Here is a 57232-nt window from a genome sequence, read left to right as displayed (position 1 = left end):
CCCGCCGCTGTGGCGCCCCTGGTTCTTCTTCCCGGACTGCGAGTACTGGTCCTTGGAGCTGCTGGGGTCGGACTGCCCGGAGGAGGCGTTTCCGCTCGCCGGTGCCTCTCCGTGCCTGATCTGGTCGCGCTCCTCCTCCGACAGTGACTCCCACTGGCCGCGCAGCGACGCCAGGCCTCCGCCCAGTGCACGGGCGACCGCGGGGTCGTCCAGGGCGTCGCGCAGGGCGAGGCGGCCGGAGAGCATCCTCTTGGCCGCCTCCTGCAGGTCCTTGCTGACGCCGTCGGTCTGGGACAGCTGGCGCAGGGCGGAGTTCAGGGAACGAATCTGCTCCGGTTCCAGTGCCTCGTCCAGCACGCCGCGTTCCGGCGAAGAATCCTGCGGGTTCGGTGAGTTCTCCGGTCGCCTGGTCATGTCGCTTCTCCTCGCTGCTCCTTGCCCTTCGTCACCCGCAGTATCCCCCGTCGCGCGCGGATGCCATGCTGGCCCCCGCCCGCGGAAGAGGAGAAAGACCCAAGGGGAGAAAGACCTCAGAGGAGAAGGACTGCATCGTCATGGCTCAGACGCAAGGCACCGGAAGCGGCACAGCAGTCGACCGTTCTCTCACCGGCCTCGTCGGCAGAGCGTTCGGCCGCCTCGGGCGCGCGGGCGGCCTGGTCTTCCTGCTCGCGGGGCTCGTGTTGAGCGGATGGGGTGCGTACGAGGGGGCGTACGCGGCAGGTTGGGCGGGCACGAACGGCACCCTGACGGTGAAGCAGTGCGAGGTGAGCTACCCGAGCAACGCCTCGCGCAGCAGCCGTAAGAACCGTCGGCCCGTGCGCTGCGAGGGCACCTTCGTCTCCGAGGACGGCAAGAGTACGGACGCCCATGCCGCCGTACAGGTCCGGAAACGGTATGCGCCAGGCACCGAGTTGGCGGTGCAGCAGACGGAGCCGTTGACGGCGGCCGACGCGGCGGATGCCGAGTACCTGCAGGCCGGCATGGACCGGGCCTGGCGCTGGTTCGGGGCGTTCTTCGGGGGCTGGGTCCTCACGGGCCTCGGCGTCTTCTGCCTTGCCGCCGGGTTCGCTCCGTTCGGACAGAGCCGTATCTCGTTCGATACGGCGTGGGAGGCGGCGGGGCGGGGAGCGACACGGTCGGTCGTGATCGGGATGATCGGGGTGGGGCTCGTCGGGGCCGGGATGTCGTTCCTGGTCAGCTACTTCTTCTGACAGGGCGCCCCCGATGGCAGTCCTGCCGGGTGTCGGAGGGTCGCCTGCGCCGGTCAACTTCGCGTTGATCTTTGTTCGTCCACTCAACTACGGGGTCTTCCAGGCATGTCGACGCCTCCACCGCAGTACCAGAACCAGCCGCCGTACGGACAGCAGCCGCCTCCCTATGGGCAGCAGCCATCTCCCTACGGGCAGCAGCAGCCGTACGGGTACCCGCAGCAACCACAGCCGCAGGCTCCGCGCGGACCTCAACGGCCGCAGCCGGGCGGTGCGTTGCGGGCTGTGAAGTCCGCCGTCATCGTCCTGGCGGTGTTCGGCGCCGTGGGCTACTGGGTCTGGGACTACAACACCAGCCCCACCGGGGGAAAGGCGAAGGCGGAGGCGTCGGCGTCGGCGGCTGCCGAGGAGGCCAAGACACACGAACCCCAGGTCGGCGACTGCGTCAAGGTCGCGGACCCGCAGGGCAACCCGGTGCCCACCATCGTCGCCTGTGACTCGTCCGAGGCCGAGTACAAGATGGGTGCCCTGCTGCCCGGCCAGGGCCAGGAATGCAGTGCGGAGTACGACTACGGCATCCAGCACTACGACCGCCGGGGCTTCGACTACACGATGTGCTTCACCAAGGTCTGAGCCGGTCTTCGGCTCGCTGACCGAGAACAGGCCGCCGCCCACAGCAGCAGGCGGCCTGTTCGGGCCGATTATGCGGGTGGGAGTGGGTCAGGGCAGCGCATCCGCCAGCGAGGCACCCGCCGCCCCGAGAATGATCGCCATCATGGCCCAGCGGGTGCGAGCGCGCCGGGCCAACTCCACGCTGAGACCGGCGGAAGCGAGGGACAGGCCGTACACCACGGTCCCGATCCCCGTCGGCGTACCGCTGTTGAGACGTCCCACGATCACGAAGAGGCAGACCAGCGCCACCAGCGCCCCGGCAGCCATGAGACCGCCGCGAGCGCTCCGCGCCTGCTGCGACCGCTGTCTCGCGAATCCCGGATCCGATGGTCCAGGGAAACTCGCCCTGACTTCGTCCACGCCGGACAATGCCGACTCGCCCTCGCCGCCTCGCACCTGCATCTGCACCCTTATCTGTACCTGTTCCCCGCCGCGTTCCCGGCCGTCCGTGGTCATGACGAGGCAGCGTAGGTGAATTCGCTAGGCTCACGCACCATGTTGCCTTCGCACATGCCCTCCCCCGCGCCGGATGCCACGGTCATACGGACCGGCCGCCGCGGCGCCATGGTCGGACTTCCCTGTTCCGTGCTGCTCATCGCGATGGGCGCCGTCGGCGTCTTCGGTGCTGTCGTGATTGCCACCGGGAACCAGAAGGGCGAGTCCAGTCCAGCGGGGTTCGCCGGTCTTGTGTTCATGGTGGTGCTGGGCGTGGTCGGCGTGGGCGGCCGCCGGGTGCCCTGAACGCCGCGTATGTTCGGCCCGGCCCCCTGGGCGACCCGGTCATCGCCCCTGAGGACTATCTCCCTGGCCGGCACGCTGTTTCCGCTCGGGGGGAATGGGACGAGCGATACCGAGTCTGGGACGCCGAAACCGGCGAGGAGCTGGCCGGCCCCTGGCCGGAGGCGATGCCGGCACCGGGGCACCGCGAGCCGCTCTGGCTCACCGACATGGCACGCAACGTCACACCCGACTGGGACGATCTGACCGTGTTCGACAGCTTGGAACTCCCCTTCGTGTCGGGTCAGGTGAGGGTGGGCGACCTCCTGGTCGTGACGGGGCTCGGCGGCATTTTCGCGGTCGAGCCCCACGACCCCGCCATAAGTCCGCGCATCAGCAAGGTCCACGGGGAGCCGCTCTTCGACGACTCCGGTTTCCTCCCCGCACTCCACCGCGGGACAGCACGACGCCGAGGCTCGTACGACCCCGACCTCTTCGAACCGGGCGTCGTACGTCGCCTGCCCACCGGCCTGCTGCCCGAGGGGTTGACGGACGCCGAGGCGCGCCGCGTTCTCACGGACGTCGGACTGCCCGCCTTCGAAGGCGCCGCAATCCGGCTCGATGCTCTGGACTAAGTGGGTCTGCCCCGGCTCGCCCCTGGCGACCTGCCGGCAGACGCCGTCCCAGGTGCGTACTACAAGATCGGTACGTGGGGTGCCGGCAACCTGGCCCTACACGGTGGAACGGGGCAGGTCGTCCTGTTCGGTGCGGCCGACTGGAGCAGCGCGGAAGACGACTTCGATGCCTACTTCGACGACGAGCCCGACGACGACGGAGAGCAGGAAAGCAGCGCCGTGTTGATCGCCGACAGCCTGGCCGCGTTCATCGACCTGCTCCAGCACTACCTGGTGGCCCGGTGCATGCTGGCCGCGGCGGGGAGCCGTATCGAGCGCGTCGCGATCAGAGACGATCTGGAGGACACACTGGCCGACCTCGACGACGCAGACATTGACGCCAATTTCTGGACTGCTGCACGCGAACCACCGACTGACCGATCCCCCCTGGCGGACCCGCATGAGTACCACCCCGAACCCGGATGAAGTCACGGCAGAACTCGCGCTGAACCGTGCGCTGCGGTGGATCGACCGGCCTCGCGACACCAGCGCCTGGCTGTGGATCGGCGGGCGCGCAGGCAGCGGCAGAACGGCGCTGCTGCGCGAGGTCGTTGCCCGTCATCCGGCCGCGGCCCACGTCGACTGCGCCGGCAGATCCGCGGAGGAGGTGGCCCGAGACGTGGCGACGGCCCTTGGCATCGCCGCCACTGACTCATTCAAGGGCAACTTCGCCGCCGTGGCCGGCCGGATCAGCGACGACCCCGTGGTCGTACTCGCGAACACGCAGTGGGCGGGCCGGTTGCGCACCTCGCGCGAGCCGGAGCGTGTGCTCGATCAGGTGGCACGGGCGCTGATCGAGCACCATCGGCGTGGGCTGCGGATGCGCTTGCTGGTGGAAGTCGACGATGCTCCGGGCAGGGCCGTCGAGTTGGGCGGACGGCATCTGACGCTGCAGGGGGGTTTCGAGGGCATGCCCGCCTTGGCGGAGTCGGACGAGGATGCGGCCCTGTCGTCCGCCCTCCGTGCGCTGGCGTTGGCCGAGCACCGCTTCGTTCCTCTCCCCGTGTGGTCCCTGCTCTGCTCCGCCCTCGGCCAAGAGGTCCCCGAGTCCCGGCTGGAGTCGCTGCTCGGCGACCCCGCGGCTCGGGACTGGATCCACCGGACGGACGACGGGACAGGCACTCCCCTCATCTCCTTCAAGCAGGAGGCAGCGGCCCGGCAACTGCGTGCGCAGATGCCCGCCGAGGAGGCCAGGTCCTGGCACGCGCGCGCAGTCACCGCACTGTCGGCCGCAGACGCCCCCGAGGCGACACGCTGGTACGCCGAGCGGGCCCTGGCCGGTCATGCTGCGGCAGCCGACCAGTTCGAGGCATTCCTCAAAGACACCACGGCAGTCGCCGGGGTCGGCCACGAGTCGCTCTTCGAGGCGTTCGAGGCCGCGTTCCATGCACGGCCCATCCCGCAGGGAAGTGCCGCGGCCCGACTCCACTACATGGCGCGCCGTGGCGTTCAGCCTTCGTCCCAGGGTGAGTGGCTGGCGCTGTTGCACCTGACCCTGATGCAGGCCGGACCGACGCAGGAAGCAGCCGCCGACCGGCTCCTGTCGGCGGCCGGCCCCGTGGCCCTGCCCTGGCGGACGCTCTGGGCCGAAGGCGTCGGTGCCGGCGTGTTCAGCACGGACGCAGTGGTCAGGCGCCCCATCGTCCAGACGCTTCAGATCGTGCACACCCCGACCGGCGATGTGGTCACAGCCCGCACACGCCGCGACCACATCGGCACCTGGGACCTGACCACGGGCACGCCCCGCCCCGAGCCCGATGAGGCCGCGGACACCTCCGACACCACGCAGGCGGATCAGGGGCCCCGAGGGTGGCGCCCCGCCGGAGCCGCCAGCGGGGAAGTGGATCTGCCCCGCATGCCCCAGTACATCCGTGAAGGCGTGCGCTCGGGCCATCGCGTCGCCCTGGCCACCATGGACGGGGTTTGTGTGGTCGAGATCAACCAGAACGCCGGACACGAAAACGCACCAGGCCTCCTCAAGCGTCTGGTGGCCACCGGCACGACGCGTGCTCGGGCCGACCTGCCCGCCCAGGCCCTGGCCCCCACGACCGATTGGCTGACGGACGTCTTCGGATCCGCGGCGGTCAAACTGTTCCCGCAGGAGAGCCTGCCGGCCGCCCTCTCCGACAGCGCCGCACGCGCCTTCCTCTCCGAAGTCGGCTTCCCCTGTGTCACCGGCTTCCTCGAACTCGAGACCACCGACCTTGAGGACACCGGCCTGCACCAGGTTGCCGAACCCTTCGGCAAGCCGGACGAGGCGGAGTCCACGTACTTCTTCCTCGGCAGCTGGCAAGGTGCGCGACTCCTCCTCGACGGCCGCGACGGGCGCGTGCTGCAGGACGGTTCGTCGGGGATCGACGACGCCCTGGCCGGAAGCAGTCTCGGCCAGTTCGTCGCAATGGTCCGCCTCTACTACTGGTGGCGCGCCTCCTGGTGGTCGATCGAGGACACGGAGACGGATCTACGCCACTGGCTGCACCGCATCGACCCTCAGGCTTTCCGAACACAGGGCTGGCAAAGAGTCTTCGAGGACTACAACTTCGACGATCTGGTCTGATGGAGCGGGCGGAATTCGAGCCTCGCGGAGAAGCGACGAGGATATGTACCGCTTCCGTGGTGAGCTCGTAAGGGTCCGGGATACAGCGCAGGCCGACGACGATCGCTGGGTGCTGGGCGGCAGCAGGGGGGCTCTTCGCCGTGGACATGCTGCAGACAAGGAGCCGGGAGGAGGGCGGCCGCGCCGGCCCAGCCCGCATGTCCGTCCCTGTCCGTCGTGCGGCCATCTGGCCCATGCCCGCCGCGCTTCTCGCGGCCGGAGGGCACGATCGGTCCTGGTTCGCGAGCAGCTGCGGCGAGCAGGCACCCCGCCGGCTTGAGTCAACCGCCATCCGTGCCGGGCTCGTCCACCCGCAATCGCCCGCCACCCTGACTTACCACGCCTTCCACGCTCTTGACAGCGGCGAGCCGAGAATCCTGACCACCGTGGCCCTTGACCGGGCCGGCCTGGAAACCACCCAGGCATTGGGCACCTCGAGCCCAGCTACCACTTGGGGAGCTGGCTCGGCGAGGAAGTGGTCATGGACGGTGATTCCGGCCGGGTGCTGATGGCCTCTGTCGCCGGAACGCACCTACTCGGCAGCAGCCTGCGGCAGTTCATGACCTTGGTGGGTCCTCCAGCGCCGCGATCAGTTCGTCGAGTACGGACGTGTTCCGTACGAAGTCCGAGACGGCGTACCAGGTGACCGCCATGACAACCAACAGGCGGCCGGGACGGTCCGCCGCTTTGGCGGACCGCAGCTCCCCCGCCTGAAGGGAGATCTCCTCGTCGATGTCGGCCCCCGGCTCCGGGTGGCCGTGCAGCATGGCGGACAGAGTGTCGATGGTGTCCTGTGCCCCCACCGGCAGACGGGGCGGGACATCCGCGGCCGAGCCGGGTTCGATGATGTCCAGGGCGATCCGCGCGAGTCCGGCGATATTGCGCGGGCAGAGCCACGGCTCACGGGGATGGTTCTCATCCCATGCGGCGTTCGGGTCGGAGAGGCTGCACAACTGCCTGGCGAGGGCCTCGTCGAACTCCGCTTCTTGCTCCCGGTAGGGATGCGTCTCGTGCTCGCAGGGCCGGTCGCGCAGGGCGCCGTCGGCCGCCTCCAGTGCTGCTCTGGCCTCCGGCGCGACTCCGGCACCCGGTGCCCAGGCGAGATAGGGGGCCGTCATCAGGAGACCGGTCGTCCACACGTACGCCGACGCCCCGCCGGGGTCTGCCGCGACCCGCGCGGCGCAGTCGAGGATCCTCCTGTCGTACGCGTCGTTGAGCGTGTCGTCGTAATCCTCCCGGATTTCCTCCCAGGAGCGGGCGAGTTCATCGATCGGCACGTCGTCGGTGATCACCGAGTGAGCTTAGGCCGTGTCTTCCTGGCAGATCCGAGACCTCGCACCTGAAAGACCAGAGACGCTAGAACCCGTCGACACCCAACTCGGTGATGCCTGCATAGAGCCAGCTCCATACCCGCCCACTGGGAGTCTCCCGATCGAACAGCCCTGGGGCCAGCTCGTCCATCTCTTCCAGGAATACCTGCGCCACCGCCTCCTGGTCCCCCTCCACCGGATAGGGATGCCAACAGGCGTTGCTGTAGCGGTAGACGGCCTCAAGGATGCGCGTGAAGACGTCCAGGTCCGGCGCCAGCGGCACCAGCGTCCGCTTCGTCGGCCCGTCCAGTCGGCTCCAGATGTACACGGTCCCGTCGTGGCGGTGCAGATACAGCTCGCCGTACTCGAACGCGCCGAAGGCGATCAGATCCCCGGCGGCCACACCGCTCGGCAGGCCGTCCTCGGACAGGACGCCGTCGGCCGGGGGGCGAATGGCGTCCGCCGAGTGGGCCTCGTACTCGACACCATGGCACACCCACCAACGGGGCATGCCGATGTCCCGCAAGTGCCGCCTGCTTCCCGGGTGTTCGAGCCCCTCGGGCAGGGCGCTCTCAGGTATCCGGAGCACGTGCCGTTCCCCGAAGGAGTCGTCGGCCCGGGCTGCGCTGAGTGGACCCGCAGGCCGCCGCTCCACCGGTTCGGGGCCGGGCGGCGGTTCCTCGGACGACGTGGGGTCGATCCCGCCGTCACGCGGCCAGTCCTGCAGCACCTCGGCGTCCGTCTCAAGCACCGCTATGCCGTGCGTGTTCTCGATGAGATAGCGAGTCCTACTGCCCTCTGCGGCGAACGCGACTGCGCTTTCCCAGCTCTCCGGAGCGGTCAGTGCCCATTCGTGCAGCTCGGGCGAATCGAGCACCTCCGGGGGAAAGGGCGCTTCTGCCAGCGCTGCTTCGTCCTGGACCTTCACTCTCTGCCCCGTCTCCGCATCGAGCCAGACCGGGCCACGGTCGTCGACCACCTCGACGAGCTCCCGCCCCTCGTACAGGCGACGGTGGACCTGGTAGTAGTCGCCGTTCAGGCTCGGATGGGCCATGAACCAGTTGGCCGGCCGCCACCACGCCCATACCGTTCGCCAGGGCATCGCAGGCTCGGCCTTCGCGATCTGCTCGGCGTACTCCTCATGGCCGGTCGCCTTCGCCGCGAAGTGCAGCCAGGAGGCGAACTCGGCGGGCGTCACGTCCGCGCCGCCGAATATCGCTTCGGCCTGCAGGAAGACCTCATGTCCCACGCCGTCGGCGTCCTTCACGGCGGCGATGTGGTCGCGCACCGCCGCGCGGTCAGCGGTCAACAGCCGTGTGGGGTCTGCCAGTACGGCGTCCAGCTTGTCGATCATGCGGTCATCCTGTCACCCGCCACTGACAACCAACCCTGGGGCCGGGGCGCCTTGAGGCCGCTAAATGAGCACGGAGTTCACCAGGACGCACAAGCCGCATCCCAGCAGCCCCCCAAAGAGCAGGCTCAGGCCAGTGATGTGCGCCCAGCGCCGCCTGGGACGACCGCCGGAGCGGAAAGCGGAGCTCAGCAAGAGCACCGCAATGCCGAACATCGCCGCGGCAATGCACCAGAACCGCACACCCTCGACGTAGAGCGTCGTGAAAGTGCCGCGGTCGTACCACCCGGGGCCGTCAGCCACCGCCTGAACCTTCTCACCCTTGTCGTAGTGCCCGTCGAGTTCGAAGTCCTCCGTGCCGTAGCGGACCCGGCCGTCGTCGGAACGGAAGGTGCCGGAACATTCCACGTCCTCATCGCCGACGTCCTTACGGCACTGCTCGATGGTGATCGTCCCGGCCGTGCCACGGGCCACCTTTCTGGGGCCCTCCTCATAGCCTGAGCCGACGAGGACCAGGCTGAAGAGCACGAAGAGGATGCCCAGCAATCCGACCCCAATACGGCCGCCGACACTCCGTTTCGCAGCAGCGGGTCCGACGCCGAGCCCTCCCGCTCCGGCCTTCCGCAGGTTCTGCCGACCGCTCGCATCCGTCTTCAATGCTGTTCCGTCCCCTCTGCTCCGTGCTCGTGCCCCGGCTGGCTCCGAAGATCTTGGCGAGGCCAGTTCACACAGGTCAAACCACCGCCCACGCGCCTCCATGCGGCCCGCTTCCGTCCGACCTGACCGACCTCTCCGATCTATCCGATCTGTCCGAGCCTCGCGGGACAAGCGCTCCCAGCAACCGCCGTAGCCGATAACTCGTCGTCAGGAAAGATGATCCACATACCTGAGAACCCCGACGCCTCCCCCACCCCAGCCGACCTGCGTGAGACCTGGAGCCGGGTCGGAGGGGACACCGCCCCCGCCGAGGCCGACCCCCTCGTACTCGACTGCGCACGCCGCCTCATCGCCGACCCCGACGGCGACACGGCACACGTGTGGGTCGCCGGACTGGCGGAGATGGTGCCGTACCTCGCCGGGCAGCCCACTCCCGGCGCCGAGCGAGCAGCCGTAGAGGCTCTGCTGGCCGCCGCAGCGGCCCTCGGCAAGCACAGCTGCGCGCACGAAACCCACCCGTACGAGGAGGAGTTCGGCGAGCTTGCCGAGGACGACCCGGCCTGGTTCGGGCTGCCCACCGGATATCTGTTCGCCGATGGGCCGGAACGCCCGCGCCAAGAGGCTGATCTGTGCCCGGCCAACATCGCCGGCATCGCTCGTGTCACCGCTGACATCGTCAGGCCCTTCTCGGCCGACGGCATACCCGCGGTCGTACCCGAGGACCACACCTCATCGGTGGAGAGCCTGTCCTCGGTCCTCTCGGACTATCCCAACTGGGATCCCGTCGCCGTCCTCGAGTGCAACGCGGGGGGCGACAACTGGCTTGCCACCAAAGGCGCTCGAGCGGGCTACGTCATCACCCAGCACGCCAGCTGCTGGTACGCCGTCTACCGGATCACGGAACGCTCGGTCTTCGACGCGATGATCGACGGCCTGGAGTCGGTGCTGCCGAAGCTCGGGGACCCTACGGCCTGCACCCACAGCGACGACGAGCATCCGGACCCCGAGTTCGAGTCGGCCGACACCGCCGAGATCGGCTTCCACTTGCGCAGCCCCGGAGGCCGGGCGGAGCTCCGGGACATGCTCGACGAGTATCCGCCCGATGCATGGCTGTGCCCGCGCTATCTGCGCGGTCTCGCCGACGAGGCGCTGACTGAGCTGCGCACCGCGCACGCGTCGAAGTTCGGGGTACGCGACACCAGCGCTCTGGATGAGACGTACGTACGGCCCGACAGGACCCTCGATGTCGACAAGTTGACCCAGTGCGTCATCGACGGCGACGACTTCGACGAGGGACCGGAGAACATCGCGGTGTGGGCCGCCCGCCGACACCCAACAGCAGATGACCCGCACGAGCGACTGGTGCTGCTGCTCCTCGCCCTCTGGATCGCCCAAGTCCGCGATCTGCCGTACGGCGTCGGACGTGAAGTCCGCACCCTGCTCCGCGCTGTCGACCCCGGGACGCTCGCAGCCAACTGCGCGCACGGCGGCGACGACCACCCCGACGAGCGCCTCAGGCGCTGGGACCAGCGCGGGTTCGCGACCCACCTCCGGCACCTGTACGCATCCGACTCGTTCCCGGCACCCGAGGCCGCCCGGTCCGCCGACGTATGGGGCTGCCCGCGCTTTCTCGCCGAATGGGCCCGCGAGCTCATCCTGAGGCTGGACCAGGAGTACCAGTGGATGGACCAGGAGGACGGTTACGAGGGGAGCGCATACGACCGGGAGGGGTGACGAGCCGAGCGGTGACGATCCGAGCAGTGACGAGCGCCCTTCACGCGGCCCGCTCCAGCTCCGACGGCCCCCTGCTGATCTCACTGATAACTTGCTGTTCCTATCAATTCACTCCGTGGGAAATCGATGAGCCAGCCGCCGCCCTTCCAACCACCCCCGCAGCCTCCTCAACCACCGCAGCAACCGCCACAATCGCAGCAAGCGCCGAACGCCTACAACCCGTACGCCCAGCCCGCGCCACCGCAGCAGCAGCCACCGGGGTTCGGAGCGCCTCCCGCCCCCGGGCAGCCGCCGATGCAGGCAGGCCCGCCCCCCATGCAGCCCGGGCAGCCGCCCATGCCCGGCCAGCCCTCGATGTACCCCGCGCCGCCGTACCAGGCGCCCCCCTTCGGGCAACGGCCGAACGCCGGTGGTCATCCGGTCGGTGCGGTCTTCCTCGGGTTCTTCGTCTCGGTCGTCGTCTCGCTGCTCTACAGCGGCCTGATCCTGGCCACGTACAAGGACCAGACGGTCACTGTGGCCAACACCCTCTACCTGGCTCACGCCTTGATCAACGGAGCGATCGTCGGCGCCTTGGTCGGATCGGTTGGTCGCCGCAACACCGGCGCCTGGATCTGGGGAGCCGTCATCGCCGCGCTCGGCGCCTTCTTCGGCTACACCAACGCCTGGCCGCTCATCGTCGCCGAAAGCCAGTCGCTCGGTACCCTTTGGGACCTGCTGAGGTACGACGCCCTCCTCCCGGCCAAGGCCTGGTGGAACGACGAATCCTCCGGCGGAGTCGACTGGTTCTCCCCGCTCGGCCTCCTGGTCGCCGCAGGCGCCGCCTGGGGCCTCGCCTACCTCCTCGGCAACAAGCGCCGTCAGGCCTGACTTCCCAGCAGTGCGCCTCAGTGGAAGGCGGGGCTGTCGCCGAGCCCCGCCAAAGCTGCCCCGATACAGGACACCGCCATCGCCCAACGCGTACGTCCGATGCGCGCGAGCACAAAACCCCACCCGCTGAGGGCCGCACCCACGGCATACAGCGCGACCCAGGCACCCACCGCGTCACCCCTGACAAGGCGTACGACGATGAGGGCAAGGCAGACGAAAGCGATCAGCCCGGCAAACGCCGCGTAGGTCCAACGAGCCTGCGCCACATCGCGCCGCCGGCTCTCCACGAGCCCCGGTCGCCCCTGAGCCTGGAACTGCGCCCGCAGTTCGTCCGCGCTCACCCCGGAACCGGAGGACACCGGCTGCCCGCCCGCTCCGTCCGGACTGTTCGCCGCCTCACCGCCGTGTGTGGTCATGGCAGCGGAGCTTAGCCCTCAGCCAGGACCAGCCTGCTGGCAGGCGCCGATGCAGCGGCAAGCCGATCGCGTCACATGCTCTCGAGATACCCCAGTGCAACCATCAGCGGCAGCGAGACGAAAGCGAGCCCGAACGCCGTAGCCGACATCCCCGTACGTATTTCCCGTTTGCCACGGATCCCCAGGTAGGCGGCGATCGGCGGGAGGACTGCGCCCAGCAGATAGCTGAAATGCCAGCCGGAATCCGCTACGAGGAAGACCATGAGGGCCCAGCAGACCGGGACGGACCCGATGCTCAAATAGCACGAGCGCGTGAGGAAACGCTCCAGGTCGTCGACTCCGCCCAGGAAACTCACGAATTCCGTCCGCCTTCTCCGCTACACCGCGGCGTGATCATAAGCACCGGTCCCCACCTGGGGAAACCCGTCCGCCGCCGAGAACCCGTTCACGGCCGTGGACATCACCACACCGAGCGCGCTCAGCGCCGCCGCGAACGTGTCGAACGCCTTGGCCGCCTCGGCCCACAGCTGCATGAGCCGGATGGCTTCGGCCGCCGCAAGCGCGAACATGGCTGCCGAGGCGACCTGCCCGCCGACGGGGATCGCGTTGACGGCCTGCGCCGCGAGCAGGTTGACCAGCCAGATGACGAGCAGGTCGCAGAACATCACCAGGAACGACTTGAGGAATTCCGCAAACTGGAACGCCATCTGCGCCGCCTGCGAGTAACAGCTCTGCAGGGACTTGAAGGTCTCCTTGATCTCGTCCAGCTTCTTGGTGAACTCGTCGAAGTACACGGTGGCGGCGTTCGCGGCGTTGCCGTCCCAGCTGAGACCGACGTTCTGGTTTCCCTTGCGCACATTGGCGGCCACCGCATCGCAGAACGACGCGAGGTTGCCCCATACGTCGGCGCAGTCGTTGTACTTGTTCCAGTCCCCGAACACCCAGTTCGTGCATTCGGCGAAGGGGTCGAAGTCGAAGAGCAACTTGGACGCCTCCACGGCCATCGCCGAGGGGCTGCCCAGGTCAAGGGCGCTGCCGAGCGTCTTCTGCACCGGGCTCATCTGGTACTCGTCGGCATGACCCGACGCGTACTTGGCGAGGGGGTTGGTGGGGTCGCTCGGCGGCTTCAGCGTGTCCACGGCGTCACTGGCGTCGGAGAAGTCCTGCGGATCGCCGCCGGAACCGCCGCCCGACACCTTGGAGCCCGGGTACGTGGCGTCGAGTTTGGCCGCCTCGTCGGTGTCCGTCTCCCGGTAGTACTTGGCCGTACCCGTCAGTTCCTTCTGGGACGCCTCCAGAACGCTCTTGACCTTTTCCAGAGCCTTCTTGGCCTCGCTCACATAGCTGTCGTGGTCACCCGCGACGAGGTCCCAGGCCGCTCCGCCGACGGAATTGTCGATCTGGGCGTGGGTGCCGACGTACGTAGCGGCCTGCGCACCGCCGTCCGCGGCACGCCCCACCAGCTTCGCGAAGCCGTCGATCGCACCGGGCTCTACATGAAAGTTCAAAGCTCCCCCATCGCCTGCATCACCGGATACGACCGCTCAGTACAAGGACCAGCCGCGCCCGTCGTGACGCGACTTCGTACCCGACCGGTTCTCGGACTCCGTACGCCGCTCCTCGTCGAGCTGCCGCCGCTCCTCCGCAAGCCGGCGCTCCCCCTCCGCGGCGAGCTCGTCCCGCTCACGCTCGGACATGGAGGCCCACTTCTCGGCGAGCGGCGCCGCCTGTTCCACGGCCTGCTCGGCGTACGCCGACACATTGGCTGCCTCGCGCAGCCCCATACGTCCGGAGAGGACCTCTTGCGCCATCTCCTTGAGCGCATCGCCACCGAGCCCCGAGGCGAGATGCTCCAGGGACTGTCGCAGGATCTTGGCCTGCGCGGGGTCCTGCTGGGTCATCTCCAGGAATTCGGAGTCGTCTACGCGCTTGTCGGAACTGTCGCGGGCGCTGTCCAAGGAGTACCTCATAGGGAGGGTCGGCGGTCTCGACCGGCGTGAACCTACCAACGCGCCTGCGCATGCATCAACACACCGCCGACACAGGAACCCGCCGGGTGGTGTCAACTCGACGTCAGCTACAACCCATTGGCCTTTACGACCTGTTGGCATGGAGATTCCGAGGAGAACCGTGAAATGTATGGCCACCGCCACCTGACGCCGCTGGGCACTGCTGGTGCCGGCCCTGGTGGCCACCTCCGCCGTACTGCCGGCTGGCACACGTCTCCTTCGCCGCCGACGCCTTTCAGGACTGCCGGTACCTGGGCCCGTCCACCCGTGCAGGGCGGGGCTGCCGCGCCTCGCTGAACCAGCCCGGCCGGCGCAGGCCGCCTCAGCGCTTAGTCCGCCGCCCTTCCCGGCCGGAGTCGTACACCGGCGCCTCCCGTTCGGCACGCTCGCGATCCAGCTCGGCCCGCTGCCGTACGTCCCATTCCGCGAACTGCGCCTTCGACTGCTGGCGTTCCGCGTACGTCTGGCCATCGGCCGCCCGGCGGATCTCGTGCATCCGCTGGTATACGGCCTCGGTGTAACGCGGGTCCTGGAACGCGTCCTTGACGTCGACGTGCCCGCTCAGCACCTCACGCGCCATCTCGCGCAGGGCCGGGTCGAGCGACATCGCGCCGGCAATGGTGCGCAGGGAGCGGCGCAGCCGCAGGGCCTGCTCGGGGTCCTGAGCGACCCCCATGAGTTCCTCGTCCTGGATCTCCCGGTCCGCGGTCACGGGTGCGGCACGTCCTTCCTGTCGCATGCTGTCGGAGGTGAGGGCGGTGAAGCCGGTGAAGGCGGTGGGGTGAGGGCGGTGAAGCACAGCGGCGGCGTCATCCGAACTCGCTGCGAGCCCACTCCCGCGCGCCCTCCGTGGTGTGCGAGGAGCGGGAGCCCGCCGTGGAGGTCGTGGCTGCCGGCCTGTTGGACGCCTGCGCGGTGCCCGAAGAGCCGGAGGAGCCGGAACCCGCCGCCGAGGCGGTGTTGGCAGCCGCGTCGGAACCCTGCATGGTGTCGGCGCCGTGTCCGGACAGCGCGTCGACGCCCTGCTGTACGCGGTCCCCGGCCGTCCCGGTGACACGCTCCGTCGCGGCGTCCACGGTGTTGTTCACATGCGTGGCGGGGTCCACATAGTCGGCGAAGGTCGATCCCTCACCTCCGGGGACCTCGTTCTTGAGGCCGTCCACGTAGTCCCCGGCCGCCGTTTTGGCGACGTCGGCCGTCTCGCCGAGGTCGATGCCGGACCGTGCGTCGAAGTAGGTCTCGACGCTCTGCTGGCCGATGTTCTGCGCCATTCCGATGGCCGCTTCCCTGGCCTTGTCCTTGGCGGCGTCGACGACCTTCTCCTGGACGAACTGCTTGGCCTGCTGCTGGAGCTGGTCCTTGGCGAACTGCTTGACCTTCTCCTTGGTGATCCTCTCGAGCTGCTCCTTGGCGATCTTCTTGAGGGCGTCCATGGTGGCGTGCTCCATGGCCTTGGTGATCGCCTCCATGACCTCCTTCTTCAGCCGGTCCAGCAGCTCGCGGACGATCAACCGCGTGGCCTGTGTCGCCCCGAGCGCACCGATCTCGGAGAGCCCGAACGTGAAGGGAGCCGCCGCCTGCGCCGCGATGATCTCGATGGCCAGGGCGACGAGTTGGGCGATCACTGACAGCTTCGCCGTGAGCACCGCCACCGCGGCCGCGTCGAACGCGAAGGCGATGACTTGGCACGCGGTCTTCGCATCCGGCAGGTAACTGTCCTCACCGTTCGCGCCGGTGTAGGCACCCCAGTCCTTGCTGAATCCGTCGACGGCCGTACCGAAGTTGTGGGCGACGACGGTACGGGCCAGGCCCTCGCCCTCCCGCTGGATCTCCTCGAGTTGCTCGCCGAAAGCCCGCCAGGTCTCGGCCACCTGATGCAGTGCTTCTTCGTCGGCCTCGGGCCAGCTGTAACCGAGGAGGTCGAGCACCCAGACAAGCTCACCGGGCAGCGTGAGCGACATGCCAATTTCCCCCGAAATTAATTAGAGTTGACCCGTGAGACCGTTCATCAGGCCGTTGTTCGACGTTTCCGACGCATCGTAGTTGCGCGCCATGTCCTGCAGGTTGTGCCCGATCTTCTGAAGCCGTTCGGCGAGACTGTCCATCGATGTGAAGATTCCGTCGCGAATCGGCGCGTACACCTCACCGAAGATTTCTCCGAAGTCGGCGTCCGCCCAGGGTTCTCCGATGCCTTCGAGGCTGCCCTGAAACCGCTTGGAAGCACTCGCGAAATCGGTCCCGAGGTCGATGAACTTCCCTCCCTGCCGCCGCAGCACATCCGTGTCCACATCGAAGGTACTGAACTCCATGGCACTCCCCCGAACTCCCGTTTGCCATAGCCCATATTGGATGACAGACCGATACCTTAGACTCCTCGCGCACCGCCCTGCCAAACCCGCCAGTCAAGAGATCGTCAAGTCGTTCAAGGAGACACCAAAAGTGGTCACAACACAGCAGCATTACGGCAGTACGGGGAGCCTCTGGAAAGGAAGACTCCTCGGACTCGGGCTGCTTCTCGTGGCGGTGGTCGTCGCCGCGGTGACCATTCCCGAACTACGCAGTGAACTCTCCGGGGAGGGCACCGAAGGAACTCTCACGGTTTCTTCATGTGAAACACACACGAAGACCCACTACGGCACGCACAGGCGTTCCAAGGAACTCAAGTTCAGCTGCACGGGAACCTGGAACGCACAGGACGGTAAGACCACTTACCAAGACGTAGCGGTGGAGACATCATCACGTTTCGAAACGGGGGCGAAAATCCCTGTGGTCCAGGTGAACGACACCTTCGAGCGACCGCAGGACCGGGACCCCGGAGACGACGCCGCGATCCTCGCGTTCTGCCTCTCCTTGCTGGCCTTCGGCACCTACTGCCTCCTCACCGGCTTCGGCACCCGCAACGGCCCCGGCTTCACGGCCTCTTGGCAGCGCCTGCCGACCCAGACCGTCACCGGCCCCGCCCTGGGCGGCCTCTTCACCCTGGGCATCCTGGCAGCACTCGTCTGCGCCCTGGTGCTGTGAACCCCATATCCCCCTCCTGAGGAACCCTCAATGACCCAAGTACACGGGAACGCCGCGCCGAACGCCGCCGAGCAGGGAGGCGGGGCGCCCCTCGGCCGCCTCATCGGCGCCGGCCTGATCCTCGTAGGCGTCGTCCTCGTGGCCCTCGGCGCCTACCTCGGCCCGTACACCTACGCCACGTCCACCCCGGGCAAGCTGACCGTCGAGACCTGCACCGTCGACTACAAGTACCGCTCGAGCACGTCGAGCAGCTCCCGGAAGAAGACGAAGACCAGGTGGTGCTACGGCACCTTCACGTCCGACGACGGCACCGTGAAGGACCTCAACGCCGAGCTCAAGAGCGACGCCCTGCATCAGCGCGGGTACGTCATGGAGGCCCTCAAGGCCGGCGACACGTCCTACAAGCTGGACCGTGGGTGGGTCTACGCCATCGCGGTGGGCTGCGCGTGGTTCTTCGGCTCCGTGATCGCCCTCACCGCCGGCTTCTTCGGCACCGTCACCGGCTTCCCCTTCGGGCGGACGCCGGGTCAGGGCATGTTCCGCACGTGCTTGGCACTGGCCGGGGTGGGCGTGGTCGGCCTCGTCCTCAGCTTGCTGATGGCGTTCTTCGCGTGACGAAAGCCCCGGCGCGTCCCCTGGAACGGGGGGCCGGGGCTTTCCCGAGTGCCGAGAGGCTCGTCGGCTCTTGCCTGGCCTTCATTTGGCAGCCGCCGAAGCCGTTTCGTCAGCCCGGATATCGAACTCGATCTCGTCACCGTCAACAGAGGAGACGGTGACTGTCACACCCAAGGTGCTGCCGTCGCCCGCCGTGAGCGTGCAGCGGGTCGTGGTGCCCACCTTTGCCGACGAGGTCCTCGGGACAGGCTCCAAGTTACGGCCGACAAGCGGGCCGGGGCCATGATGGGTCCCATCTCGCGAGTGAGTGCAATCAGCTCGAGTCGCTACGGCGGCGAGGCAGACAATCGCGGCTGCCTCGCCGCCAATCCGGTGCCTAGGAATCCGTCGTGGGCAATGCCACGAGGGCGTAGGAATCGCCGCTGACACTGGCGCCGACTGAGGTGACGTAGAGCACGCCATCGTGCCAGAAGGGCCACTCACCGCCACCCATATTCGTGTTCACCTCTTCCGGATATTCAGCGACTGTCGTCATCGCGCCGTCCTTGGGGTTGAACTCGACCAGCTTCGGCTTCTTCGCGCCCTCGTTGACGTACGCCAAGAGACGCTCGCTTCCCGTACCCCTGAGCGGAATGTAATGAATGGTGTTTCCCGCTGGCGCTTTCCACAGTTCCTTGCCGGTGTCCAGGTCGTAAGCAACGAGGGTATTCGACGTCCCCTCGGCACTGTCCTGCTCGCCCACCCCCATGAGGAGGATGTCCCCAAAACCAGCGACCTGCCGCATGGGGCTTCCGTCTTTCTCCGGGAAGACGTAGTACTGCTCCGTCATCCCCGGGAATTTGCCGCGCCGCTCACCGGACTTCTCATCGAGCGCGAACGCTCCCTTTTCTCCGCTGAGAACGAGCGGAGAAGTGGACAGAGCGATCTCCGCTTCATTCTCACCGAATCGCTTCGTCCACTCCGCCTTGCCGGTGGCCGGGTCGACGAGCGATGCCTCGGTCCACGATTTGCCGGTGAAGGCGTCGCCCTTGAGGCAGGTTGTCGTGCGGATCAGATTCTTCCCACCGGTGTAGGTGCCGCTCTCGCACCCACTCGGTACGACCTTCTTCACGTCCCAGGCCGTGCTGCCGTCGGCCGCCTTGAGGGCCATCTGCTCCCTGTCGGTGGTGATCACGACTGTCTCGCCGGCACGAGCCACCGCCAGTTCCGTACCGGTCTTGAACTCGTCCTTCACCTTGACGGCTCGGTGCCACAACTCCTTGCCGGAATTGAGGTCGTACGCAGCCACGTGGTCGCATTGGCCATGGGCTCCCCCCATGCCCGAGGCGCCGTAAGCGACGATGCCGACCCCGCCATCGGAGACGGAGGGCGCGACGCAGGCTTGGTTACCCGCGCCGGGCAGCGGCGTTGCCCACAACTGCTTTCCGGTGTCGAGGTCGTACGCCTTCACGCCACCCGCCAGGGTCTGAACCACGGACTTGTCGGTGAACCAGGTGCCGTCCACCTCCTGCTCGCTCAAGGACCACTCTGCCTTCGACGGCACGCTCCACAGCGGCTGCGTGGCAGAGCCGAACATCACGTACCAGGCGGCCCCTCCGGCCCCGCCAAGCACCACGAGTGCGACAACGAGGAGAACGATCAGCCCGGTCCTCTTCTTCCGCGGCTGCGCAGAGGGAACGGGCGCCCCGGGGTAATGCTGTGGATGGCCGGGATGGCCGTAGCCAGGCTGGGGAGCCATCGGATACTGCGGCGGCGCTGGCTGTTGGGGATAGCCGTAGCCCGGCTGTGCCGTCTGTCCGGGTTCTCCCGGTGGCGTCGCGGGCGGCTGCTGCGGATAGCCATACCCCTGCGGCGGCAAGTGACCCTGCTGGGGCTGAGGTGGCATGGGAGGCTGCGGCGGCGGAGAGGGCTGCTGCCGGTAAGGGCCGGAACCCGGCACTGGCCCGTTGGTGCTCATCGGATGTTGCTCCTGACGTACTGGGCCCATTCGGTCTCGAACTCGCTCTCGTTCATGCCAACTGCCTTCTGCAGTTGCTGATCGAGGTTCGTGGGCGTGCGGTAGTGATCCGCGACGAAGTCGAAGAGCGCTTCCTCACCGCCCTTCTCCGCAAGGAAACGCATGGCCAGATAGCTGAGGGCGTAATTCGCGCTGACCGAGCTGTACTCCGCTTCGAAGTCCTGTCCGGGCAGTTGGCCGCTGAACTCCTCGCCCGCCAGACCACCACGCACCCGCTCGTCGCCTTGAGCCCGGTCGAACCGGTGCGAGACGTACTCCGCAAACCCCTCGACAACCCAGGCCCGAATGCTCGTCTTCTCATCGTTGCCGTACGCGCCGGGGTCCTGCGGCTGAATGAGAGCGTGTGCGATCTCATGCCGGGAGATGTCGCCGACACCCGCCTGCCATGCCGATGAGGTGAACCGGCTCGTAGAGCTGTCCATCTTGATGCGAGCGCCGCCGTATTCGAGCCGGTGGTCGTCGCTGCTGTTGCCCACGTTGAAGGCAGGCATGGGTACGCTCTCGCCGGCGTCCCAACCCAGGTCATGACCGTCGTTGTTGTACAGCTTCGTGTACGTCTTGCGGTCCGGCTCGAGGACGACGAGGAAGCCCTCAGGGGTATTGGGAACCGACGATGTATTCGCCCCCCACAGCCCGAGATCCTTCTTGGCGCTTTCCTCGACGATGGGTGCGAAACGGTCCGCATCGACAGCATTCTTCTTGGCCGAGATCGTGATCGTGTGCGCCTGGCGCTTGACGTACATGTCGTCGTAGAGGTCCCAAGGGGCCGGGTAGAAGACCGCGTTGGCCAAGGCGGCCGCGCCGGGAGATCCCCCCACTTCGCTGATGCGTGGCTCTGCCGACTCGGACTCCTTCTCGACCGTCCACCGGTACCACTCGGAGACCGGCCGGACGTCAATACCCTTGATCTGATGCACGAAGGCGACATCCAGCGTGAGCCTCACATCGGACCCCCACTCGTCCGAGCCGTCGCCCGTCTGCTTGAGGACCATGTACTTGCTCTCCGCGAAGGGGATCTTCCGGAGGTTCCTGAAGATCTCGCGCTGCTTGTCCTTTGCCGCACCCACGAAGGGCTTCAGGAACTCGTCTTCGTCTCCGCTCTTCAAGGCATTCGTACGGCCGTTGAGCAACGTGCTGATCTCATCCGAGCTCAGGATCTGCTGCTCTTCATCGCCACCGCCCTGGGCACCGGGCAGCGAACCGCCGCCGGCGGCCTTGTACAGAGCCAACCCGCCGACACCGAAGACGGCCACCACAGCCAGCACCAACAGGCCGATGACGACGCGCTTCAGCCCTTTGCCCTCACCGGAGTTGTGCGGTGGTGGCGGCGGTGGCGCGTACCACCCTTTCTGCTGTACCGGTGCCCCGTACGGGCCGGCATTCCCCGGCCCTCCTGGCGGCGTCGAATAGGACATGACAACCTCTCGCGGACATCCTGACGAAGGGCACGATGCGGTTCGTCCACACGTGACGGAGGACGGGTCACTCACCCAGACCTCAGCGGGCGATGCGTGCAGGCTCATTGAGCGGCACTCGCACGGCCCTGCTTACCCTCCCCTTAAGTCACACAACACCTTATGACCTTGGTTAGGGCGGCCGTACCTGCTGTCACGGGGCTTTCGTGCAGAAAGTGTGATCAGAAGTTGCAAAGGGCTGCGGCCTGGGCACGGCTCATCCCCAAACCACGCACTGGGCCTGCTCGTGCAGTTCTACGAAGGAGGCAGCGGGAAGGCGGGCAGGCAGAGGGAGCTGTCGGCAACGGCTCAATGTGAGACCACTTCCACCGGATGAATTGTGGCCCTCCTGGGCGGCCTGACTCGTTGAGTCAGGCCGGGAGGATGGGTGATCAGCGTGGAGGACTGGGCGGAGATCCGCCGGTTGCATCGGGCCGAGCAGATGCCGATCCGGGCAATCGCACGAAAGTTGGGGATCTCGCGGACCACGGTGCGACGGGCGGTGGCCAGCGACCGGCCGCCGAAGTACGAACGGGCCCCGAAGGGGTCGATCGTGGACGCGGTCGAGCCGAAGATCCGCGAGCTGCTCGAGGTGTGGCCGGACATGCCGGCGACCGTGGTGGCCGAGCGGATCGGCTGGCAGCGCGGGATGACCGTGCTGCGCGATCGGGTGCGTGAGCTCAGGCTCGACTACCTGCCGGCGGATCCGGCCTCCCGGACCGGCTATGAGCCGGGTGAACTCGCCCAGTGCGATCTGTGGTTCCCGCCCGCGGAGATCCCGCTGGGGTTCGGGCAGACCGGGTGTCCGCCGGTGCTGGTGATGGTGTCCGGCTACTCGCGGTGGATCATGGCGAGGATGCTGCCGAGCAAGACCGCGGCCGATCTGATCGCCGGGCACTGGCGGCTGTTGACCGGCCTGGGAGCCGTTCCCAGGGCCCTGGTCTGGGACAACGAGGCAGCCGTCGGGTCCTGGCGGGGCGGCAGCCCGCAGCTGACGGAGGACTTCGCCGCGTTCGCGGGCCTGCTCGGCATCCGCGTCATCCAGTGCCGCCCGGGTGATCCAGAGGCCAAGGGGCTGGTCGAGCGTGCCAATGGCTATCTGGAGACCAGCTTCCTGCCCGGACGGATCTTTGCCTCGCCGACCGACTTCAACATCCAGCTCGCCGACTGGCTGACCAAGGCCAACCGGCGCATCCACCGCACCCTGCAGGCCCGGCCGACCGACCGGATCGAGACGGACAAAGCGAGGATGCTGCCGCTGCCGCCGGTCGATCCGCCGGGCTGGTGGCGGACCTCGCTCCGGCTGCCCCGCGACCACTACGTCCGCGTCGACACATGCGATTACTCCGTCCACCCGCTGGCCATCGGCCGACGCATCGAGGTGAAGGCCGACCTGGACCAGGTCCTGGCATTCTGCGAGGGCACCGAGGTCGCCCGGCATGCCCGCTGCTGGGCCCGCCATCAGTCCCTCACCGACCCCACCCACGCGGCCGCCGCGAAAGCCGGCCGCGACCGGGCCCGGCAACGGCCCGTTGCTGCTGACCAACTCGAGGTCGAGCAGCGGTCCTTGGACACCTACGACCGGATCTTCGGCGTCATCGACGGCGGCCTGTCCACTGGTGAGGGGGTCGCCTGATGGCTGGCAAGCAGACCACCAACGGCCGCGACGTCTCCTCCGAACTGGTCTATCTCACCAAGGCGTTGAAGGCTCCAGCCCTGCGGGATGCGGCTTCCCGGCTGGCCGAACGGGCCCGGGACGAGGGCTGGACGCATGAGGAGTATCTGGCCGCCTGCCTGCAGCGGGAGGTCGCCGCCCGCGACAGCCATGGCGCCGAGGGCCGCATCCGCGCTGCCCGATTCCCTTCCCGCAAGTCGCTGGAGGACTTCGACTTCGACCACCAGCGGTCCGTCAAACGCGAGACCATCGCCCATCTGGGAACGCTGGACTTCGTCGTCGGCAAGGAGAACGTGATCTTCCTGGGGCCGCCCGGCACCGGCAAGACCCACCTCGCCACCGGGATGGGCATCCGGGCCTGCCAGGCCGGACACCGGGTCGCCTTCGCCACCGCCGCCCAGTGGGTCGCCCGACTGGCGGAGGCCCACCAGGCCGGCCGCCTCACGGACGAGCTGACCCGGCTCGGCCGGATCCCGCTGATCATCGTCGACGAGGTCGGCTACATCCCCTTCGAACCCGAGGCCGCGAACCTGTTCTTCCAGTTCATCTCGGGCCGCTACGAACGCGCGAGCGTGATCGTGACCAGCAACAAACCCTTCGGCCGCTGGGGCGAGGTCTTCGGCGACGACACGGTCGCCGCCGCGATGATCGACCGCCTCGTCCACCACGCCGAAGTCATCTCACTCAAAGGCGACAGCTACCGCATGCGCGGCCGCGACCTCGGACGGGTTCCCGCCGCCAACACCGGGGAATGACCAACATCAACTGACAGCGTGAGGTCCACTTTTCATCTGGTGCCCACGGCCCACGATTCAGCCGTTACCGACAGGAGCGCCCTGGAGGCGTCGCAGCATCTATGCACGCTCAGGGCTCGCACGTCATCGTGTGCCCTGAGCACAGCCAGTCGCCGTCCGGCGAGTCGTCGAGATCTCCGATGGATTGGGCGAGCCCCCAGACCGCATAGAGCACGAATCCGGTGCAGGCCGATATCGAGAGCCAAGCTACGGCCCTACGGCGGCCGGTGTATCGGGGGCTCAAGTCGAACCTCTGACCTTGTGCGAGCTGCTCACAGCGTCGGAGTCGCGGGCGAGGCCAACGGAATTGAGGTAGGCGAGGTCGGCTTGAGAGCGCTCACCCCGAACGACAGCAACACGGCCTAACAGCTTGACCACGGGTTGAGCCGCACGGCGACCTCGGCTCCTCGTCCGCGCGGTCAGCAGATTCCGGGTTCCTGTGACCACGCGGTCCGTGCCGGTCAGGCAAGAGTGGCACCTCAGCCGAAGTCGTTCGTGCCGGGCGTGGGGCGAGTACTGATGGTCTCATCGTAAGTCGGCATATTGGTGCCGTATGAGGTGCGCGGGCCCAGTGGTGCGTCGCGGGGCGTCCGGCCGACCGGCTCGACACCCGGGTGCCCGACAGGGTGGCGTTTGCCCGCGCTCGGTGGCAATACCGGGCGTGACCTGCGTCGAGGTGTCCGTGCCGGTCTCCTCGAAGTCGTGGGAGACCCACTCGTCGTTCCACTCATGGCCGTTCGCAGACGATCTGAGGTTGTCACCGCCGGCTTGAATGCGGGCATGCAGACCATCGAGCGCGGGCTTCCAGCTGGTGGCGATCCCCGTCAGGGCGGGCCCCATCGACCAACCGGTGAGTGAGGTGCCTGCGGTTCCGGTCTCCTTGACGGCCTTGTCGGCCGGACTCTTCATGGTCTGAGCGATGCCATGTCATGGCTGAGCGGGTCGGTGAGGATGTCGCCGTTCAGCTCCTCGAGGGCCTTCGCACCGTCATCGCTGGCCTTGCGCGCGGCGGCCAGGGCCTCGTCGATGGCTGCGCGGTGCTCCCAGCCGGGCGCTGCGATCCGCGATGATCACCTGTGCATCGGGGTCCTGGTGCGGAAGTCTGTGGTCGTCGGATCACTTACCCAGCCGTCGCCGTCGACCTCGAAGCGGTCCTGCTCGGCACGCTGCACCGCCTTATGGAGGTCGGTCTGGGACTGCTCCCTCCAGAACCGTGTGGCGTCAAGGACCTCGGCAATGGCCATGGCCTCCGTCTCGGCCACACCGATCCGCGACTCGACGTCCTCCAGGTAGAAGAGGCCCGCGTCAGCGTTCGTCACCCTTCCACGACTGGTGCAGCGGTCCGGTCACCTGCCGGCGATGGCGGTCGGTGAGGGAGTCCATCGTCGTCGACAGCCCGCGCCAGGACTTGGCCGCGGCTTCCAGTCGGAGAAGTCCTAAGCAACCCCCGTTGCTACTCACTCATGAGCGCTTCCTGATTGCCGTCCGCGTTGCCAAGTCGAGGCGCCAGACGAACGGGAATAGCGGCTTATTGCGGAAGCCGAAGAACACGACACTCGCAAGACCAGGCATGGAGGGACAGGATGACCACCCCAGAACTTCCCGACATGGGAGGTGCGATTCCTCGAGAGGGCCCCACGCAAAGCGCGTAGACCCACTACAGGAACGCGTTGACCTTCGTCGAGGTGATGTCGCCAGGGATCTTCATCCACATTTCGACGAGAAGCCTGGGGTCTCCCTGGATTCACACGTTGAACCTGATCGGCATGCACTCTGGCATCTATGTCATCATTCGCGCTTGGCGGCGGAACCAGACTCGACGCGTATATATAGCTGGCGAGTTCGTGTGCATGCTTGCTCGTCTGTACCGCCCTCTTCAGGGTGCTGAACCAAACCGCAATTTAGGCCCCGAAACTCGCCCCCCTCCGCACGGTGAGCTGCCAAGGTCACCTTCGCGGGGGATAACTTATCGTGCGTAATGGGGCACACGGCGCTTACGTGATGCATCAGACAGTCCCCCATTTGCCTGATGCCGTGACTTGACGCTCCCCGATCGAGTGGCCGACAGGTCCGTCGTGCCGAAGCTGAGGGCGCGGCGTAAACCTTTGTGAAGATGTGCAGCAGGCGCCCCCGACGTGCAGAGTCGCAGCCGCCGCCTGGCAAAATCGACGATTCCGCTTAGCGTTCGCGTGGCGTGAGGCGCAGAGCCGCAGGGTTGGCTGCGTGTCGCGCGACAACACCAGAGGGAGGACCTTGTGTCGGACGGGTTCTATATCGGCCACTCCGCGCTCGAAAGGTTGAGCGGCGCTTTCAAGAGAGAGGCCGATGAACTCGGTGAGCAGTTGGCCAAGTTCAAGCCGAAGACGGATGCCGAGGCCATCCACGACGGGTTCGGCTTTCTGACGGAGTCGGAGGAGGTAACCACCGCATACATTGACTTGGCCGACCACATGACCAAGGCAATCCAGGGATTGCAGGAACACCTCTATGACATGGCCGACAACCTCTCCGACAACTCCCGCAACACCGCAGCCGCCGAGCATGCCTTGGAGGATCTGTTCAAGGGGAAGAGCGCGTGAGTGACGAGTCGGCCGCAGAGACCATTTACGAAGCCGGACTCGAGCTCTGGAACCCTGGTGGCGAGCCGGACGTTCTGCGGGACGCGGCCAAGGCGTGGGGCGCGATGGGAGAAGCCCTCGACAAGTTCGTCGTCCACATGGACAAGGTCGTTCGTGACGTTCACGGCGACGAATGGCGGGGGCCGGCCGCCGATGCCTTCGTCAAGCACTGGGAAGAGGTCAAGAAGTCCGTCGAGGACGCTCAACCGACCTTCGACGAGGCCAAGAAGGGCCTGAACCAGGCAGCGGACAAGATCAAAGCGATCAACGACGAGATCCATGCGATCTACGCTGAGATCGGTGTCACGATCGGTGTCTCCATCGCCACCTCCTTCATCACCCTCGGTTTCTCCGCCGCTGCCGGTGCCGCGAACGCGGCCCGGCTCGCCGGGCAGGCGGCGGCCGCCGCCGCGAGGCTCGGCAGGATCCTGGCCACGATCGCCCGTTGGTTCGAGAGGCTGCGGACATTTGAGCACTCGAGCAAGTTTCTTCAGTACGGCGTTCGCTTCGGCAGTACGTTCGCCGGCCGCACCGCGATCGAGTTCGGCAACGGAGTGGCCACCAGCGTGATCAGCGGCAAGGGCCCCGAGTGGGAGAACAACCTGGTAGGCGGCGTGGCCGGGGCAGGCATGGGCAAACTTGCCGATGTCGCGCTCGGCGGGAGGCTCGGGGGAGGAATCGGCGAGTCGATCGGCACAGGCGCCGCCGGTGGAGCGACGGGCAGCCTGGTCGGGGATGCCGCCAATGCCTACGGGCCGTGGGCCGACAAGGATGACGAGTTCGACTGGTCGCAGTCGCTGATCGGGGCCGGAGCCGGAGGGGCCGGCGGAGGCGTCGGAGGCGGGCTGACGCACGGTTCAGGGGCCGGGGAGACGAACGGCACCGCAGAGGGCGCTACCAGTGGGGCAGCTGACGGGAATGGCACGGCAAACGGTGCTTCCGGTGGGGCGGCCGACGCGAGCGGCACTACGGACGGTGGTTCCGGTGGAGCCGCCGACACCAGCGGAACCAGCGGATCTGCCGGGGCAAGCGAAGGCAGTGGTGACCAGGCGACGTCGTTTGACACCGGAGCCGACGCAGAAGGCCTGACGCAAGACCAACGGAACGCGCTGCGTGACGAGGCCACGAACAGTCGAGTAGGTACAGAGTTCGGCGCGGCCGGAAACCGGCTCAAGGAAGCAGACAGCATCGAGGACGACCTGGACGAAGGGCAGCAGAAGACGGCCCAACGGCTCCGGGAGCATGCAAACAACACGACTCTGGTGGACGACTTCGGATGAACATTTCAGACGGAACGAGAAGCGGCGCTATGGCGGACGACAGCGAACTGCGCATGCTCGGCCCGGCCATCCTCCTGGGCAAGGTGGTGGCCTGGGTGGCGTGCCTCATGGTCACGGTGCTCCTCGGATGCTGGCTCTTCATGGTGAAGTCCGCCTTGCGTGACGTTCTGGTGCTGGGCTGCGCAGTCGTACTCGCCGTCCTGGCCCTCTCGGCGTGGGCGTTGCGACGAGCATCGGGCAATCCGGGCTCTGCATCGGTGTATCGCGCCCTGGCCGACCGCGTATCGCATGCGGGCGAGAGCGGGGCGGTCCCCGGGCGGATGCGAGGCGCCTCCGCTCTGGCAAACGACGGGGCCCTGACGTTCTACGGCGGAGTCATGGCGCTGATCCTCCCGCTCGCTCTCGGGGTGGGCGATCCCACGCCCACGGGCAAAGCAGCGGAGATCGCCTCTGCTGGCGCCGTTGTCCGGGCGTTGCAGGTCGAGTCGGTGCGGGATGTCGTCGAGGACGAGCACAAGAACGGCAGCACGTACTACTGCACAGTGACGGTGACGCTGCCTCCGGCCAACGGAGCCAGGAGCGGAAGGCGCGTCGACTTCCGGTCGGAGTTTCCGGACCCGGCGGTGGTCGGTGGGAAGGTCTACGTCGCCTACGCCCCCGACCGACCCGAACTGGGAGCTGTGGGCGAAAACGACAGGGCTGATGTCGACCGTCAACTCTCCGGTCGCGCCATGAGTAACTGGTGGACCTGGATTGTGGCTTCGGTATGGCTGGTCGTTGTGGCGGCAATCTTCTTCGTGTACATGACGACCCGCAGAGACCAGCGATTTCCCCGCCAGCTGCGCGGTGATGAACGTGTGCTGCGCGCGCGTATTTCTGGATACCACGGTTATGGGGCGGACAAGCAACGCATCGGCTTGGACACTTCTACAGGCCCCGTGCAGCTGCATGTCCATGGGAACAATGCCCGGTACGTGAAGACGGTGGGGAGCGCGGAAGGCCATCTGGTCTGGGTGCCGGGCCGCAACCAGCACGGGGGTCAGAAGGGGCCGCATCGTACAGGCGCGGTCTTCATCAGCGATGCCGGCTGGTTCATCCCGGGCGGGCTCGCCGCGGAGTATGAGGAGTCCGCGCGTGCGGCGACTGATCAGCAGGCTGCCGTCGGCTCAACAGAGGAGAGCCGGCTACTCGACCTCGACTGCGGTTGGATCGTCAGCATCCCGAACCGGCTGATGTACGTCCTCCTGCTCTGGACGCTCTGCGTCGCGGTGCTCGCGCTTCCCGTGCCATCAGCAGCTTGGCGCCTGGTCGTCGGCATCGCCTGCACGGTTGGTCTGCTCGTGTACGGGATGTACGCACTCGGGAGCCAGGATACCGGGGCGCAGAGGCCGTCGGGCAACAGCCAGGGGGCCGTGGGGTCCGCTCCATGACATCGCCCATCGGCTCGGCTTGAGAGGTTACAGGGCTCAAGCCGAGCCGGTGGGTCCGGCATGTGTCAGCGCCGCCCACATGTATGTGCTGTCCGTGCACCCGCCTGACACTCAAGTGGCTGACCGAGCGCGCCATCCTGCTCGAGACCGAGCAGGGCTTGTTCACCCAACCATGGCCACAGCCGACCGATGGCCCCGACCAGCCAGCCTGCCCCAGTCGACATGGCAATAAGGACATAGAATCACCTACCACCCTCAAAGGGTGTCATCAACTGTCTTGAGGCGTCCCGTAGTCGACTTGGACGTCCCGCAGCCGGTCGGCGATGAGCGCAAGCCAATCGGCAGGTGAGAGGGGGGCGGGCGGTTCAACCTCCATTCCCAGCTCGGCGAGGGCGAGGGCGTAGTCGATGTCCTCCAAGTCGAGCGCGAGGAGCTCATGCAGTTCGCCCACCGCGCGGGCGATGAGCTGACGGTCGGTCGTGGCGGCGTAGTCATCGACTGCCGCGTCATGCTCGGTGAACTCATCGGGCATGTCCTGGGAGAACCAACCGCCAAAGAACTGGGCCAGCTCCGGGAAGCGAACCCGCCATTCCCAGTGCGTCTCCGGTGTGGCGAGTGGTGGTACCTGCCCTTCCTCGATACTCCGCTTGATGTGATCGGCGAGCTGTAGCAGCCAGTTCTGGATTCCAGAGTCCGGCACCCCAACGTCGGGTACCGGGTCGAACTCGCCGAGGCGTTGCCGGAGCCGGCCCGGAGGGTTGCGGGCATATTCGCGCAACTGCTGCTCGGCGGTTCCGAGCGCCCAAGGGCGGGTGTGCCAGGTGTGGCGCAGGTATGCCTGGAGCGCGAGGCTCGGCTTGTCCGGCTCGTCGTCGGCGGCTTCGCCAAGGTATGCGCTGATCACCTGGTCCAGTTCGCCGTAGCGGCGGTCGAACTCCAGCGGTTTCATGGACACAGCGGCTGGCCTCTACAGATAGATCGGGAAGGTGGCGTGGACGACGAAGCCGTGTGGGCTTATCGGCTCGCGCTTTAGGATCACGCGGGCGGCATGGACATCAAGGGGTTCACGGCCCGCGAGCATCATTGCCTGCAGGAGGACACGGCCGATCGGATCAGTACGTGAGGGCCACGAGGCTTCGATGGTGAGGCGCTGACGAGTACCCTGGGCAAGCCAGCGGTGGATGAGCTGCTCATTGCGGGTCACTACCTGCTGCGTGACCCACTGAGCGGTTTCACGGTCTGGATATGTCGCGGAGCGGATAAGCATGATTCAGTTCTGTCTTAGTTGATGATGAAGGACCAGAAGACGCCGACTTCGGAGTCGGAGATCACGATCAGCCCGCAGTCCATTGTGTAGTCGGTGAATGACTCATACATCGCTTCTCTGAGAAACATGTCTGCGTGAGGATTACCCTTCGCTGCCGCTGCATTTGTATAACAGGTTGCGCCCGTCCCGAAACGTACAAGGATAACTCCAGCCTGCGCCAGGAGTTCCCCCTTCTTGGCCTCGAAGTCTGGAATACCTGCTGCTTGAAACCACTCCCCTTGGAGTGTTACCAGCAACTGCGCCGCGGACTCGCGAGAGACCTCGAAAACCGAGTCGAAGTCGTCCCCGGTGAGACGACGCCATTCGAGGGGTGGGAGGAACCGGCCGCGGATCGTGGAGGGTGAACTGTGGGTGGTGATCGAACCGTTGCTGCCGCACTGGGAGCGGAAGGCTCCAGGTCCGAAGCCGGTAGATGACCGGCTGTGCCTGCAGGGCATCCTGCGCCTGCGCTACTGCAGCGTCAACTGGTAACTGCTGCCGCTGGAGCTGGGGTTCGGCTCGGGACATACCTGCTGGCGTTTTGGCTGGGCCGGTGGCATGAGGCCGGCGTCTTCGAGACGCTGCACCGCATCCTGCCCAGCTGCACGCGGCCGAGGCCCTCGACTGGGTGCGGGCCTGCCTGGATGCCTTTCAACAGCCGCACGAAACAGGAGGCGAGACCACCGGCCCGCCGTCGGTCGACCGCGGGAAGACGGGCTGCAATCGCCACCTGATCTGCGACGGCAAGGGTACCCCGTTCAAGGTCATCACCATCACGGCCAACGTCAACGCCGTCGCCCAGACCCTGGCCCTGGGCGACGGCATCCCGCCCGTCGCCGGAAAGCGTGACCGACCGCGCAGACGCCCCGACGCCCTTCTCGGCGACAAGGGATACGACAGCAACCCCAACCGACGCGAGTTCCTGAAGCGCCGCATCCTGCCAAGCTCCGCATCTTCGTCGAGCAGCCCTTCTCGCTCCTGTGCCACTTCAAATGCCCGGCCGTCCACTGGGAACGACGCCTCGACCTGCACGATGCCAAGGCGCACGCCCGTGATCGTGTTACGAGCTCGTACTGATCGGTTACTTCGCACCAGCAGACGGGGCAACAGACAGTACCCACGCCCGGCGTTGTGATCACCAACGCCCATAGCGCAGCCTGCAGGGCCATGAGTCCAACGCCGTGTACTGCGGGGTCCCAAACGGGCAACGTCCTGATGCCCCGTAGTTCGCGGCCGCCTGGGAGTTCCTTCGCCGCAGGCACATGCGCACCATCCGGGATTGCGGAACCAGGACGACCGTCAATCCGACCACGAACCTACCGGTTGCACGGCACAACAAGCACAGCTTGGGGCCTGGCAGACTCCTAGTGTCCAGCGCGAGGTCACGGACTCCAGTAGAGCCGGGCTTCCCCAGCAATATCGGCGGCCAGCGGCACTGGATTGACCGCTCGGTCCATATAGAGGCGCAATCGAGCGCCGTCCGCTCCTTCCAGGAGAGGGCAGGGATTGGGCCAGCTCCCCACCGGCCCCTCCTGCGACCTTCGGACTCCGGCTGCCCTAGCTCCGACCACAAAGACGCCAAGAGTCCGGACGCGGCCGGTCCTCAATCCGGGAAGTGAACTGCCGACGCTGCCGCATACCGGCCCACCAAGAGGATCAAAGGGCATTCTGCGGCTCCACCGGTCTTCTCCTCCAAGGCGCCCCGGTCGGTGTCAAGAATCGCTCCCAGAGATCCTGACGAAGGTGCGTACAGTGCCCACACCTCGTCGCCAGGACGCATCGGCTCGCCTGAAAAGACCATGCCTGCGACGGCCCGACTACCGACAGCGAAGGGATCGATACTCGATCTCTGAAGAGCAAGTACTGCTTCGCGTCCGCTGGTTCCTGGAGTGCTCGGACGAGAGGACCTTGTGGACCTTGACCTCGCTGATGGTGTGGCCAGCCTTGGTGATGTGCCATGCCTCGGCCGAGTAGGAAGACGTCGGGTGGACCACAACAAGCACCGGCATGATGGTGAGGAAGAGACCAAATCCCATCCATGCGCTGCGCCGGCAACCAGTACTGGCTTCTGGAGTCAGTGCCAATGCTTGATGGGCGAAACAAATTGCTCGAAACCCAAGGGCTTCTCTGATATTGCGCTGTCCCGCAGAGGGTTATGGTCGGATCTACTGTCCCGGAGGAGTGGGGTAACCCTGATTGGCGGACGGGGGATACGGCTGCTGTCCGGCCGGGTAGATCGGCTGGCGGGGCGGGTAACCCATGTTCTGGGGAGAGGTTCCGGCACCGGGGCCGATCGGTCCGGCGCCGGAATTGCGGCGGCTGCGCAGTACGGCAAAAACGACGACTGCGCCAATTACGGCTCCAAGGCCGATTACGCCAACCACAAGGACGACGAGGCCCATTGAGGAGGATCCCTTCTCGTTCTTGGCATCTAGGTCACTGCAAGATCTCGGCTACGACGAGACAGAGCATCATGGTCGTAGCGTGAGTCCCTGCCCCCACCTTTTCAGAGCTCGATTGCCATCGCGATGCCCACGCAGCATGATCCACAGACCCATATGCGTGCCGATCAAATTGAGCCCTGTCAGCCACAAAAGCGTGCCAGACATGATCGACGCGACAAAGAGCTACGCGACGCCATCGCATCGGAAGCCGATTGGGGATCCAGCTCCGGTAGGTCCGAGTTCACAGCTTCTCCGAGGACGAGCTCCCCCTACTGCCCCTGGTGCGGGGGCTGCTGGGCGTAGGGGTTGGGGTGCTGCGGGGACTGTCCCGGAGGCGCGGGGTAGCCCTGGTTGGGAGGTGTGTTGGGGTACGGCTGGTAGCCCGTGGGGGGCTGGGGCGGGTAGCCCGTGCCGTGGGGAGGGGTTCCGCCTCCGGAGCCGGGGCCACTGCTGCCGCCGTTGCGGCGGTTGCGGAGTACCGCGAACAGGATGCCGATGACGACCACTGCGGCTGCGATGCCGGCGATGAGAAGGATGTTGCCCGAGGAGGACTTCTTCTTTTTCTTGGCCAGGCTCGTGCTGTCGTTGTCGTCGGAGGCGGCGCCTGAATTCGTGGACGTGGACGGCGAGGACTGGGCGAGGGGGCCCTGCTTGGGGCCCTTGGGGATGTTCATCGTCAGGGCCGAGCCCGGGCGGGCGATCCCGTAGCCCAACTCACTGTCCGGGGCCTTCTTACCTTCGTGCTGCAGGAAGGACGCCGACTTGATCAGGCGGTTGATGACCTGGCCTGCGGTGAGGTCCGGGTACTTGGAGCGGACCAAGGCAGCGATCGCTGAGACGTAGGCCGTGGAGTCAGAGGTGCCATCAGCGATTGCATATCCGCCTGGGCTCGGAGGGTCAGCTCGCGGGACATCAACCCCCGGAGCGGCAAGAACCACTCCCTTGCCCGTGTTCGAGTTACTCCAAAAATTCAGATTCTTGTCAATCGCGGATACGGCGACGACTCCTGGAAGCGCGGCCGGGTAATTCACCGTCCCCCCATCGTTGCCCGTACCCGCTACAACTACGACATCTCGTTCCTGAGCATATGCGATCGCCTTGGCAACCTTTGACCCAGGGTAGGCGCTCGAGTCGTTGAGTGAAAGGTTGATCACCGACGCACCTTGATCGACTGCATAGCGAACGCCAGCAGACCAATCTTTAGTGTATTCATCATCCTTGTTTGCACTCACGCGAACCGGAAGAATCTTCGTCTTGGGTGCGAGGCCCTTTATGCCGGCCTCGCCATTCGCCCCGTGTCCATGGCCAGCGATGAGGCTGGCCATACCCGTGCCATGCCCATTTTCGTCCTGATGAGGATCACCCTCACCGGTGAAGTCCTTACCAGGCAAAACCTGACCGGTGAGGTCTGGATGACTGGAGTCCACGCCCGAGTCAACTACAGCAACAGTGACCCCCGCACCTTGGGAAGTCTGCCAAACCTTTTCAGCATCGTAGACGGTCAGTGGCCACTGTGCGTCGCGGACTTGATCGGCAGACGCTCCCGGGGCTGAAGTGAGGAGCAAGGCTCCCGTCAACGCCACGACACCTGCCGTGGACCCGACTCGCTTGAAACCCAATTCCTTGCTCCTCACGCAGCAATTGGCTGGGGGTGCCAGCCTTCATCCGTTAGGCGGACGACGACTTTCTGTCCAGCCCGCTTGTGTGCTTACTCGATGGTCCGCGGTACGTTCCGGTTGCGGTCTTCTTCCGAGATCCACGTCTCTTCGTCCTCGACAAGGTAGTCGGGACGGTCGCCCCGGCTGTTCTCGTCCTCGGGCCGTCGGCCGTTACGGCCGCCCACACCGCCGGCTCCGCCCGCCATGGCGCCACGTTGCGTTCCGCCACGGCTGCCGTGCAGGCCTGCACCGCCACCGGCGCCCTTGCCGGTGACTCCCTTGGCCGCGCCAACCACACCGCCGCGGGACCTCGCGAGGGCTCCGCGACCACCAGCGCCGGCACCGCCTCGGCCAGCCGCGCCAGCTCCGCCTCCGCCCATGCCGCCCATACCGGCTCGGCCTCCGGCACCGCGGCCCGCAGCGGCGCCGCCACCCGCCAGACCACCGCGACCGCCTGTCATTCCGATGCCGCCGCGGCCAGCAGTGCCGCCCCGTACGCCGGACGCCCCGCCGGGTGCCACGATGCCCGGCCCCTGGGCTCCACCGGTCCCGATACCGCTACCACCGCCGCTGGATCCGCCGATCCCCGTGCTGGGACCGCTCCCCGTCAAGCCGGGGGAGATGCTGTCCACCTTCGTCTTAGCCGTCGGAAGCTGTGAGCCTCCCGCGATGCCGGGGTCGCGGGGCACCGTGGGGGCTGGCTTGATGCTTGTGGTCGGGCCAGCGCTCCAAGGCTTGGCCGTGCCGCTTCCCGCACTCGGGCTTGCGCTACCGGCGGGCGGCATGGCAATCGGGGTGGGCATCGGCGTACTGGGGTTGGGTGCCGGGAAAGGTTCAGGGTCGTCAATTCCGCCCGGCGGCTTCGAATAGACCTTGTAGTTGGCCGCCAGCTGTTCCATGATCGCCACTCCCTGCAGCTGCGCTTCCTTCCCCGCAGACAAGGAATCGGCGTTCGCCTGGCGGGCGGCGTCTGTGCTCACGCCCCTGTTGATGTCTTCCAGCAGTTGCTCATCACTGCGCTCATCGTCCGTGAGCTTGTCCCAGGCCCTATCCCAACCGGAAGGCTCTTCGACCTCCCGCATCTTGGCCATGGAGTTGCGCAGATCGTTCTGGACGGCGTGCATGGTTTCCCCGTAGTGGTTAGCCCACGCAGCTCCGTTCCGGATGTTCTGCATGATCTCGTTGGCCTTCTTACGGAAAGCCTCGGCCGCGTCGCCCTCCCAGTGCTCAAGGACGTTTTCCACGGCGCTCTGCATCATGCCCGCGACGCTGTCCTTCGCGGATACCGAGTCCACGCCACCGGTTTTCCCATCGCCGTCGCCGCCGGACAGGATGTTGTGGACCGACTTCCAGTGCTGGCTGACCTCGTAGATCCGGCCCGGGTCGGCGTCGAGGATCATGGAGCGCAGCTCAGGAATGCTCATCTTCATGAAGGGCGTGTCGAGCTTGCTGCGGTCCGGGCCCCCCATACCTCCGTTGGGGAGGGATTCCAGCTTCTCGTCGTGTTTGTCCTGGATCCGCTGCTGCTGCGCTCTCTGCGCAGCCTCGTATTGTTCAGCGTTGTAGTAACCGCCATAGCCGTAGGCCATCGTCGAAACGTCCTCTCTGTCAGTGACCAGTCGCTGAACTTAGTAAGCCGAGCCCGTGGACCCACCGTCGGGAGCAGCGCTCACGCCCTGCTTGTTCGCCTGTTCCTGGTTGCTGTACTTGTCCCTGACCTTCGAGGTGCTCTTGCCGAAATCATCAATCAGCTGGTGCAGGTCCTTGATGATCTTCTCGATCCTCGTCTTCTGCTGCTGATGTGCATTGTGAAGCTCGTTGGATTCCAGGAACTTCATGCTGCCGAACGCACTACTCGGGATGTCTGTCTCGTACTTGGCCTTGGTGTTGGCCTTGTCCATGTCCGACAGAAGGCCGTTGAGCTTGCGGATAACGTTATCCAGCTCGCTCAGATCAACCCGCATTCCGTTACTCATACCCCGTTGTCCTCTCCCCTGTATCTCAAGTCGTCAGCACCCACTAGGCGCCCAAGTCATCGCCCAACCCGACTACTACCCAGCAGCCCGCCCGGCCCGTACAGCCCGTCGGGACTCCCGGTCCCGTCGACTACGCCAGTCCCGCACAGCCACCCCGCTCCCCGCAACCACAAGCGCGAGCGCAAATCCCGTACCGAGCACATAAATAGCCACCCGGCGCTCCCGCTCCGCCTCGCTCTCCCCCATGGTCACAGCCATAGGCACAACCCCACCGGACCCAGCCACAACCGGCGGATCCGGCTTCGGAGAAGTCCCCGGCTCGGAGTCGTCCGACAACGCGGCGACCGGATCGACGACACCCCACCCGATGTACCGGTTGGGCCCCCGCCCCGGCCGCTGAGCCGTCTCTTCGATGCGCGTGGCGATCTGGGCCGCGCTCCAGTCCCGGTGCTTCTCCTTCAGCAGAGCCGCGACGCCCGCCACATACGGCGCAGCGAAACTCGTGCCGTCGGCTGTGCACTGGCCGCCCGTCGGGACGGTGGAGACCATGCCGACACCCGGCGCCGCCACATCCACGAAGTCGCCCGACTGCGAGAAGAAGGCCCGCTCGTCATTACGGTCGGAGGCGCCGACCGCCAAGACGCCTTCGTACGAAGCCGGATACGTGTTCGCGGACTTGCCGTCGGCGCCGTCGTTGCCGGCGGCTGCCACGATCAGGGCTCCTGCCTTCACGGCTGCCGAGACAGCACCCCGCAGTTCCGCGTTGTCTTCCTTGTTCGCGGTGTCCGAGGAGATGTTGATGATCTTCGCGCCCGCGGCAACCGCGGCGCTGATCGCCTGGGACATCGTCCGCGAGTTGCCCTGCTTCTGCTCTCCGCCCGTGTAGCGGTAGGAGAGGATCTCGGCGTTCGGTGCGATGCCCACGAAGCCCGTGCCCTTGAGCGGGCGGGCGGCGATGATGCCGGCGACCCTGGTGCCGTGGCCTTCGATGTCCTTGGTCGCGGCGCCGTCGACGTACGACTTGCCGCCTGCCACGGCGCTGGTCAGCTGCTTGTTGGACTTGTCGACGCCCGTGTCGATCACCGCGACCGTGACGCCCTTGCCCGTCGCCTGCTCCCACAGCTGGTCCAGGAGGATCCGCTGGAGTGACCAGGGCGTGGACTTGATGACGTCACCGCCGAAGACGCACTCCGTGCTCGCCGACAGACCGAAGTCCGGGCTCTCGGAGCGAGGGCTGTCCGGGGTGGCGAACGCCGGCGGCGCCGTCGCAAGGCAGATTCCCGTCGCCGCGAGCACGCCAAAGGCCCGCTGCAGTACGCGGGTTCCACTGTTGTGGCCACTGCGGCCACTGCGGCCGTCGCGGCTGCGCGGGTGGGCTGTTCGGCCCTTCACGTTCAGGCCCCTCATGTCCAGGCCCCCGGGGGCGTCCTTACTGCCTTGCTTCCTTCGAAGCTGGGTCATGTATGTGTCACGTGTGTGGCGATGCATGTGAAGGTTTTCGGGATTTGCTGTGTGCAAGCCCGAAGAACCAGAAGAAGGTGTGGGCGACCCCGAAGCAGAGGACGGCCCAGCGGACGCCATGGCGTCGGCTGGGCCGATTCTCTTCATCTCAGGTCCCTCAGGTCGCCGACGGGCTCAGCCCCACGTGTTGGCGTTGCTCTTCTCAGTGGCCTGGTAGTTGTCGGCCGCGCTCTGCAGGGCCGTGGAGATCTTCAGCAGGGTGGCGTGCAGGTCCGCGGCGGTCTTGTCCCACTCGCGCTGCTTGCGCTGGTAACCCTCCTGCGCCTCACCCTCCCAGGTGTTGGCGACGCGCTTGACCGCGGCCTCGAGGTCGTCCAGCTGCTGCTTGATGCGGCCGGCGGTCGTCTTCACGTCCGTGGACGCGTTGGTGATGGTGGCGTAATTGACGAGGATCGACATCGTCATTCCCTTTCAGGAAGAAATCGAAGGAAGTCGGTGGGATTCAGGAAGATCAGGAAGAAGCACCGAAGGACCTCGGAAATCAGGCAGAATCGAAGTCTTCGGACCGAACCGGCTCGATCAGCCGAAGTCCGACATGATCTTGCTGATCTCGGAGTTCTGCTGCTCTTCCGACGCGGAGTAGTTGCTCCGCGTGGAGTCCACGGCTTCCTTGATGTCGTTGAGGATGTCGCTCATCCTCTTCGCATCCGAGTTCCAGCGGTCCTGCAGCTGGCGGTAGGACTGGGCCGCCTGGCCCTGCCATCCGCCGGCGATCTGGTCGATCACTCCGTTGAGGCGGCGGATCTCGCCCTGCAGCTGACCGTTCACGGTGTTGATGTCGCTGGAGAGCTTGGTGAGTTCGTCCTCTGTTACCCGGAACTGGCCGGCCATGATGAACCTTCCCCCATGTCGTCGTTGATCCGGGATACCTGTTCCGGTGCCCGGAGGAGCTTCGCACGCTTGAGCGCTGCAAACACTCTATCGTCAGCCTGTCACTCAACCACAGGCACGGCCAATCAGTTACACGGCTCACACACTTGAGCGATCATCCTGTGACACGTACGCCGTCTTACCCTCAAGTGCGCCTGCGCGTACGCCCGTTGACCGGTCACTGGCTCTGCGGCTGGGCCGCGCTCGCCGTGTCCAGCGTGGGGCCCTTCGGGATGAACGTCGCCCAAGTCTGCGGCACGAACGCGGGCTTGGAGAGGTCCTCGTAGCCCAGCCGGGTGCGCGCCTTGTCCGTCTCGCTGGGCCCGCCCTCCGACGAGCCCGAGGAAGAGGAGGACGAGCCCGCCGCGCTGCCCTTCGCCTCGCTGTCGTTGCCCGCCGGCAGCGAGTACCTCAGGCCCGTGTCCGTCAGCAGGTACACCCGGCCGCCGCCTCCGGTCGCACCGGTGATCTCCTGGAAGAGGAGGCCCGAGCCGGACGAGACGTAGGCGCTCAGGGAGTCGGTGATGACCTTCTTGGGGTAGTTCGTACCGGCCCAGGCGGCGAGCTGCGGCTTGTTGTTCTCGATTCCGCCCTTGTAGACGCTGCAGGAGGTGGTGAGGGCGTCGCCGTTCGGCGAGGACGCCGGGTTGGCCTGCCGCGGAACGGTGAGGGGCCAGCCCTTGTCCGCGTAGAAGCGGTCCGCCGAGCCGCCGTTGGCCTCGATGATCTCCGGGGTGCTGGCCTTGACGGGGCTCGTCCCGTCGTGGGCGACCAGCAGAGCGGCGACGAAGGGCGAGATGACGGCGACCTGGTCCTTGAGGACGACGTAGAACTGCTCGTTCTGAGCGTCCCGCGCCCTGAGCACCTGTCCCACCGTGGTCACCCCGTCGAGCCCTTGAACGGAGGTGGGGGCGCCGGCGTTCGGGACCGTCGGGAAGTCGATGTCCTCGCCCGGGTTCAGGGTGTTCAGCCACTCCTTGCTCACCGGCTGCGCCTGCGCCGTGGCGCTGCTGCCGATGACCGCCGTACGCAGCTTCTCCATGGAGGTGTCGTCGAGGCCCTCCTCACCGCCCAGCCGGAAGCGGTTGCCGTCGCCGTCGACCAGGTATTCGCGGCCGGTCTCGGTGTCCTTGACGTACAGGGCCTCGAGGGCGTTGACCTTCCCCGAGTTCTCGAGCGACTTGGCGTCGTCGGAGTCGAAGACGAAGACGGCGCGGTCGATGGCGCCCTCCTTGCCGGGGGCCGGGCGCTCGCAGACCGCCCACGTCTTGGGCTTCTCCGCGTCGTCCTTGGAGGGCAGCCGGTCGGGGGCGTAGGGGATGCCGATCGTCGCGCCGTGCCGGATGCCGCTCTTGTCGATCTCCTTGCCGGGGACCTCCAGGACGGTGCCCTTGCCCTTGTCGAGCAGGAGCTTGGCGGAGGCGTAGTTGAGGACCGGGTGGAGGACCTTCTCCACCTTGCCGTCCTTCGGGTCCGGGTCGAGGACCACGTACCGCGTCGTGGAGTCGCTGTCGACGATGATGTACTCGCCCGGCGTGTCCCAGCCCTTGGGTGCCGTGGGCTTGATCACGCCCCAGGCGACGAAGCCGATCACCAGCACCACGCCCACCGCGAGAGAGGGCATCACCGTACGGACGGGACGCGGCGCGCCTTCCTCGGAGCCGCCCGGCGACGGTGCCAGGAACGCCGCGACGGTGCGCTTGCGAGCGAAGGTGTAGGCGGCGAGCTCATCCCGACGCTGCTTTGCCATGGTCCCCGTTTCTCCCGTTTGTGATGCTCGATCGTGTTGCAGTACTCGGCGGTACTCGACGGTGTTCGGCGGTCTTCGGCGGTACTCGATCGCGTTTGTGACGACTCGATCGATCGTGCTCGAAAGGCCCGATTCCAAGTGCCGTTTCCGAGGCCCGCTTCGGCCGCGCAGGCACCTACTATGCCCTGCGCCACGCGACGGTGATTCATCAGGTGTGCGGCCGACCCCGCATCTTCACAGAGCTTCACGACAGCGCTCCACCATGCGGGCCCGGTCCGTGAAACTCTGGTCACCTGGGGTTTCGGTGTCCCCTGTGTCGCCTCGCGTTCCGCAGCGGGTACCGTGAGCCACTCGTATTGCCGATGTGGGCCCGGTCAGCGGCCATTACTGCGAACGGCCACAATTTCGCGAAAGGGATGTCCCGGGGGATGACCAGCGCTACGAGCACTCGGCGCGGACGCCGCGCACCGCAGCAACAGGGGGGTCCGAGCGGCAGCGGCAGACGTTCGTCGGCTGCCCAGGCCGCTCCGGTCGCCGCATCGCCGCGTACGTTGCCCCGCCCCGGCGGTCTGGGCCCGGTGCGGCTGCAGCAACTCATCCTGGTGGAGCTCGCGGCGGCGGTCATGCTGGCCGCCTGGGCCGCCGACCAGTCCTGGCTGCTGGTCCCGGCCGGTGTCGTGGCGGCACTGCTGCTGCTCCTGGCGGTCCTGCGCCGGGGCCGCCGTCCGCTGCCCGAGTGGTACGAGACGTCGCGCGCGCTGAGGCAGCGCCGGCGCGACGCCAAGCTGCCCGTGCCGCCCGGGACGGACGCGATGCTGGCCCCCGTCGTGGAGTGCGACCCCGCACTGCGGACGTACAACTTCGTGTCCCGTGACGACCGTTCGATCGGGATGATCGGCGACGGGACCTTCCTGACCGCCGTGCTCTTCGTGCAGCCGAGCGACGAGCCGCTGCGTCCGGCGGCCGCCGGGCGGCAGCTGCCGCTGCGGCTCATCCAGGACGCCTTGGAGGTCGACGGGATCCGCCTCGCCTCCGTGCAGATCGTGCAGCACACCCAGCCCGCGCCCGCGCCGCACCTGCCGCAGCAGTCGCTCGCCGCGCGGTCGTACGGCCCCCTCCAGGCGCAGTCCGGCTCCCCCGCGCTCCGGCTCACCTGGGTCGCCCTCAAGCTCGACCCGGAGCTGTGCCCGGAGGCGGTTCAGGCCCGCGGGGACGGCGTTCCCGGCGCGCAGCGCGCACTGCTGCGCGTGGCCGACCAGTTGGCGAGCCGGCTGGCCGGCGCCGGCTTCAAGGCGACGATCCTGGACGAGACCGAGCTGGTGCACGCCCTCGCCACGTCCAGCTGCCTGAACCCGCGCGCCAACGCGCAGCACGGCCAGGACGGGCGGACCCAGCGCCGTACGGTCGAGGCGGTACGGACCTGGCGGGTCGACGACCGGTGGCACACGACGTACTGGGTGTCCCGCTGGCCGCAGTTGGGCGCCGGTGGTGTGGCGCTGCCCGAGCTGGTCACGCGGTTCACCTCGCTGCCGGTGCTCGCCACGACGTTCAGCATGACCCTGAGCAAGGCCGGCAACCGGGGTGTCTCCCTCACCGGGCACATCCGCGTCACCGCTCGCGGCGACAGTGAACTCGGCCAGGTGGGACGGGAGTTGGAGCGGGCCGCGAGTGCCGCGAAGGTCGGCCTCGTCCGTCTCGACCGGGAGCAGGTCCCCGGAGCCCTCGCCACTCTGCCGCTCGGAGGTACGTACTGATGTCCTACCCCGCCCCGACCATGCCCCAGGGACAGAACCAGGGACAGAACCAGGGACCGCAGGGCCGTACCCCCGGACGTACGCCGGCGCACGTGGCCTCGCCCACCGACACCGGGATGATCCCGATCATCCGGCAGCCGGAGACGCCGCAGCAGCAACGCCGCATCGTCAGCCCGGGGTTCGGGCTGCGCGGCCCGCGGCGCAACCGCCATGTCGTCACCGCCGACGAACTCGCGGCGATCAGCATGCCGCTCGGTGACGACGGCGTGATCATCGGCACCGACCCGGAGTCGCAGCCGGCGGTGCTCGGTCTGTCCCGTCCGACTCCTTTCGACGTCGTCCTCGTGGGTGGTCTGTGGCTCGCCCAGGTGCTGGCGTTGCGCGCCGCCGCGACGGGTGCGCGGGTCGGCGTCGAGACCGGACGTCCGCAGGCCTGGCAGCAGTTGGCCCAGGCGGCCGGCGGCGGCCAGCAGTGTGTGACGGTCTATCCGGTGGGCCGGGTGCCCGCGCAGGGGCCGTCGGTGTCGAGTCCGGTCGTGCTCTTCCGGGACTGCGGCATCCGCCCGCCGCGCGGACGGGTGACGTCCGTGCCGTGGCAGGCCGTGGTGACGGTGCTGCCGTTCGTCAGTGAGCACGCGCCGCGCTGGCTGGCGCAGGCCCATCTCGTCGGGATCCAGCGCATCTCGCCGTACGAGACCGAGGTGGTGAAGGACACGCTGGGTGTCCCCGAGGAGCATCTTCAGCACCTTCCGACCCTTCACGACGGCGTCGCCCTGTGGTGCACTCGCAAGCATCACAAGTTCGTCATGACCGAACCCACGGATGCGGAGACGGGTCTGCTCGGTGTGGCCCGCCGTATGGACTGACGCGTCGGCCGGCTGACGCGTCGTCGTCTCCCGCGGCGGGGCGCGAACAAGCGGACAAGTCGTGCCCATAGGGCGTTTCCGTCCGCGCCCATGGGGGCTTTTCCGTCCCGCCATGCGAGTGATTAGGCTTCTGGTGGTGCGGTGACGATCGCAGTCGCGTGGGACTCGCCACTCGGTCCGCCCGACCGCGACGACGACCAGCTCAGCAGCAGTGGCTGACCAGGAGGCAAGCAGTGAACAGGGATCGGTCCGAGTACAACGGCGGGAGCCCGACCTCGGACGGGGACGATCACGAGGTGGATCTCACCGGCGAGTTCGAAATCGTCTACACACCTCCCGCCTGGTACGCCCAAGGCACGCAGGGTGGCTCCACGGGCGGCGGACAGCAGGACGCCGCGCAGACGTCGCCACCACCGCCGACCGGTCCACCCATCGGGTCGCCGACCGGTCCGCCGGGCGGTCCCGCAGCGCAGGGTCCGGCACCGCACGCGCCCGCACCGGCGCAGCCGCCCGCCCAGGGCGCACCGCAGCCGCCCGCACAGCCCTCGCAGCACACTCCGGCTCAGGGCACCCCGGGCACGCACCAGCAGGGCCCTGCCACCGGTGGCTACGGCTTCCCGCAGCAGCAGTCCGCGCCGGGTGCCCCCGCGGCCGGCGGGTACGGCTACCCCCAGCAGACCCAGCAGACGGGCGCCGGTGCGCCCCAGCCCGGTCAGGACACGTCGGGTGGCTTCGGCGTGCCCCAGCCGGGCCAGGACACCTCCGGTGGCTTCGGCGCGCCCCACCAGCCCATGCCCGCCCAGCAGCACACTCCTGCCCCGCACACCCCTGCCCAGCCGCCCGCCGCACCCCAGCAGCACACGCCAGCCGAGGCGCCCGCCGCGCCCCCGCAGCACGCCCCTGCCCAACCGCCCGCCGCCGCACCCGGCTTCCCCGTACTGCGCCCGGTCGACGAGGACGCCCAGTCCGGCGCGGCCCCGGCCCCGACCGCAACCCCGGCGGCCGGTGTCCCGGCGGCGCCCGCACCCGAACAGCCCGCCCCCGCCCAGCCCGTGGCGGAGCAGCCGGAGGCCGAGCTCAACCACGCCGCCGCCGACGCCGAGGCGGCGCGGCTGTTCGGCGGTGCCGACGACGACGGTGAGCCGGAGGAGCAGCGGAACGACGAAGCGGAATCCGCCGACGTCACCGCATCCGTGACCGGTGCGGACGGCGACGAACCGGCACAGGCCGAGCCCGACGCGGACGCCCCCGCGCAGCACGCCCCCGAGGCCGCACCGGCGACGGCTGTGACGCCGGAAGCCGAGCCGGAGGCAGTGGCGGAGCCGGAGGCCCAGACTCCGCCGACGCAGGCGCCCGCCGCTCCCGCGCAGCCGCCCACGGCTCAGCCGCAGGCACAGCAGCCGCAGGCACAGCCCCCCGCCCCACCCCAGGCCAACCAGGCACTTCCCCCGCTGCCGCAGGGCTTCGCCCCCGCGCACCCCGATCAGGGTGCCCCGCAGCAGGGAGGTCACCCGGACCCGCAGGCCGCAGCCGCACAGGCCGCAGCCGCACAGGCCGGCGGATACGGCTACCCGCAGCAGGCACCTCAGCCCGCGCAACCGCAGCCCGGCCAACCCACCCCTCCGCAGGGCGCGTTCGGCCCGGCCCAGCAGCAGCCCGGCTATCCGGCGCAGCAGCCCCAGCATCCGGCGGCGCAGACCGGACACCCCGCTCCGGTCGACCCGCGACAGGCGCCCCAGCCCGCGCAACCCCAGCCGCAGGCCGCCGGTTACGGCTACCCGCAGCAGGCACCTCAGCCCGGGCAGCCGCAGGGCGTACAGCCGCCCGCCGGTTACGGCTATCCGCAGCAGGCGCCCGATCCCGCGCAGGCCGGTTACGGTTACCCGCCCCAACAGCAGCCGCAGCAGGCGGGCTACGGCTACCCGCAGCCCGCCCAGCAGCAGCCCGGGCCCGCGCAGCAGCCTCCGGCCCAGCCCGCGCAGCAGCAGGCGCCGCAGCAGCACCCCCAGCAGAACCCCGCTGTCCCGCCCGCCGCCTACGGCAACCAGGGCGCCCAGGGCAACCAGGGCTGGAGCGCCCCGCCCGGCCCGCAGGCCGGCCCCGGCGCACCCCAGCAGCAGCAAGCCGCACCCGGCACGCCGCTCGGCTACAACGCCGCCGTGGAGCTGTCCTCCGACCGCCTGCTGCGCAACCAGCCGAAGGCCCGCAAGAACAACCAGGGCCCGTCGCGCTTCAAGCTCGGCGCCAAGAAGGAGCAGGCGGAGCGCGAGCGGAAGCTGCAGCTGATCCGCACGCCGGTGATGTCCTGCTACCGGATCGCGGTCATCAGCCTCAAGGGCGGCGTCGGCAAGACGACGACGACCATGTCGCTGGGCGCCACGCTCGCCACCGAGCGCCAGGACAAGATCCTCGCGATCGACGCCAACCCGGACGCCGGCACCCTCGGGCGCCGCGTGCGCCGCGAGACGGGCGCCACCATCCGTGACCTCGTCCAGGCGATCCCGCAGCTGAACAGCTACATGGACATCCGCCGCTTCACCTCGCAGGCCCCCTCGGGTCTCGAGATCATCGCCAACGACGTGGACCCGGCGGTCTCCACCACCTTCAACGACCAGGACTACCGCAGCGCGCTCGACGTGCTGGGCCGGCAGTACCCGATCATCCTCACGGACTCGGGTACGGGTCTGCTCTACAGCGCCATGCGCGGAGTGCTGGACCTCGCCGACCAGTTGATCATCATCTCCACGCCGTCGGTGGACGGTGCGAGCAGCGCCTCGACGACGCTGGACTGGCTGTCGGCGAACGGCTTCGCCGATCTCGTCCAGCGGTCGGTGACCGTGATCTCCGGTGTCCGCGAGACGGGCAAGATGATCAAGGTGGAGGACATCGTCGCGCACTTCGAGACCCGCTGCCGCGGTGTCGTGGTGATCCCGTTCGACGAGCACCTGGCCGCGGGCGCCGAGGTGGACCTCGACATGATGCGTCCCAAGACGCGCGAGGCCTACTTCGACCTCGCCGCGCTCATCGCCGAGGACATCGCGCGGACGCAGCAGGGCTTCGGCAACCCGAACATGCAGTACCAGCAGCACCCGCAGCCGGGGTACGACCAGCACGCCCAGCAGGGCTACCCGCCCCAGCAGCAGCCGCAGCAGCCCTACGCCCAGCCCGGCGGCGCCCCGCAGCCGGGACAGGGCTGGGGGCAGCCCCCGCAGCAGCCCGCACCGGGCCAGGGCTGGCAGCAGCAGCCGCCCCAGGACCCGCAGCAGGGCCAGCCGCAGCAGGGAGTCGTACCGCCCGGCTGGACGCAGCAGTAGCGGACAGCCGTCAACGACAGAGGGCCGGCACCGTGAAGGTGCCGGCCCTCTGTCCTCGTACCGCTCAGCCCGCGGCAGCGATCAGCTCCCGGCAGCGCTTCACGTCCTCGGCCATCTGCTCCAGCAGGGCCTGAAGCGACTCGAACTTCGCCTGGCCGCGCACGAAGGCGAGGAAGTCGACGGCGACGTGCAGGCCGTACAGGTCCAGCCCCACCCGGTCGATCGCGTACGCCTCCACCGTGCGCTCGGTGCCGTCGAACTGCGGGTTCGTGCCGACGGAAATCGCGGCCGGCATCGCCTCGCCCTGGGCGTGCAGCCAGCCGGCGTAGACGCCGTCGGCGGGGATGGCGGTGTGGGGCAGCGTCTCGACGTTGGCGGTCGGGAACCCGAGCTCCCGCCCCCGCTGCGCCCCTCGTACGACGACACCCTCCACCCGGTGCGGTCGGCCCAGGATCTCGGCCGCGCCCTGGACGTCGCCCTCGGCGACCAGGCGGCGGGTCAGGGTCGAGGAGAACGGCTCGCCGCCGCCCGCCTCGCCGGTCACGTACAGGTCGACGACCTCGACCTCGAAGTCGTAGATCTTGCCCTGTTCGGCGAGGAACTCGACGTGGCCCGCCGCGCGGTGGCCGAAGCGGAAGTTCGGGCCCTCGACGACCGCCTTGGCGTGCAGCTTGTCGACCAGGACCTTGACCACGAACTCGGCCGGCGACAGCTTCGAGAACTCGGTCGTGAAGGGCAGGATCAGCACCGCGTCCACCCCCAGTTCGCCCATCAGCTCGGCGCGGCGGTGGTGCGGGGCCAGCAGGGGCGGGTGGCTGCCGGGGCGGACGACCTCGCTGGGGTGCGGGTCGAAGGTGACGACGACGGCGGGGACGCCCAGCTCACGGGCGCGGTCCACGGCATGCCGGATGATCAGCTGGTGCCCGCGGTGCACTCCGTCGTAGGAGCCGATGGTGACGACGCTGCGCCCCCAGTCCTGGGGGATGTCCTCCAAGCCACGCCAGCGCTGCACTGTGACTGCTCCTTGTCGCAAACTCGTCGAACCCGTCGAACCCGTGTCCGTCTTTTGCCTCACACGCTCTCACGCAGGTCTAAGGGTGCCATGCCGGGCGCCTCGGGCCCGCATCGGCATGGTGGCTGTGACCGGGTGCACGTACGGACGCGCCGGTCATGCGGGAACTCGTACGCCGGCCAGGTTCTCGATCATCCGGCGGGTGCTCGGGCCGACGACCGCCGACCACTCCTGCGGGGCCTCGGTCAGCCAGCCGGCGACCCGCCCGGCGAAGCCGGGGACACGGCGGCCCAGGTCGACCAGGCCACGGTCGAAGCGGGCCGCGCCGTCCGGGGTGCGGACGAGGAGCAGACCGGTGTGGTGGACGAGCCCGCGGAGGTCGTCGTCCGCCCGGTCGGCGCCGCGCTGGACGGTGGCGTGCAGAAAGGCGTCCAGGACGGCCGGGGCGCGCTCATGGGCGAGGAGGACATCGCGGAGCTCGCGGCGCAGCGGGCGGGACTCGGGGGTGCCGGGCAGTGCGAGTACGGCGGCGAGGGCGGCCCTCACCTGTTCCGTGCCGCCCCGCAGCAGGCCGGTGACCAGCGCCAGGAGTGCGGCGCGTGCGGTGGGGCCCTGGTCGAGGCGCCGGTCGACGTACGCGGCCACGTCGGCGGCGGTCTCGGGGTGCCGCTGGACCGCCTCCCGTACGAGGGCGGCGACCCGGAGGGCGAGGCCGGGCGTGGTGACGTCGGCGAGGGTGCGCAGTGCCTGCCCGGGGTCCGGTCGGTTCAGGCGGTCGCGGAAGGCGTCCAGAACCGGTTCGGGATGGGTGGCCAGGGCGGCGAGCAGGGCGCTGGGCGGGAAGTGCGGGTCCGCGGCCGCGAACAGCTCCAGCGCCTGCGGGAGATGGCGGGCGCGCGTGCGTGGGTCCCGGACGAGGAGGGCGAGCGCGCCGCCGTGCAGGGTGCAGTCGGAGGGGCGGGCGAGCAGGGCGAGGGCGGCGTAGCGGAGGAGTTCACGGTCGGCCTCGGTGTGGACGTGGGACGCGGCGCGCAGTGCGTACGCCACCGCCGCGACGCGCCGCCCGGGCCGCTCGTCGTGCGCCCAGCGGTCGACGGCCCGGCAGATGGCGGACGGCTCCTCTTCGGCCAGTACGGCGAGGAGTTCGTCGGCCTTGCGGTGGGCGCTGTCGACGAGCGTCTCGGTGAGGTCGTCGAGGGCGCGGTGGCGGTGGGCGTAGAGCAGGGCCTGGGCCGCGCGGGCGACGGTTGCGTGGGGGGTGGCGGGCAGGGGGCGGTCGTCGTCGAACCAGCGGGTGAGGTGGGGTTGTACGGCGGCGGGGGTGGTGGCGAGGAGGTGGGCGGCGGCGTCGAGGTAGCGGGGGGTGTGGGAGGGGGGTGCGGTGGATGCGGTGGATTCGGGCGAGGGCGAGCAGGCGCCGCCGACGGAGAAGGGGGCGGGAGGGGACGTGGGGGTGGGGGCGGCGGGGCTGTCCGGCGCGTGGGTGCCTGGGGTGTACGGACAGGAGGCGGTCGGGAGCGTGTCGCTCGGGAAGGCCTCGCTCGGGACGCTGTCGGTCTCGTGCGGTGGGCCGTCGGCGCGAACGAGGTCGCGGAGGAGGGCGAAGCGTTCGGTGTCCGGGAGGCGCAGGGCCGTCCAGAAGCCGGGGTGGAACTCCGGGGGTGCGGGGCGTTCCCGGTGCCGCCAGGCCACGATGCGGTCGGCGAGCAGGCGCAGTACGCCCAGGTACGGCGTCGCGTCCGGGACGCGCAGCAGGGTCTCGGCGAGGAGGCGGGCGGCCCACCAGGAGTGCCGGTCGGCGTCGAGGGCGTGCGTCAACTCCTCCAGTCGGCGGGCGAGTCGGTCGGTTCCGTGCTGACGGGCCAGGAGGAGCAGGGCCTGCACGACGGGGCCGATGCGGTGGTGCGGCACGGGGAGGGGGTGCGCGGCGTCGGGGTCGGTGCGGCGGCGGTGGACCAGGGCCCGGAGGGCCTCGTCCAGGTCGAGGTGCATGCCCTGGATCCAGTCGGCGAGTTCCTCGTGGGCGAAGCGGTAGCCGTTGCCGGCGGGGACGAGGAGGCCCTCGGTGAGGACGGCGGAGGCCCAGCCGGTGCCGCCGCCGAGCCTCGCGGGGGCGGGGCCCCAGGGGAACACGTCCTCGAAGGACGAACGGTCCAGCTCTCCCTGGCCAGGGCCGAGGCTGCGGCGGGCGGCCTCGTGGACCTGGCCGGCGACCTTGGCGGCAAGGCGGCGTACGGCGGTGCCGCGCAGGCCGTTCTCGGCGGCGAGGCGGACGGCGATGCGGAGGCACATGAGGTCGAGGTGGGCGGAGAGGACGTCGTCGCGGTCGAGTGGGGGGTGGGGGGTCTCGGGGAGGGCGGCGCGGACCTCGGAGAGGAGCCGGAGGGTGAGGGGGTGGCGGGCGTCGGGGGCGGCCAGGGCCGCTTCAGGGATGCCGTAGCGGGTGCGGGCCTGGTGGGCCTCGTCGGGGGTGAGGTCGCCGAGCCGTACGCAGGGCGGGAAGCGCCGGGAGTTCTCGCCCCCGCCGCCCCTGCCCGTCCCGTCCCCAGGGGCTCCGCCCGTTCGACCCCGCCAGGGGGCTGCCGTCCCCGGGACCCCCGCTTCGGCCTGAACGGCCTCGTCCTCAAACGCCGGACGGGCTGAGATGCACGGACCGGCGTCGAGCGGTGCAGCCTCCTCGCCCTCGAACTCCCCAGCCCCGTACAGCAGTTCCTCCGGGAACTCCGCCCCCGCCCCCTCCCAGTACTCCGCCCCGCACGCCACCACCAACCGCGTCCCCGTCTCCCGCAGCCACCGCGCCGTGCCGTCCGTCCAGGCCGCGAGGCGGTGGGCCAGGAGTGGGGGCATCTCCTCGGGGCCGTCGAGGAGGAGCAGGAGGGGGCGGCCGGTGGTGTGGGAGAGGTGGGCCAGGCGTTCGGGGGTCGTGTCGCCCAGGGTGGGGTCGGAGGAGGTCGACGCCGCCACGATGCGGGCCGCTCGGGTGAGGGCCCGGCGCGCGGCGTCGGCCACCGAGTCGTCGTCGTCCTTCAGGTCGGCGCCGCGCAGCCACAGCGTGGGGGACGGTCGCGGGTCGCGGTGGCGGCGGGCGGCCAGGGCCGCGAGTTCGGTCGTACGGCCGCTGCCCGGAGGCCCGACCAGGGCCAGGACCGCGGCCCCGCTCTCGGTGAAGGCGTCGAACTCCCTTGCCACCGAGGCCCGTTCGACCGGCGCCACCGCCCCCGCTCCCCCGGCCTCCATGCGGCCGACGCAGCCTGCCAGGGCCCCGGGCGGACCGTCCTGTCCGACCGACGTGGCCGTCAGTTCCAGTACGCCCGCCAGGTTCAGGTCGGCCCCGTAAGCGGGCACGGTCGCCGCGTTCTCCGCGAGCAGCTCGGCCAGCGCACCGTCGGCCGGGCCGGAGTTCAGCAGCGGCACGGCGAACCCGGCGTCACGGTCGCCGGACCGCAGGGCCGTGCCGAGGACGCCCACCACCGCCCCGGTCCCGGCGTCGAGCACGGGTCCCCCGGCCGCCCCTCCGCCCAGCCGCAGCGCATCCCGGCCGGCCGTGCCGACCGCCAGCTCCAGGGCGCTGTCGAGGTGATGGAAGCCGCTGGTCGCCGTGTACGTCACGGACGCCGCGCCCAGCACGCGCGCCTCCCGCCACCCGCCGGCCGCGATCCGGACGTAGGCGCCGGTCTCGATCCGTTCCCGCACGGTCACCGGCAGCGGCTCCACGCCCAGGCCTTCGGTGCGTACGAGGGCCAGGTCCAGCTCGGGCAACGGGGTCACCGCACTCGCGGGAACCACACAGCTGCGGTCACCCTCGGCGGCGTGCAGGACCAGACGGGACAGCCCGTCGACCACCTCGTGGCTGGTGACGACGGTGCCGTGATGGTCGGCCACGAAGCCGAGGCCGCGGGGCCGCCCGGCCAGGTCGTGGATGCGGACCAGAGCCGCGTCACGGACGCGGGCGCCCGACTGGACACCCTCCGTGCGTTCGTCGCCGCTCCCCCGCCCGCGCGCGTGGCGAGCCCGGTCGTCGTCGTGGGACGGGGAGCGGCGGGGGTGCCGTGCGCAGCCGTCCTTCTCGGACCGGCCCCTTCCTGTGCCCTGCGTGTCCGCCGCCGTCCACGTCCCCGTCCGCTCCGACGTCCGGCGGTCTCCGCCCGCCCGCGGGCCCCGTCCCGCCATCGTCGAACCTCCCCGCCATGCGCCCGTACGCCCATACACTCACGCCCTGTTCTTTCGACAGTAGGCACGATGTGATCAGCGGGACAGATCGCTCGGCGAACGCGCCCCCTTCCGCTCCCTCGGTTCACTCCGAGCGCCTGCACGGACGGGTGAACAGAAGGGGGTCGCTGGATACACCCTAGGGGTGGGGGAACCGAGGGGGGACCGTGGAGCGGCGGGCAGAGGACGACTCCGTGACCGCCGCTCCACGGGCAGGCACCCGGCGGAGGCCGGGTGTCTCCAGATCCCTCAGCCGAAGACGGCCAGGCTCTTCGCCTTGCCCTTGTGCTGCTCCACGAGCGCGAGGAAGCGGCCCTCGGGGTCGAAGACGGCGACGGGACCGGCACCGGCGTACTCGTCGGGCATGTCGAGGCGGACGCCGTTCGTCAGCAGGCGGGCGCGCCGGGCGTCCACGTCCCAGCGGGGGAACGCGGCCGCGGCGGCCTCGGCGATCGGCATCACCGTCAGCTCCTGCTGGAGCTGGTCCAGCGTCTTCGCGGAGTCCAGCTTGTACGGTCCGACACGGGTGCGGCGCAGCGCCGTGAGGTGGCCGCCGACGCCCAGGTCGGCACCGAGATCGCGGGCCAGGGCGCGGATGTACGTGCCCGAGGAGCAGACCACCGACACGACCAGGTCGAGAACGGCGGTGCCGTCGTCGGCGACGGCGTCCCGGACGTCGTACACCGAGAAGGACGAGACGGTGACCGGCCGGGCCGGGATGTCGAAGTCCTCGCCGTCCCGCGCCCGCTTGTAGGAGCGCACGCCGTCGATCTTGATGGCGCTGACCTTGGACGGCACCTGCATGATGTCGCCGGTGAGCTTGGCGATGCCGGCGTCGACGGCGTCGCGGGTGACCTTCGAGGCGTCGGCCAACCCCGTGATCTCGCCCTCGGCGTCATCGGTGATGGTGGTCTGGCCGAGGCGGATGGTGCCCAGGTACTCCTTCTCGGTCAGGGCCAGATGACCGAGCAGCTTGGTCGCCTTCTCGACGCCGAGGACGAGGACGCCCGTCGCCATGGGGTCGAGGGTGCCGGCGTGCCCGACGCGGCGGGTGCGCGCGATGCCGCGCATCTTGGCGACCACGTCGTGCGAAGTGAAGCCCGACGGCTTGTCGACGATGACAAGGCCGTCGGGCGTGGTGTGCTTCTGCGTCATTCCGCGGTGTCGCCGTCCGTCTCGTCCTCGGAGCCCGGCTTGCGGTACGGGTCCGCGTCACCGGCGTACTTCGCGCCCGCGGACACCTCGCGCACCTTCTCGTCGGACTGGCGCGCCTTGTCGAGGAGGTCCTCGATGGTGCGGGCGGTGTCCGGCAGGGCGTCGGCGACGAAGGTGAGGGTGGGCGTGAACTTCACGCCCGCGGCGGCCCCGACGGCCGAGCGGAGCACGCCCTTGGCGCTCTCCAGTCCGGCCGCGGCGGCTGCCCGCTCCTCGTCGTCCCCGTACACCGTGTAGAAGACGGTCGCCTCCCGCAGGTCACCCGTGACACGGGTGTCCGTGATGGTGACGTGCGAGCCGAGCCGCGGGTCCTTGATCCCGCGCTGCAGCTTCTGGGCCACCACCTCTCGGATGAGGTCCGCCAGCCTTTTAGCCCGCGCGTTGTCGGCCACTGGTCCGTCTCCCGTTCTTTCTTCTTCTACGTTCTGTGGTCAGTCGTCGTCGCCGTGGAAGCGGCGTCTCACGGACAGCAGCTCCACCTCGGGGCGGCCGGCGACCAGCCGTTCGCAACGATCGAGTACGTCGCTGAGATGCCCCGCGTCGCCGGAGACCATCGCGAGGCCGATGAGAGCCCTGCGATGGAGGTTCATGTGGTCGACCTCCGCCGCGCTCACCGCGTACTTCCGCTGGAGTTCGGCGACGATCGGACGGACGACGGAGCGCTTCTCCTTCAGCGACCGTACGTCGCCGAGGAGGAGGTCGAAGGACAGAGTCCCCACGTACATGTGTGTAGCCGGTTCACCCGCCGGTACGGGATCGATGACCCTGCGATCGGTATGGGCAGGGACATCAAGAACGGTACCGCGAACCCCTGGATGGCTCGACGGAGTTTCCGCTCGGCAAACGGCGCGCCGGCCGACGGGACCGAAGTCCCGCCGGCCGGCACGAACCGTCGGCTGCTTAGGCCCGCGGCTTCTCGCGCATCTCGTACGTCGCGATGACGTCGTCGACCTTGATGTCGTTGAAGTTGCCGAGGTTGATACCACCCTCGAACCCTTCGCGGATCTCGGTGACGTCGTCCTTGAAGCGACGCAGACCCTCGATGTTGAGGTTCTCCGCGACCACCTTGCCGTCGCGGATGAGGCGCGCCTTGGTGTTGCGCTTGACCTCGCCGGAGCGGATGAGGACACCCGCGATGTTGCCCAGCTTGGACGACTTGAAGACCTCGCGGATCTCCGCCGTACCGAGCTCGACCTCTTCGTACTCCGGCTTGAGCATGCCCTTGAGGGCCGCCTCGATCTCCTCGATCGCCTGGTAGATGACCGAGTAGTACCGGACGTCCACGCCCTCGCGCTCCGCCATCTGCTGCGCACGGCCGGCTGCCCGGACGTTGAAGCCGATGACGATGGCGTCGGAGCCCATGGCCAGGTCGATGTCGGACTCCGTGACCGCACCGACGCCGCGGTGCAGGACGCGGATGTCGACCTCTTCGCCGACGTCCAGCTGGAGCAGCGAGGACTCGAGGGCCTCGACGGAACCAGAAGCGTCACCCTTGATGATCAGGTTCAGCTGCTGGACCTCGCCGGCCTTGAGCACCTTGTCCAGGTCCTCCAGCGACACGCGGCGCGTGCGCTTCGCGAAGGCCGCGTTGCGCTCGCGAGCGGCACGCTTCTCCGCGATCTGGCGGGCCGTACGGTCCTCCTCGACCACGAGGAAGTTGTCGCCCGCACCCGGGACGTTGGTGAGGCCCAGGACCTGCACCGGCGTCGACGGGCCGGCCTCGGCGACGTTGTTGCCGTTGTCGTCGAGCATGGCGCGCACGCGGCCGTAGGCGTCGCCCACGACCATCGTGTCGCCGACCCGCAGCGTGCCTCGCTGGACGAGGACCGTCGCCACGGCACCGCGGCCGCGGTCGAGACGGGACTCGATCGAGATGCCCTGCGCGTCCTGGTTCGGGTTGGCCCGCAGGTCGAGCGAGGCGTCGGCGGTGAGGATCACGGCCTCCAGCAGGGAGTCGATGTGCAGACCCTGCTTGGCGGAGATGTCGACGAACATCGTGTCGCCGCCGTACTCCTCGGCCACCAGCCCGTACTCGGTGAGCTGACCGCGCACCTTGGTCGGGTCGGCGCCCTCGACGTCGATCTTGTTGACCGCGACGACGATCGGGACGTCGGCCGCCTTGGCGTGGTTGAGCGCCTCGACCGTCTGCGGCATGACGCCGTCGTTGGCCGCGACGACCAGGATCGCGATGTCGGTCGACTTCGCACCACGGGCACGCATGGCGGTGAACGCCTCGTGACCCGGGGTGTCGATGAAGGTGATCTTGCGCTCTTCGTCGTTGACCTCGGTCGCGACCTGGTAGGCACCGATGTGCTGGGTGATGCCGCCGGCCTCGCCCGCGATGACGTTCGTCTTGCGGATGGCGTCGAGCAGTCGGGTCTTACCGTGGTCGACGTGACCCATGACGGTGACGACCGGCGGACGGACCACCAGGTCTTCCTCGTCGCCCTCGTCCTCGCCGAACTCGATGTCGAAGGACTCGAGCAGCTCGCGGTCCTCCTCCTCGGGGCTGACGATCTGAACCGCGTAGTTCATCTCGTCGGCGAGGAGCTGCAGCGTCTCGTCGGAGACGGACTGCGTGGCCGTGACCATCTCGCCGAGGTTCATCATGACCGCGACGAGCGACGCCGGGTTGGCGTTGATCTTCTCCGCGAAGTCGGTGAGCGACGCACCGCGCGACAGGCGAATGGTCTCGCCGTTGCCGCGAGGCAGCATCACGCCGCCGACCGACGGGGCCTGCATGGCCTCGTACTCCTGGCGCCTCTGCCGCTTCGACTTGCGGCCACGACGCGCGGGACCGCCGGGACGGCCGAAGGCACCCTGCGTGCCACCACGGCCACCGGGACCGCCGGGACGGCCACCGAAGCCGGGACGACCGCCGCCGCCACCGCCGGGACCACCCGGACGGCCGGCGAAACCGCCGCCACCGCCACCGGGACCGGCCGGACGACCGGCGAAGCCGCCACCGCCACCCGGACGACCGGCGAAACCGCCGCCGCCCGGACGACCGCCGCCGCCACCGGGACGACCGCCGCCACCGGGACCACGGCCACCGGGGCCACCGCCGCCGGGACGCGGGCCGGCAGCGGGACGCTGCGGCATCATGCCGGGGTTCGGACGGGGGCCGCCGGGGCCACCGCCGGGACGCGGGCCTCCGCCCTGCGGACGGGGCATGCCGCCCGGGGTGGGACGGGCGCCGCCCGGAGCCTGCGGACGGGGACCGCCCGCCGCGCCCTGGGGACGGGGACCGCCCTGGCCCTGCGGACGCGGAGCGCCGCCGGGAGCGCCGGGGGCACCGGGGCCGCCCGGACGCGGGGCACCGCCCGGACGGGGCGCCTGCGGGCGCGCCATACCGGTGGAGCCACCAGAGGTGAACGGGTTGTTGCCCGGACGGGGACCGGCCGGACGAGCGCCCGGACGCGGGGCACCGCCACCCGGACGCGGAGCGCCGGCACGGTCGCCGCGGTCACCACGGCCCTGGCCGCCCTGGCCGGGACCACCCGGACGCGGGGCGCCGGGACGCGGGGCCTGGCCGGCCGGACGCGGAGCGCCCGGACGCGGGCCGGAGCCCTGGGAGGCAGCCGGCGCGGCGGGAGCCGACGGGGGTGCCGTGAACTCGGGCGTCGTCGGAGCCGGGGACGCCGGGGCGGGCCGCGGCGCGGGCTTCGGGCCCGGAGTGGGACGGGGGCCGGGAGTGGCCGGCGCGGCGGGAGCCGCGGGCTTCTCGGCGGCGGCCGGCTTGGGGGCCGGCGGGCGCGGGGCGGCCGGACGGGCAGCCTGCGCCGGAGAGGGGGCTGCCGGCTTCGCCGGGGCAGCCTTGCGGGCGGGGGCGGGCTTGCCGCCTCCGTTGCCCTGCTGGAGGGCGTCCGTCAGTTTGCGGACAACGGGCGCTTCGATGGTCGAAGACGCCGAACGGACGAATTCACCGAGTTCTTGGAGCTTGGCCATGACGACCTTGCTCTCAACCCCGAACTCCTTGGCGAGTTCGTATACCCGGACCTTAGCCACTTCGCTCCTTTTAGGTCCGGGTTGCGGCCGGACCGTCGCTACTTCATGGGCGTACTCATCGCGTACTCATCGAGTGCTCATCGCAATCTCGACCTGCTTTCGACTCGCGAGGTACCAGGGCCGCACGGGGTTCCGCACGACGCTTCTTACGGTGTTGCCTGCTCAGCAACTGTTGTCTGCTCGACGTACTGGCGCAACGCCTTTGTGTCGA

Annotated in this window: 51 protein-coding genes and 1 pseudogene (2 of these 52 cut by a window edge); 20 read left to right on the top strand and 32 right to left on the bottom strand. The window is 68.5% G+C overall.

The features are described 5' to 3' along the window. Positions 1-414: the 5' portion of a hypothetical protein gene (locus ACQEV2_RS31200; RefSeq protein ID WP_433048803.1), read on the bottom strand. The gene continues 15 nt to the left of window position 1, outside the view; the window shows 414 of its 429 coding nt (coding positions 1-414); it begins with the start codon at positions 412-414; its stop codon lies off the left edge, out of view. A gap of 140 nt (positions 415-554) precedes the next feature. On the opposite strand from ACQEV2_RS31200, the gene ACQEV2_RS31195 reads away from it, so the two are divergent. Together ACQEV2_RS31195 and ACQEV2_RS31190 are read left to right on the top strand one after the other, a co-directional pair. Continuing rightward, positions 555-1211, top strand: a complete 657-nt coding sequence (locus ACQEV2_RS31195) for a hypothetical protein (RefSeq protein WP_433048800.1) — start codon at positions 555-557, stop codon at positions 1209-1211. Between the two features lie 105 nt (positions 1212-1316). Continuing rightward, positions 1317-1841, top strand: a complete 525-nt coding sequence (locus tag ACQEV2_RS31190; RefSeq protein WP_433048797.1) for an LppU/SCO3897 family protein — start codon at positions 1317-1319, stop codon at positions 1839-1841. An 87-nt stretch (positions 1842-1928) separates the two neighbouring features. Here ACQEV2_RS31190 and ACQEV2_RS31185 read toward each other — a convergent pair whose 3' ends face one another. Continuing rightward, positions 1929-2147: a hypothetical protein gene (locus ACQEV2_RS31185; RefSeq protein WP_433048794.1), complete on the bottom strand. Its 219-nt coding sequence runs from the start codon at positions 2145-2147 to the stop codon at positions 1929-1931. 243 nt (positions 2148-2390) lie between these two features. Between ACQEV2_RS31185 and ACQEV2_RS31180 the strand changes: the two genes are divergently transcribed. The 4 genes from ACQEV2_RS31180 to ACQEV2_RS31165 all read left to right on the top strand — a co-directional run bounded on the left by ACQEV2_RS31180 (position 2391) and on the right by ACQEV2_RS31165 (position 5828). Continuing rightward, entirely contained in the window at positions 2391-2621 is a 231-nt protein-coding gene (locus ACQEV2_RS31180; protein ID WP_433048791.1) for a hypothetical protein, read from the top strand. A 206-nt stretch (positions 2622-2827) separates the two neighbouring features. Further along, positions 2828-3232 carry a hypothetical protein gene (locus ACQEV2_RS31175; protein WP_433048788.1) on the top strand — a complete coding sequence of 135 codons (405 nt, stop codon included), beginning with the start codon at positions 2828-2830 and terminating at the stop codon, positions 3230-3232. Further along, positions 3233-3697: a hypothetical protein gene (locus tag ACQEV2_RS31170; protein ID WP_433048786.1), complete on the top strand. Its 465-nt coding sequence runs from the start codon at positions 3233-3235 to the stop codon at positions 3695-3697. Continuing rightward, positions 3672-5828, top strand: a complete 2157-nt coding sequence (locus tag ACQEV2_RS31165) for an SUKH-4 family immunity protein (protein WP_433048783.1) — start codon at positions 3672-3674, stop codon at positions 5826-5828. The genes ACQEV2_RS31170 and ACQEV2_RS31165 overlap by 26 nt, the downstream gene beginning before the upstream one ends. 596 nt (positions 5829-6424) lie before the next feature. Here the strand turns inward: ACQEV2_RS31165 and ACQEV2_RS31160 are convergent. From ACQEV2_RS31160 to ACQEV2_RS31150, 3 genes are all read right to left on the bottom strand, one after another. Then, positions 6425-7159, bottom strand: coding sequence for a hypothetical protein (locus ACQEV2_RS31160; RefSeq protein ID WP_433048780.1), 735 nt, complete (start codon positions 7157-7159; stop codon positions 6425-6427). A 64-nt stretch (positions 7160-7223) separates the two neighbouring features. Then, positions 7224-8531 (bottom strand): SUKH-4 family immunity protein, encoded by a 1308-nt coding sequence (locus ACQEV2_RS31155; RefSeq protein ID WP_433048777.1) that lies wholly within the window; start codon positions 8529-8531, stop codon positions 7224-7226. Positions 8532-8591: 60 nt separating this feature from the next. Continuing rightward, entirely contained in the window at positions 8592-9185 is a 594-nt protein-coding gene (locus ACQEV2_RS31150; protein ID WP_433048774.1) for a hypothetical protein, read from the bottom strand. A 216-nt stretch (positions 9186-9401) separates the two neighbouring features. Here ACQEV2_RS31150 and ACQEV2_RS31145 point away from each other — a divergent pair, with 216 nt between their 5' ends. Then, positions 9402-10919 (top strand): hypothetical protein, encoded by a 1518-nt coding sequence (locus ACQEV2_RS31145; protein ID WP_433048771.1) that lies wholly within the window; start codon positions 9402-9404, stop codon positions 10917-10919. A 336-nt stretch (positions 10920-11255) separates the two neighbouring features. After that, a complete protein-coding gene (locus ACQEV2_RS31140; protein ID WP_433048768.1) occupies positions 11256-11789 on the top strand; it encodes a hypothetical protein in 534 nt (177 codons plus the stop codon). A gap of 17 nt (positions 11790-11806) precedes the next feature. On the opposite strand, the gene ACQEV2_RS31135 is transcribed toward ACQEV2_RS31140, so the two are convergent. The 7 genes from ACQEV2_RS31135 to ACQEV2_RS31105 form a co-directional block, all read right to left on the bottom strand. After that, a complete protein-coding gene (locus ACQEV2_RS31135) occupies positions 11807-12205 on the bottom strand; it encodes a hypothetical protein (RefSeq protein ID WP_433048765.1) in 399 nt (132 codons plus the stop codon). Between the two features lie 71 nt (positions 12206-12276). Beyond that, on the bottom strand, positions 12277-12561 hold the full coding sequence (locus tag ACQEV2_RS31130; protein WP_433048762.1) for a hypothetical protein: 285 nt from the start codon (positions 12559-12561) through the stop codon (positions 12277-12279). Positions 12562-12582: 21 nt separating this feature from the next. Then, positions 12583-13713, bottom strand: a complete 1131-nt coding sequence (locus tag ACQEV2_RS31125) for a hypothetical protein (protein WP_433048759.1) — start codon at positions 13711-13713, stop codon at positions 12583-12585. A 36-nt stretch (positions 13714-13749) separates the two neighbouring features. Then, on the bottom strand, positions 13750-14163 hold the full coding sequence (locus ACQEV2_RS31120; RefSeq protein ID WP_433048756.1) for a hypothetical protein: 414 nt from the start codon (positions 14161-14163) through the stop codon (positions 13750-13752). 373 nt (positions 14164-14536) lie between these two features. Continuing rightward, on the bottom strand, positions 14537-15013 hold the full coding sequence (locus tag ACQEV2_RS31115; RefSeq protein WP_433048753.1) for a hypothetical protein: 477 nt from the start codon (positions 15011-15013) through the stop codon (positions 14537-14539). 10 nt (positions 15014-15023) lie between these two features. Next, positions 15024-16175 carry a PE-PGRS family protein gene (locus ACQEV2_RS31110; protein ID WP_433048750.1) on the bottom strand — a complete coding sequence of 384 codons (1152 nt, stop codon included), beginning with the start codon at positions 16173-16175 and terminating at the stop codon, positions 15024-15026. 21 nt (positions 16176-16196) lie between these two features. Further along, a complete protein-coding gene (locus ACQEV2_RS31105; protein ID WP_433048747.1) occupies positions 16197-16523 on the bottom strand; it encodes a hypothetical protein in 327 nt (108 codons plus the stop codon). 40 nt (positions 16524-16563) lie between these two features. On the opposite strand from ACQEV2_RS31105, the gene ACQEV2_RS31100 reads away from it, so the two are divergent. Together ACQEV2_RS31100 and ACQEV2_RS31095 are read left to right on the top strand one after the other, a co-directional pair. Further along, positions 16564-17235 carry a hypothetical protein gene (locus tag ACQEV2_RS31100; protein WP_433048744.1) on the top strand — a complete coding sequence of 224 codons (672 nt, stop codon included), beginning with the start codon at positions 16564-16566 and terminating at the stop codon, positions 17233-17235. 30 nt (positions 17236-17265) lie between these two features. After that, positions 17266-17850, top strand: coding sequence for a hypothetical protein (locus tag ACQEV2_RS31095; RefSeq protein WP_433048742.1), 585 nt, complete (start codon positions 17266-17268; stop codon positions 17848-17850). Positions 17851-17931: 81 nt separating this feature from the next. On the opposite strand, the pseudogene ACQEV2_RS31090 reads toward ACQEV2_RS31095, so the two are convergent. The 3 genes and pseudogenes from ACQEV2_RS31090 to ACQEV2_RS31080 form a co-directional block, all read right to left on the bottom strand. Beyond that, a pseudogene (locus ACQEV2_RS31090) lies at positions 17932-18097 on the bottom strand (DUF4333 domain-containing protein); the annotation flags it as partial. A gap of 129 nt (positions 18098-18226) precedes the next feature. Then, a complete protein-coding gene (locus ACQEV2_RS31085) occupies positions 18227-19807 on the bottom strand; it encodes a PQQ-binding-like beta-propeller repeat protein (RefSeq protein WP_433048739.1) in 1581 nt (526 codons plus the stop codon). Further along, entirely contained in the window at positions 19804-21282 is a 1479-nt protein-coding gene (locus ACQEV2_RS31080; protein ID WP_433048736.1) for a hypothetical protein, read from the bottom strand. Before ACQEV2_RS31080 ends, ACQEV2_RS31085 begins: the two co-directional genes overlap by 4 nt. Before the next feature lie 427 nt (positions 21283-21709). Between ACQEV2_RS31080 and istA the strand changes: the two genes are divergently transcribed. Next, a complete protein-coding gene (gene istA, locus ACQEV2_RS31075) occupies positions 21710-22957 on the top strand; it encodes an IS21 family transposase (RefSeq protein ID WP_433048733.1) in 1248 nt (415 codons plus the stop codon). Beyond that, on the top strand, positions 22957-23751 hold the full coding sequence (istB, locus tag ACQEV2_RS31070; protein WP_433048730.1) for an IS21-like element helper ATPase IstB: 795 nt from the start codon (positions 22957-22959) through the stop codon (positions 23749-23751). Before istA ends, istB begins: the two co-directional genes overlap by 1 nt. 1109 nt (positions 23752-24860) lie before the next feature. On the opposite strand, the gene ACQEV2_RS31065 is transcribed toward istB, so the two are convergent. Beyond that, positions 24861-25109, bottom strand: a complete 249-nt coding sequence (locus tag ACQEV2_RS31065; protein WP_433048727.1) for a hypothetical protein — start codon at positions 25107-25109, stop codon at positions 24861-24863. Between the two features lie 936 nt (positions 25110-26045). Here ACQEV2_RS31065 and ACQEV2_RS31060 point away from each other — a divergent pair. Genes ACQEV2_RS31060 through ACQEV2_RS31050 form a run of 3 tightly spaced genes read left to right on the top strand, consistent with a single transcriptional unit; the run spans position 26046 to position 29118 of the window. After that, the gene (locus ACQEV2_RS31060) at positions 26046-26369 is read left to right on the top strand and encodes a hypothetical protein (RefSeq protein ID WP_433048724.1); all 324 of its coding nucleotides are present in this window, start codon (positions 26046-26048) and stop codon (positions 26367-26369) included. Then, entirely contained in the window at positions 26366-27688 is a 1323-nt protein-coding gene (locus ACQEV2_RS31055) for a WXG100 family type VII secretion target (protein WP_433048721.1), read from the top strand. The genes ACQEV2_RS31060 and ACQEV2_RS31055 overlap by 4 nt, the downstream gene beginning before the upstream one ends. 29 nt (positions 27689-27717) lie before the next feature. Continuing rightward, complete coding sequence (locus ACQEV2_RS31050) at positions 27718-29118, top strand: hypothetical protein (protein ID WP_433048718.1); 1401 nt, start codon at positions 27718-27720, stop codon at positions 29116-29118. Positions 29119-29386: 268 nt separating this feature from the next. On the opposite strand, the gene ACQEV2_RS31045 is transcribed toward ACQEV2_RS31050, so the two are convergent. Together ACQEV2_RS31045 and ACQEV2_RS31040 are read right to left on the bottom strand one after the other, a co-directional pair. After that, a complete protein-coding gene (locus tag ACQEV2_RS31045; protein WP_433048715.1) occupies positions 29387-30073 on the bottom strand; it encodes a contact-dependent growth inhibition system immunity protein in 687 nt (228 codons plus the stop codon). Positions 30074-30085: 12 nt separating this feature from the next. Next, the gene (locus ACQEV2_RS31040; protein ID WP_433048712.1) at positions 30086-30385 is read right to left on the bottom strand and encodes an RNase A-like domain-containing protein; all 300 of its coding nucleotides are present in this window, start codon (positions 30383-30385) and stop codon (positions 30086-30088) included. 667 nt (positions 30386-31052) lie between these two features. Between ACQEV2_RS31040 and ACQEV2_RS31035 the strand changes: the two genes are divergently transcribed. Together ACQEV2_RS31035 and ACQEV2_RS31030 are read left to right on the top strand one after the other, a co-directional pair. After that, the gene (locus tag ACQEV2_RS31035; protein ID WP_433048709.1) at positions 31053-31559 is read left to right on the top strand and encodes a transposase; all 507 of its coding nucleotides are present in this window, start codon (positions 31053-31055) and stop codon (positions 31557-31559) included. Between the two features lie 850 nt (positions 31560-32409). Next, positions 32410-32829 (top strand): hypothetical protein, encoded by a 420-nt coding sequence (locus ACQEV2_RS31030; RefSeq protein ID WP_433048706.1) that lies wholly within the window; start codon positions 32410-32412, stop codon positions 32827-32829. Positions 32830-33137: 308 nt separating this feature from the next. Here ACQEV2_RS31030 and mycP (ACQEV2_RS31025) read toward each other — a convergent pair whose 3' ends face one another. The 7 genes from mycP (ACQEV2_RS31025) to eccB all read right to left on the bottom strand — a co-directional run bounded on the left by mycP (ACQEV2_RS31025) (position 33138) and on the right by eccB (position 40643). Then, positions 33138-34451, bottom strand: a complete 1314-nt coding sequence (mycP, locus tag ACQEV2_RS31025) for a type VII secretion-associated serine protease mycosin (protein WP_433054904.1) — start codon at positions 34449-34451, stop codon at positions 33138-33140. A gap of 125 nt (positions 34452-34576) precedes the next feature. Beyond that, positions 34577-36115 carry a hypothetical protein gene (locus tag ACQEV2_RS31020; RefSeq protein ID WP_433048703.1) on the bottom strand — a complete coding sequence of 513 codons (1539 nt, stop codon included), beginning with the start codon at positions 36113-36115 and terminating at the stop codon, positions 34577-34579. A gap of 39 nt (positions 36116-36154) precedes the next feature. Then, the gene (locus ACQEV2_RS31015; protein ID WP_433048700.1) at positions 36155-36502 is read right to left on the bottom strand and encodes a hypothetical protein; all 348 of its coding nucleotides are present in this window, start codon (positions 36500-36502) and stop codon (positions 36155-36157) included. 75 nt (positions 36503-36577) lie between these two features. Then, a complete protein-coding gene (gene mycP / locus ACQEV2_RS31010; RefSeq protein ID WP_433048698.1) occupies positions 36578-37894 on the bottom strand; it encodes a type VII secretion-associated serine protease mycosin in 1317 nt (438 codons plus the stop codon). A gap of 243 nt (positions 37895-38137) precedes the next feature. Beyond that, positions 38138-38428 carry a WXG100 family type VII secretion target gene (locus ACQEV2_RS31005; RefSeq protein WP_433048695.1) on the bottom strand — a complete coding sequence of 97 codons (291 nt, stop codon included), beginning with the start codon at positions 38426-38428 and terminating at the stop codon, positions 38138-38140. A 114-nt stretch (positions 38429-38542) separates the two neighbouring features. Beyond that, the gene (locus ACQEV2_RS31000; protein ID WP_398822967.1) at positions 38543-38854 is read right to left on the bottom strand and encodes a WXG100 family type VII secretion target; all 312 of its coding nucleotides are present in this window, start codon (positions 38852-38854) and stop codon (positions 38543-38545) included. Between the two features lie 217 nt (positions 38855-39071). Next, positions 39072-40643 carry a type VII secretion protein EccB gene (gene eccB, locus ACQEV2_RS30995; protein WP_433048691.1) on the bottom strand — a complete coding sequence of 524 codons (1572 nt, stop codon included), beginning with the start codon at positions 40641-40643 and terminating at the stop codon, positions 39072-39074. Positions 40644-41071: 428 nt separating this feature from the next. Between eccB and eccE the strand changes: the two genes are divergently transcribed. The 3 genes from eccE (at position 41072) to ACQEV2_RS30980 (ending at position 46577) form a co-directional block, all read left to right on the top strand. Next, positions 41072-42397, top strand: a complete 1326-nt coding sequence (eccE, locus tag ACQEV2_RS30990; RefSeq protein WP_433048688.1) for a type VII secretion protein EccE — start codon at positions 41072-41074, stop codon at positions 42395-42397. Beyond that, entirely contained in the window at positions 42397-43263 is an 867-nt protein-coding gene (locus ACQEV2_RS30985; protein WP_433048685.1) for a hypothetical protein, read from the top strand. The genes eccE and ACQEV2_RS30985 overlap by 1 nt, the downstream gene beginning before the upstream one ends. Before the next feature lie 233 nt (positions 43264-43496). After that, positions 43497-46577: an SCO5717 family growth-regulating ATPase gene (locus tag ACQEV2_RS30980; RefSeq protein WP_433048682.1), complete on the top strand. Its 3081-nt coding sequence runs from the start codon at positions 43497-43499 to the stop codon at positions 46575-46577. Between the two features lie 64 nt (positions 46578-46641). On the opposite strand, the gene ACQEV2_RS30975 is transcribed toward ACQEV2_RS30980, so the two are convergent. The 7 genes from ACQEV2_RS30975 to ACQEV2_RS30945 form a co-directional block, all read right to left on the bottom strand. Beyond that, the gene (locus ACQEV2_RS30975) at positions 46642-47589 is read right to left on the bottom strand and encodes a bifunctional riboflavin kinase/FAD synthetase (protein ID WP_433048679.1); all 948 of its coding nucleotides are present in this window, start codon (positions 47587-47589) and stop codon (positions 46642-46644) included. Positions 47590-47745: 156 nt separating this feature from the next. Next, entirely contained in the window at positions 47746-51519 is a 3774-nt protein-coding gene (locus tag ACQEV2_RS30970; RefSeq protein WP_433054901.1) for a trypsin-like peptidase domain-containing protein, read from the bottom strand. Positions 51520-52047: 528 nt separating this feature from the next. After that, entirely contained in the window at positions 52048-52953 is a 906-nt protein-coding gene (gene truB, locus ACQEV2_RS30965; RefSeq protein WP_433048676.1) for a tRNA pseudouridine(55) synthase TruB, read from the bottom strand. After that, positions 52950-53405: a 30S ribosome-binding factor RbfA gene (rbfA, locus tag ACQEV2_RS30960; RefSeq protein WP_433048673.1), complete on the bottom strand. Its 456-nt coding sequence runs from the start codon at positions 53403-53405 to the stop codon at positions 52950-52952. Before rbfA ends, truB begins: the two co-directional genes overlap by 4 nt. 39 nt (positions 53406-53444) lie before the next feature. Continuing rightward, complete coding sequence (locus ACQEV2_RS30955; RefSeq protein WP_398822993.1) at positions 53445-53738, bottom strand: DUF503 domain-containing protein; 294 nt, start codon at positions 53736-53738, stop codon at positions 53445-53447. Between the two features lie 175 nt (positions 53739-53913). After that, positions 53914-57021 (bottom strand): translation initiation factor IF-2, encoded by a 3108-nt coding sequence (infB, locus tag ACQEV2_RS30950; RefSeq protein ID WP_433048669.1) that lies wholly within the window; start codon positions 57019-57021, stop codon positions 53914-53916. A gap of 146 nt (positions 57022-57167) precedes the next feature. Then, positions 57168-57232, bottom strand: the 3' end of a protein-coding gene (locus ACQEV2_RS30945; protein ID WP_433048666.1) for a YlxR family protein. The gene runs 232 nt beyond the window's last position; the window shows 65 of its 297 coding nt (coding positions 233-297); its start codon lies beyond the right edge, outside the window; its stop codon occupies positions 57168-57170.

The sequence above is a fragment of the Streptomyces sp. CA-251387 genome (genome assembly GCF_050936625.1).
Taxonomy (GTDB): Bacteria; Actinomycetota; Actinomycetes; order Streptomycetales; family Streptomycetaceae; genus Streptomyces.
The sequence above is the reverse complement of the archived record's forward strand: the minus strand, read 5'-3'. Positions and strand labels throughout refer to the sequence as shown.

Coding starts and splice junctions, on each gene's coding strand:
- ACQEV2_RS31100 (WP_433048744.1), top strand. CDS start 16,564: ATGACAGACCGATACCTTAGACTCCTCGCGCACCGCCCTGCCAAACCC.
- ACQEV2_RS31140 (WP_433048768.1), top strand. CDS start 11,256: ATGCCCGGCCAGCCCTCGATGTACCCCGCGCCGCCGTACCAGGCGCCC.
- ACQEV2_RS30985 (WP_433048685.1), top strand. CDS start 42,397: ATGTCCTACCCCGCCCCGACCATGCCCCAGGGACAGAACCAGGGACAG.
- ACQEV2_RS31145 (WP_433048771.1), top strand. CDS start 9,402: ATGATCCACATACCTGAGAACCCCGACGCCTCCCCCACCCCAGCCGAC.
- ACQEV2_RS31135 (WP_433048765.1), bottom strand. CDS start 12,205: ATGACCACACACGGCGGTGAGGCGGCGAACAGTCCGGACGGAGCGGGC.
- ACQEV2_RS31185 (WP_433048794.1), bottom strand. CDS start 2,147: ATGGCTGCCGGGGCGCTGGTGGCGCTGGTCTGCCTCTTCGTGATCGTG.
- truB (WP_433048676.1), bottom strand. CDS start 52,953: ATGACGCAGAAGCACACCACGCCCGACGGCCTTGTCATCGTCGACAAG.
- ACQEV2_RS31110 (WP_433048750.1), bottom strand. CDS start 16,175: ATGTCGCTCACGCTGCCCGGTGAGCTTGTCTGGGTGCTCGACCTCCTC.
- ACQEV2_RS31095 (WP_433048742.1), top strand. CDS start 17,266: ATGACCCAAGTACACGGGAACGCCGCGCCGAACGCCGCCGAGCAGGGA.
- ACQEV2_RS31155 (WP_433048777.1), bottom strand. CDS start 8,531: ATGATCGACAAGCTGGACGCCGTACTGGCAGACCCCACACGGCTGTTG.
- ACQEV2_RS31175 (WP_433048788.1), top strand. CDS start 2,828: ATGGCACGCAACGTCACACCCGACTGGGACGATCTGACCGTGTTCGAC.
- istB (WP_433048730.1), top strand. CDS start 22,957: ATGGCTGGCAAGCAGACCACCAACGGCCGCGACGTCTCCTCCGAACTG.
- ACQEV2_RS31000 (WP_398822967.1), bottom strand. CDS start 38,854: ATGGCCGGCCAGTTCCGGGTAACAGAGGACGAACTCACCAAGCTCTCC.
- ACQEV2_RS31180 (WP_433048791.1), top strand. CDS start 2,391: ATGCCCTCCCCCGCGCCGGATGCCACGGTCATACGGACCGGCCGCCGC.
- ACQEV2_RS30955 (WP_398822993.1), bottom strand. CDS start 53,738: ATGTACGTGGGGACTCTGTCCTTCGACCTCCTCCTCGGCGACGTACGG.
- ACQEV2_RS31165 (WP_433048783.1), top strand. CDS start 3,672: ATGAGTACCACCCCGAACCCGGATGAAGTCACGGCAGAACTCGCGCTG.
- ACQEV2_RS31190 (WP_433048797.1), top strand. CDS start 1,317: ATGTCGACGCCTCCACCGCAGTACCAGAACCAGCCGCCGTACGGACAG.
- ACQEV2_RS31005 (WP_433048695.1), bottom strand. CDS start 38,428: ATGACGATGTCGATCCTCGTCAATTACGCCACCATCACCAACGCGTCC.
- ACQEV2_RS31085 (WP_433048739.1), bottom strand. CDS start 19,807: ATGAGCACCAACGGGCCAGTGCCGGGTTCCGGCCCTTACCGGCAGCAG.
- eccB (WP_433048691.1), bottom strand. CDS start 40,643: ATGGCAAAGCAGCGTCGGGATGAGCTCGCCGCCTACACCTTCGCTCGC.
- ACQEV2_RS31020 (WP_433048703.1), bottom strand. CDS start 36,115: ATGGCCTACGGCTATGGCGGTTACTACAACGCTGAACAATACGAGGCT.
- ACQEV2_RS31050 (WP_433048718.1), top strand. CDS start 27,718: ATGGCGGACGACAGCGAACTGCGCATGCTCGGCCCGGCCATCCTCCTG.
- ACQEV2_RS31080 (WP_433048736.1), bottom strand. CDS start 21,282: ATGTCCTATTCGACGCCGCCAGGAGGGCCGGGGAATGCCGGCCCGTAC.
- ACQEV2_RS31105 (WP_433048747.1), bottom strand. CDS start 16,523: ATGGAGTTCAGTACCTTCGATGTGGACACGGATGTGCTGCGGCGGCAG.
- ACQEV2_RS31040 (WP_433048712.1), bottom strand. CDS start 30,385: ATGCTTATCCGCTCCGCGACATATCCAGACCGTGAAACCGCTCAGTGG.
- ACQEV2_RS31195 (WP_433048800.1), top strand. CDS start 555: ATGGCTCAGACGCAAGGCACCGGAAGCGGCACAGCAGTCGACCGTTCT.
- eccE (WP_433048688.1), top strand. CDS start 41,072: ATGACCAGCGCTACGAGCACTCGGCGCGGACGCCGCGCACCGCAGCAA.
- ACQEV2_RS31015 (WP_433048700.1), bottom strand. CDS start 36,502: ATGAGTAACGGAATGCGGGTTGATCTGAGCGAGCTGGATAACGTTATC.